This is a genomic window from Rhizobium sp. RAF36 (genome assembly GCF_052114105.1).
In the GTDB taxonomy this organism is placed as follows: domain Bacteria; phylum Pseudomonadota; class Alphaproteobacteria; order Rhizobiales; family Rhizobiaceae; genus Rhizobium.
In genome coordinates, this window is the sequence record NZ_JBFREC010000002.1 from 1 (window position 1) to 55,943 (window position 55,943).

General features: G+C 61.1%; 51 protein-coding genes and 2 tRNA genes (1 of these 53 running past the window's edge). 30 read left to right on the forward strand and 23 right to left on the reverse strand.

Going from position 1 to position 55,943, the window contains the following annotated elements; all coding sequences use genetic code 11:
* Positions 1-3 precede the first annotated feature (3 nt).
* From AB4Z25_RS05865 to AB4Z25_RS05880, 4 genes are all read left to right on the forward strand, one after another.
* Positions 4-80 (forward strand) — tRNA-Met (locus AB4Z25_RS05865).
* Positions 81-399: 319 nt separating this feature from the next.
* Positions 400-1,206: a hypothetical protein gene (locus AB4Z25_RS05870; RefSeq protein WP_112539827.1), complete on the forward strand. Its 807-nt coding sequence runs from the start codon at positions 400-402 to the stop codon at positions 1,204-1,206.
* A gap of 226 nt (positions 1,207-1,432) precedes the next feature.
* Complete coding sequence (locus AB4Z25_RS05875; RefSeq protein WP_112539829.1) at positions 1,433-2,221, forward strand: DUF2092 domain-containing protein; 789 nt, start codon at positions 1,433-1,435, stop codon at positions 2,219-2,221.
* Positions 2,218-2,547 carry a hypothetical protein gene (locus tag AB4Z25_RS05880; RefSeq protein ID WP_112539831.1) on the forward strand — a complete coding sequence of 110 codons (330 nt, stop codon included), beginning with the start codon at positions 2,218-2,220 and terminating at the stop codon, positions 2,545-2,547. The genes AB4Z25_RS05875 and AB4Z25_RS05880 overlap by 4 nt, the downstream gene beginning before the upstream one ends.
* Positions 2,548-2,560: 13 nt before the next feature.
* Here the strand turns inward: AB4Z25_RS05880 and AB4Z25_RS05885 are convergent, their stop codons facing one another.
* The 6 genes from AB4Z25_RS05885 to AB4Z25_RS05910 form a co-directional block, all read right to left on the reverse strand.
* Positions 2,561-5,713 carry an efflux RND transporter permease subunit gene (locus AB4Z25_RS05885; RefSeq protein WP_442207905.1) on the reverse strand — a complete coding sequence of 1,051 codons (3,153 nt, stop codon included), beginning with the start codon at positions 5,711-5,713 and terminating at the stop codon, positions 2,561-2,563.
* 40 nt (positions 5,714-5,753) lie between these two features.
* Positions 5,754-6,953: an efflux RND transporter periplasmic adaptor subunit gene (locus AB4Z25_RS05890; RefSeq protein WP_112539835.1), complete on the reverse strand. Its 1,200-nt coding sequence runs from the start codon at positions 6,951-6,953 to the stop codon at positions 5,754-5,756.
* Between the two features lie 160 nt (positions 6,954-7,113).
* Positions 7,114-7,674 (reverse strand): DedA family protein, encoded by a 561-nt coding sequence (locus AB4Z25_RS05895; protein ID WP_112539837.1) that lies wholly within the window; start codon positions 7,672-7,674, stop codon positions 7,114-7,116.
* A 25-nt stretch (positions 7,675-7,699) separates the two neighbouring features.
* Positions 7,700-8,830, reverse strand: a complete 1,131-nt coding sequence (locus AB4Z25_RS05900; protein ID WP_442207906.1) for a calcium:proton antiporter — start codon at positions 8,828-8,830, stop codon at positions 7,700-7,702.
* Positions 8,831-9,014: 184 nt separating this feature from the next.
* Positions 9,015-10,823 (reverse strand): class I SAM-dependent methyltransferase, encoded by a 1,809-nt coding sequence (locus AB4Z25_RS05905; RefSeq protein ID WP_162698796.1) that lies wholly within the window; start codon positions 10,821-10,823, stop codon positions 9,015-9,017.
* A 207-nt stretch (positions 10,824-11,030) separates the two neighbouring features.
* Complete coding sequence (locus AB4Z25_RS05910) at positions 11,031-12,320, reverse strand: ABC transporter substrate-binding protein (RefSeq protein WP_112539844.1); 1,290 nt, start codon at positions 12,318-12,320, stop codon at positions 11,031-11,033.
* Positions 12,321-12,456: 136 nt separating this feature from the next.
* Between AB4Z25_RS05910 and AB4Z25_RS05915 the strand changes: the two genes are divergently transcribed.
* From AB4Z25_RS05915 to AB4Z25_RS05925, 3 genes are read left to right on the forward strand one after another with little or no spacing between them, the layout of a single operon-like run.
* Complete coding sequence (locus tag AB4Z25_RS05915) at positions 12,457-13,485, forward strand: LacI family DNA-binding transcriptional regulator (RefSeq protein ID WP_112539846.1); 1,029 nt, start codon at positions 12,457-12,459, stop codon at positions 13,483-13,485.
* 5 nt (positions 13,486-13,490) lie between these two features.
* Positions 13,491-15,344: a DUF2264 domain-containing protein gene (locus tag AB4Z25_RS05920; protein WP_112540058.1), complete on the forward strand. Its 1,854-nt coding sequence runs from the start codon at positions 13,491-13,493 to the stop codon at positions 15,342-15,344.
* On the forward strand, positions 15,341-16,354 hold the full coding sequence (locus AB4Z25_RS05925) for a hydroxyacid dehydrogenase (RefSeq protein WP_112539848.1): 1,014 nt from the start codon (positions 15,341-15,343) through the stop codon (positions 16,352-16,354). Before AB4Z25_RS05920 ends, AB4Z25_RS05925 begins: the two co-directional genes overlap by 4 nt.
* A 62-nt stretch (positions 16,355-16,416) precedes the next feature.
* Here the strand turns inward: AB4Z25_RS05925 and AB4Z25_RS05930 are convergent, their stop codons facing one another.
* The 5 genes from AB4Z25_RS05930 to AB4Z25_RS05950 form a co-directional block, all read right to left on the reverse strand.
* Entirely contained in the window at positions 16,417-17,691 is a 1,275-nt protein-coding gene (locus AB4Z25_RS05930) for a Gfo/Idh/MocA family protein (protein ID WP_112539850.1), read from the reverse strand.
* Between the two features lie 42 nt (positions 17,692-17,733).
* Positions 17,734-18,564, reverse strand: coding sequence for a sugar phosphate isomerase/epimerase family protein (locus AB4Z25_RS05935; RefSeq protein ID WP_112539852.1), 831 nt, complete (start codon positions 18,562-18,564; stop codon positions 17,734-17,736).
* 24 nt (positions 18,565-18,588) lie between these two features.
* The gene (locus AB4Z25_RS05940) at positions 18,589-19,755 is read right to left on the reverse strand and encodes a dihydrodipicolinate synthase family protein (protein ID WP_112539854.1); all 1,167 of its coding nucleotides are present in this window, start codon (positions 19,753-19,755) and stop codon (positions 18,589-18,591) included.
* Positions 19,756-19,757: 2 nt separating this feature from the next.
* Positions 19,758-20,906, reverse strand: a complete 1,149-nt coding sequence (locus AB4Z25_RS05945) for a Gfo/Idh/MocA family protein (RefSeq protein ID WP_112539856.1) — start codon at positions 20,904-20,906, stop codon at positions 19,758-19,760.
* 130 nt (positions 20,907-21,036) lie between these two features.
* Positions 21,037-21,714 (reverse strand): TetR/AcrR family transcriptional regulator, encoded by a 678-nt coding sequence (locus tag AB4Z25_RS05950; RefSeq protein WP_112514374.1) that lies wholly within the window; start codon positions 21,712-21,714, stop codon positions 21,037-21,039.
* A 207-nt stretch (positions 21,715-21,921) separates the two neighbouring features.
* On the opposite strand from AB4Z25_RS05950, the gene AB4Z25_RS05955 reads away from it, so the two are divergent.
* The 7 genes from AB4Z25_RS05955 (at position 21,922) to AB4Z25_RS05985 (ending at position 30,651) form a co-directional block, all read left to right on the forward strand.
* Positions 21,922-23,208 carry an ABC transporter substrate-binding protein gene (locus tag AB4Z25_RS05955; RefSeq protein ID WP_112384971.1) on the forward strand — a complete coding sequence of 429 codons (1,287 nt, stop codon included), beginning with the start codon at positions 21,922-21,924 and terminating at the stop codon, positions 23,206-23,208.
* 5 nt (positions 23,209-23,213) lie between these two features.
* Complete coding sequence (locus tag AB4Z25_RS05960) at positions 23,214-24,176, forward strand: carbohydrate ABC transporter permease (RefSeq protein WP_112539858.1); 963 nt, start codon at positions 23,214-23,216, stop codon at positions 24,174-24,176.
* On the forward strand, positions 24,169-25,056 hold the full coding sequence (locus AB4Z25_RS05965; protein WP_112384973.1) for a carbohydrate ABC transporter permease: 888 nt from the start codon (positions 24,169-24,171) through the stop codon (positions 25,054-25,056). The genes AB4Z25_RS05960 and AB4Z25_RS05965 overlap by 8 nt, the downstream gene beginning before the upstream one ends.
* A 20-nt stretch (positions 25,057-25,076) precedes the next feature.
* On the forward strand, positions 25,077-26,150 hold the full coding sequence (locus AB4Z25_RS05970) for a Gfo/Idh/MocA family protein (protein WP_112539862.1): 1,074 nt from the start codon (positions 25,077-25,079) through the stop codon (positions 26,148-26,150).
* A gap of 25 nt (positions 26,151-26,175) precedes the next feature.
* Positions 26,176-27,252 (forward strand): sn-glycerol-3-phosphate ABC transporter ATP-binding protein UgpC, encoded by a 1,077-nt coding sequence (locus tag AB4Z25_RS05975; protein ID WP_112539865.1) that lies wholly within the window; start codon positions 26,176-26,178, stop codon positions 27,250-27,252.
* Positions 27,253-27,323: 71 nt separating this feature from the next.
* Positions 27,324-28,199: a choline kinase family protein gene (locus AB4Z25_RS05980; protein WP_112539867.1), complete on the forward strand. Its 876-nt coding sequence runs from the start codon at positions 27,324-27,326 to the stop codon at positions 28,197-28,199.
* A gap of 1 nt (position 28,200) precedes the next feature.
* On the forward strand, positions 28,201-30,651 hold the full coding sequence (locus AB4Z25_RS05985; protein WP_112539869.1) for an FAD-dependent oxidoreductase: 2,451 nt from the start codon (positions 28,201-28,203) through the stop codon (positions 30,649-30,651).
* A 252-nt stretch (positions 30,652-30,903) separates the two neighbouring features.
* Here the strand turns inward: AB4Z25_RS05985 and AB4Z25_RS05990 are convergent, their stop codons facing one another.
* Both AB4Z25_RS05990 and uxaC read right to left on the reverse strand, forming a co-directional pair.
* On the reverse strand, positions 30,904-32,358 hold the full coding sequence (locus AB4Z25_RS05990; protein WP_112539871.1) for a mannitol dehydrogenase family protein: 1,455 nt from the start codon (positions 32,356-32,358) through the stop codon (positions 30,904-30,906).
* The gene (gene uxaC, locus AB4Z25_RS05995) at positions 32,355-33,770 is read right to left on the reverse strand and encodes a glucuronate isomerase (RefSeq protein WP_112539873.1); all 1,416 of its coding nucleotides are present in this window, start codon (positions 33,768-33,770) and stop codon (positions 32,355-32,357) included. The genes AB4Z25_RS05990 and uxaC overlap by 4 nt, the downstream gene beginning before the upstream one ends.
* 161 nt (positions 33,771-33,931) lie before the next feature.
* On the opposite strand from uxaC, the gene AB4Z25_RS06000 reads away from it, so the two are divergent.
* On the forward strand, positions 33,932-34,141 hold the full coding sequence (locus AB4Z25_RS06000; RefSeq protein ID WP_112514309.1) for a SlyX family protein: 210 nt from the start codon (positions 33,932-33,934) through the stop codon (positions 34,139-34,141).
* 41 nt (positions 34,142-34,182) lie between these two features.
* On the opposite strand, the gene AB4Z25_RS06005 is transcribed toward AB4Z25_RS06000, so the two are convergent.
* Positions 34,183-35,664 (reverse strand): NAD-dependent succinate-semialdehyde dehydrogenase, encoded by a 1,482-nt coding sequence (locus AB4Z25_RS06005; RefSeq protein ID WP_112514308.1) that lies wholly within the window; start codon positions 35,662-35,664, stop codon positions 34,183-34,185.
* Between the two features lie 20 nt (positions 35,665-35,684).
* The gene (locus AB4Z25_RS06010) at positions 35,685-36,965 is read right to left on the reverse strand and encodes a 4-aminobutyrate--2-oxoglutarate transaminase (protein ID WP_112514307.1); all 1,281 of its coding nucleotides are present in this window, start codon (positions 36,963-36,965) and stop codon (positions 35,685-35,687) included.
* Positions 36,966-37,168: 203 nt separating this feature from the next.
* Between AB4Z25_RS06010 and AB4Z25_RS06015 the strand changes: the two genes are divergently transcribed.
* The 3 genes from AB4Z25_RS06015 (at position 37,169) to AB4Z25_RS06025 (ending at position 40,401) form a co-directional block, all read left to right on the forward strand.
* On the forward strand, positions 37,169-37,978 hold the full coding sequence (locus AB4Z25_RS06015) for a MerR family transcriptional regulator (protein ID WP_112514306.1): 810 nt from the start codon (positions 37,169-37,171) through the stop codon (positions 37,976-37,978).
* Between the two features lie 74 nt (positions 37,979-38,052).
* Positions 38,053-38,679, forward strand: coding sequence for a ribonuclease D (locus AB4Z25_RS06020; RefSeq protein ID WP_112384984.1), 627 nt, complete (start codon positions 38,053-38,055; stop codon positions 38,677-38,679).
* 231 nt (positions 38,680-38,910) lie between these two features.
* A complete protein-coding gene (locus tag AB4Z25_RS06025; RefSeq protein WP_442207907.1) occupies positions 38,911-40,401 on the forward strand; it encodes a hypothetical protein in 1,491 nt (496 codons plus the stop codon).
* Positions 40,402-40,479: 78 nt separating this feature from the next.
* On the opposite strand, the gene rpsA is transcribed toward AB4Z25_RS06025, so the two are convergent.
* The 3 genes from rpsA to AB4Z25_RS06040 all read right to left on the reverse strand — a co-directional run bounded on the left by rpsA (position 40,480) and on the right by AB4Z25_RS06040 (position 43,642).
* A complete protein-coding gene (rpsA, locus tag AB4Z25_RS06030) occupies positions 40,480-42,180 on the reverse strand; it encodes a 30S ribosomal protein S1 (RefSeq protein WP_112384986.1) in 1,701 nt (566 codons plus the stop codon).
* Positions 42,181-42,356: 176 nt separating this feature from the next.
* Positions 42,357-43,001: a (d)CMP kinase gene (gene cmk, locus AB4Z25_RS06035; protein ID WP_112539875.1), complete on the reverse strand. Its 645-nt coding sequence runs from the start codon at positions 42,999-43,001 to the stop codon at positions 42,357-42,359.
* Positions 42,998-43,642, reverse strand: coding sequence for an FMN-binding negative transcriptional regulator (locus AB4Z25_RS06040; protein ID WP_112539877.1), 645 nt, complete (start codon positions 43,640-43,642; stop codon positions 42,998-43,000). The genes cmk and AB4Z25_RS06040 overlap by 4 nt, the downstream gene beginning before the upstream one ends.
* A 191-nt stretch (positions 43,643-43,833) precedes the next feature.
* Here AB4Z25_RS06040 and AB4Z25_RS06045 point away from each other — a divergent pair, with 191 nt between their 5' ends.
* The 6 genes from AB4Z25_RS06045 (at position 43,834) to AB4Z25_RS06070 (ending at position 48,387) form a co-directional block, all read left to right on the forward strand.
* Positions 43,834-44,226, forward strand: a complete 393-nt coding sequence (locus AB4Z25_RS06045; protein WP_112385374.1) for a TIGR02300 family protein — start codon at positions 43,834-43,836, stop codon at positions 44,224-44,226.
* Positions 44,227-44,380: 154 nt separating this feature from the next.
* Positions 44,381-44,456 (forward strand) — tRNA-Ala (locus tag AB4Z25_RS06050).
* Between the two features lie 741 nt (positions 44,457-45,197).
* The gene (locus AB4Z25_RS06055; RefSeq protein WP_162698797.1) at positions 45,198-45,959 is read left to right on the forward strand and encodes a hypothetical protein; all 762 of its coding nucleotides are present in this window, start codon (positions 45,198-45,200) and stop codon (positions 45,957-45,959) included.
* Between the two features lie 30 nt (positions 45,960-45,989).
* Entirely contained in the window at positions 45,990-47,114 is a 1,125-nt protein-coding gene (recF, locus tag AB4Z25_RS06060; protein ID WP_112539881.1) for a DNA replication/repair protein RecF, read from the forward strand.
* Positions 47,111-47,917, forward strand: coding sequence for a molybdopterin-synthase adenylyltransferase MoeB (locus AB4Z25_RS06065; protein ID WP_112539883.1), 807 nt, complete (start codon positions 47,111-47,113; stop codon positions 47,915-47,917). Before recF ends, AB4Z25_RS06065 begins: the two co-directional genes overlap by 4 nt.
* A complete protein-coding gene (locus tag AB4Z25_RS06070) occupies positions 47,914-48,387 on the forward strand; it encodes a GNAT family N-acetyltransferase (RefSeq protein WP_112539885.1) in 474 nt (157 codons plus the stop codon). Before AB4Z25_RS06065 ends, AB4Z25_RS06070 begins: the two co-directional genes overlap by 4 nt.
* On the opposite strand, the gene AB4Z25_RS06075 is transcribed toward AB4Z25_RS06070, so the two are convergent.
* Positions 48,384-49,385 carry a 2-hydroxyacid dehydrogenase gene (locus tag AB4Z25_RS06075; protein ID WP_112514300.1) on the reverse strand — a complete coding sequence of 334 codons (1,002 nt, stop codon included), beginning with the start codon at positions 49,383-49,385 and terminating at the stop codon, positions 48,384-48,386. The genes AB4Z25_RS06070 and AB4Z25_RS06075 overlap by 4 nt on opposite strands.
* A gap of 188 nt (positions 49,386-49,573) precedes the next feature.
* Here AB4Z25_RS06075 and AB4Z25_RS06080 point away from each other — a divergent pair, with 188 nt between their 5' ends.
* Positions 49,574-50,113, forward strand: coding sequence for an SH3 domain-containing protein (locus AB4Z25_RS06080; RefSeq protein ID WP_112514299.1), 540 nt, complete (start codon positions 49,574-49,576; stop codon positions 50,111-50,113).
* On the opposite strand, the gene AB4Z25_RS06085 is transcribed toward AB4Z25_RS06080, so the two are convergent.
* Positions 50,106-51,098: an adenosine kinase gene (locus AB4Z25_RS06085; RefSeq protein ID WP_112384994.1), complete on the reverse strand. Its 993-nt coding sequence runs from the start codon at positions 51,096-51,098 to the stop codon at positions 50,106-50,108. The genes AB4Z25_RS06080 and AB4Z25_RS06085 overlap by 8 nt on opposite strands.
* Positions 51,099-51,267: 169 nt before the next feature.
* On the opposite strand from AB4Z25_RS06085, the gene AB4Z25_RS06090 reads away from it, so the two are divergent.
* The gene (locus tag AB4Z25_RS06090) at positions 51,268-51,729 is read left to right on the forward strand and encodes a MarR family transcriptional regulator (RefSeq protein ID WP_112539887.1); all 462 of its coding nucleotides are present in this window, start codon (positions 51,268-51,270) and stop codon (positions 51,727-51,729) included.
* A gap of 37 nt (positions 51,730-51,766) precedes the next feature.
* On the forward strand, positions 51,767-52,168 hold the full coding sequence (locus AB4Z25_RS06095; protein WP_112539890.1) for a DUF1398 family protein: 402 nt from the start codon (positions 51,767-51,769) through the stop codon (positions 52,166-52,168).
* A 59-nt stretch (positions 52,169-52,227) separates the two neighbouring features.
* On the opposite strand, the gene AB4Z25_RS06100 is transcribed toward AB4Z25_RS06095, so the two are convergent.
* On the reverse strand, positions 52,228-52,455 hold the full coding sequence (locus AB4Z25_RS06100) for a hypothetical protein (protein ID WP_162698798.1): 228 nt from the start codon (positions 52,453-52,455) through the stop codon (positions 52,228-52,230).
* A gap of 55 nt (positions 52,456-52,510) precedes the next feature.
* Here AB4Z25_RS06100 and AB4Z25_RS06105 point away from each other — a divergent pair, with 55 nt between their 5' ends.
* Positions 52,511-53,458, forward strand: a complete 948-nt coding sequence (locus AB4Z25_RS06105; protein WP_112540060.1) for an AEC family transporter — start codon at positions 52,511-52,513, stop codon at positions 53,456-53,458.
* A 75-nt stretch (positions 53,459-53,533) separates the two neighbouring features.
* Here AB4Z25_RS06105 and AB4Z25_RS06110 read toward each other — a convergent pair whose 3' ends face one another.
* A complete protein-coding gene (locus AB4Z25_RS06110; protein ID WP_112384997.1) occupies positions 53,534-54,109 on the reverse strand; it encodes a c-type cytochrome in 576 nt (191 codons plus the stop codon).
* A gap of 155 nt (positions 54,110-54,264) precedes the next feature.
* Here AB4Z25_RS06110 and AB4Z25_RS06115 point away from each other — a divergent pair, with 155 nt between their 5' ends.
* Both AB4Z25_RS06115 and AB4Z25_RS06120 read left to right on the forward strand, forming a co-directional pair.
* A complete protein-coding gene (locus tag AB4Z25_RS06115) occupies positions 54,265-55,020 on the forward strand; it encodes a 3-deoxy-manno-octulosonate cytidylyltransferase (protein ID WP_112384998.1) in 756 nt (251 codons plus the stop codon).
* Between the two features lie 10 nt (positions 55,021-55,030).
* Positions 55,031-55,891 (forward strand): prephenate dehydratase, encoded by an 861-nt coding sequence (locus AB4Z25_RS06120; protein WP_112384999.1) that lies wholly within the window; start codon positions 55,031-55,033, stop codon positions 55,889-55,891.
* 35 nt (positions 55,892-55,926) lie between these two features.
* On the opposite strand, the gene AB4Z25_RS06125 is transcribed toward AB4Z25_RS06120, so the two are convergent.
* Positions 55,927-55,943: the final stretch of a VOC family protein gene (locus tag AB4Z25_RS06125; RefSeq protein ID WP_112385000.1), read on the reverse strand. Its footprint extends 352 nt past the window's final position; 17 of the gene's 369 nt are visible here — the last part of the coding sequence; the start codon falls outside the window, past its right edge — the gene reads right to left on this strand; the stop codon is at positions 55,927-55,929.

Sequence of the window (55,943 nt, forward strand, 5' to 3'; positions counted from 1 at the left end):
GGACGCGGGGTGGAGCAGCCCGGTAGCTCGTCAGGCTCATAACCTGAAGGCCGCAGGTTCAAATCCTGCCCCCGCAACCAAATCATCTTCATGGATACAAAACAGAATAGACAAAACCCGCGTTAAGCAGGTCTTTTGCGTCTTAACTCTAGTGTGAGCGGACGGCACGCGGGATTGGGCGGGGAAGAAATGAAATAGGCTAGCAGACCGAAGAATCTACCGCTCGCCATGTCTCACGACGCAATCTTCACGACAGTATATTTACGTGCTAATGTAAACCTGCAGTGATAGATTTTGATCATGCCCTGCGTGGCGACAGTTTGTCAGGCCAGCGTTATTTCATCGGCCCCGCCACGTATCTGCATATATCCAGATAATTTCTTCCTCGGGGAGGGAACCATGGGGAAATTTGCGACGTTTCTGGCGAGTATTCTGCATATCAGATTGTCGTTTTCAGCGAGCAGGGCCTTCGGCCTTCTTGTCTCGTCCGCGATGTGCCTTGCGGCCGGCGCAACTTACGCGCAGCAGCCGACTGATGCCCAGCGGAATGCGGTCCGGTCGGCGTGCCGGTCCGATTTCATTGCGCAATGTTCGGGTGTGACGCCTGGGGGCATGGAGGCGTTGAATTGCCTTCAGCAGCATGATGCATCGCTCTCCAAGGCCTGCCGCGACGCGATCTCGGCTTTGGGCGGGACGAAGAAGAAATCGACCGATGCGGCGCCGGCGCAAACACCGGCGGTCCAGGCAGCCACAGCCGCAGCTCCGGCCGTTTCACCAAAACAGACTGCACAGCCCACGGGGGCGCAGCGCGATGCGATCAAATCGGCCTGCCGCTCGGATTTCATGGCGCAGTGCTCGGGTGTGACGCCGGGTGGAGCGCAGGCGCTTGCCTGCCTCCAGCAGCATAATGCAGCACTCTCGCCATCCTGTCAGGCCGCCATTGGCGCGATTGGAGGAAGCGGATCGTCTCCTCCTGCGGCCAATACAGCCAAGGTGGCCGGTGGTGCTGGAGCGATGGCAGCGATGCCGATGGCGTCATTCACGCCACGCGAAGAACTGATTGTTCTCCGCCGCACCTGCGGACCGGATTTCCGGGCGCTTTGCCGCTCCGTGCCGCTCGGTGGCGGCCGTGGGGTCAATTGTCTTCGGGATAATTTTCAACGGCTGTCGCCGACATGTCAGCGGGTGCTGACTAGCGGCCTATAGCTTCGCGATCTTCAGACGTTCCCATCGCGTGGGGGATATGGGAGTGTGGAGTGCTCTATTCATGATTCCCTCAAACCTGGCGGCCGCTAGCGGCTGCGCATTGCCTGTACAGATAATGCTGAAATTTCATCCATTCTCTGATCTTGCAGATCGCCGGTAGGATTCTCGCTGAAGGGCACCTGTCCGGGGACTTGGGGATCAACATGATCGAAGGGAAGGCATTGCAATGTCATCGATTCCCCATTTCAGAACGCTCCGTCATCTGCTCGTCTGCAGCTCCTTTGCCGCCAGCCTGATGCTGCCCGCGACGGCTGCCGCCGACGATGCGAAAGATATCCTGAAGTCCATGTCGGACTATCTGGCGGGGCAGAAGGCGATATCGTTCAGCTACCAATCGTCGATCGAAGCGGTAACGCCTGACTTCGAGAAGCTGCAGTTCGTCAGTTCGGGAACTGCGAGCCTGGCACGGCCGGACAAGCTGCGGGTCACCAGAACCGGCGGATTTGCCGATGTCGATGTCAGTTTTGACGGGACGACGCTGACGGTGCACGGCAAGAACCTCGATGCCTATGCCAGTATCGAGGCCAAGGGCTCGGTGGACGAACTGTTCGAGCGGTTGGCGGATGCGGGTATCGAGGCGCCGGGGGCCGATCTGCTGTCGGCGCATGTTTTCGACATCCTGATGACCAACGTAACGGACGCCAAGCATATCTCCAGCGCCTATGTCGGTGGGGTCGAATGCGAATATCTGACGTTCCGCACACCCGAGATCGATTGGCAGATCTGGATACAGTCGGGCGCCAAGCCTGTGCCGCGGCGCTATGTCATCACCAGCAAGCATGTTGGGCAGGCGCCGCAATACACGCTGGAGATCAGCGATTTCAAGAGCGGGCCGGATGTCGCCAAGGCGTCCTATGCGATCGAGATTCCGAAGAGCGCCAAGAAGGTCGATCTCAGCGAATTGCAGTCGCTCGATGAACTGCCCGCACCCACCCAACCGGGAGACAGCAAATGAGATATCCGAAATCCCTGCTTGTTGCCGGGCTGACCGGCGCCTTTCTCCTTGCCGACGCTCATGTCGAGCCCGGTGGATGGATGCCGCTATCGCTGAATTTCGGCACGCCCGCCAACGCCGTGATCGGCAGGCCGTTGACACCGCTTTCCTATGCTGGCGTTGCGCGCCGGACGACGCGGCGCGTGGTAACGAGGACAACGACGACGATTGCCGTCTTGCCCGCGGGCTGCGTCTACGGCGCCTATTACGGTGGCTATTATTACAGGTGCGGATCGGGCTACTACGCCAAGAGCGGCGGCGTCTATGTGCGCGTCGTCGTTCAATAGAGCGAAGCGCTGATCACTCTGCTGCCTGCGGCGCCGTGTTCGTGCGCCGCTTTCTGTATTCCTCGAACCGTTGCAGCACCACATAGAACGACGGAACGAAGAGAACGGCAAGGCAGGTCGAGGCGATCATGCCGCTGAAAACCGATATGCCGATCGACTTGCGGGCCGATGCGCCGGCGCCGCTCGCCAGCACCAGCGGCAGCACGCCGAGGATGAAGGCGAAGGATGTCATCAGGATCGGCCGGAAGCGAAGGCGTGCGGCTTCGACCGCGGCCTCAAGAATCTCCATGCCCTCAGCCCGCTTCTCGCGCGCATATTCGATGATCAGGATCGCGTTTTTCGATGCAAGCGCGATCAGCAGGATCAGGCCGATCTGCGTGTAGAGATTGTTGGCAACACCGGCCGCACTTAGCGCGCCGACCGTTCCGAGAAGCGCCAGCGGCACCGCCAGCAATACGGCGAGTGGCAGGATCCAGCTCTCATATTGCCCGGCAAGCACGAAATAGACGAGCAGCATGGCAAGCGCGAAAACGAAGTAGATCTGCCCGCCGACGGTTTTCTCCTGGTAGGAGAGGGCTGTCCACTCGTAGCCTGCGCCGGGCGGCAATGTCCGGTCGGCGATCTGCTCCATGACATCGAGCGACTGCCCCGAACTAAATCCGGCGACAGCCCCGCCGACGATGGTGGCGGTCGGATAGAGGTTGTAGAGGCTGATCAGCGACGGTCCCTGAACGCTCTTGACGTCGACAACGGTGCCGAGCGGCACCATCGTGCCGTCGCCAGCCTTGACCTTCAGGTTGCGGATATCGTCGGGGCGGACGCGAAATTCGGGCGCTGCCTGCGCGTAGACCTGGAAGGTTCGCCCGAACTTGTTAAACTGGGTGACGTAGCTCGATCCGACATAGCCTGAAAGTGCGGAAAACACCTGCCCGACGGTGATGCCGAGCGTCTCGGCCTTGATGCGATCGACCGACACCGAAAGCTGGGGCACGCCAGCGCGAAACGATGTGCTCAGCCGCTGCAGCGACGATTGGGCATTGCCGTTGCTGACGATGGTATCGGCCATGCTCTGCAGCAGCGGATAGTCGAAATTGCCGTTGCGGATTTCCACCTGCATGGTGAAGCCATTGGCATTGCCGATGCCCTGGATAGGCGGCGGCACGACGACGAGTGTCTTCGCCTTCAAGACATCCGACAGTGCGCCGTTCAGGTGCTCGTAGATCGACAGCAGGTCCTGTCCCTTTTCCTTGCCTCTGACATCCCAGTCCTTGAGCACGACATAGGCGACACCGGCATTCGGCAGGCTGGCGCTATTGTCGAGGATCGATATGCCGCTGATCGTCAATACCTGATCGACGCCGGGCGTTTGCTGCGCGATCTTGCCGACCTCTGCCATCACGGCGTCGGTGCGCTCCTTCGAGGCGCCGTCGGGCAGCTGCGCGCTGATCAGAACATAGCCCTGATCCTCGAGCGGCAAAAATGCCGTCGGCAGGCGGGTAAGCCCCCATATGGCGACGCCGATCAGCGCCAGAGCAAAAAGAACGGCAATGGCGCTGTGATGGACCATGCCGCCGATCAGCTTCGCATAGCCGTTCTCGGCCTTGTCATAGACCTTGTTGAAACCGCGATAGAAGACGTTGCGTTTTTCGGGAGGCACCGGCGTGCGCAGCCAGAGGGCGCATTGCGTCGGCTTCAGCGTCATGGCGTTGATGGCGCTGATGAGCGCCGTGGCGGCGATGACCAATGCGAACTGCTTGTAGAGCTGCCCTGTCAGCCCCGGAAGGAAGGCGGCAGGAATGAACACCGCCATCAGCACCAGCGTGATGCCGATAACAGGGCCGAAGAGCTCGTCCATCGCCTTTTCGGCCGCCTTCTTCCCGGGCATCCCCTCCTCGATATGGCGGGCAACACCTTCGACGATGACGATGGCGTCATCGACGACGATACCGATCGCCAGCACTATGGCGAAGAGCGTCGAGAGATTGACGGTGAAGCCGAGCGCCGCCATGGCCGCAAAGGCGCCGATGATCGTCACCGGCACCGTCGTCGCCGGAACCAGCATCGCCCGCCAATCCTGCAGGAAGACGAGAATAACGATCAGCACGAGAACGCCGGCTTCGATCAGCGTGACATAGACCTCATCGATCGAGGCCTTCACGAACTTGGTCGTATCGAATGGCACGGTATAGGCGAGACCGGGGGGAAAGCCTTTCGAAAGCTCGGTCATCTTCGCCGCGACATCCTTGGCGACGTCGATGGCGTTGGCCTCGGGAAGCTGGAAGATGCCGATACCGGCCGCCGGCCGCCCGTTCTGCATGAAGGACTGGCTGTAGGTCTGCGCACCCAGCTCGACGCGGCCGATATCGCGAATGCGGGTGATCCGGCCTCCGCTCTGGTCGTCGACCTTGATGATGATGTTCTCGTAGTCGGCAGCGTCGTTCAGCCTGCCGTTGACATTGAGCGTATACTGAAAGTCCTGACCGGCAGGCACGGGCGGAATGCCGACCTGACCGGCGGTCACCTCCTGGCTTTGCTGCTGCACCACGTTGATGACATCCTGCGGCGTCAGCCCGCGGGATTGCAGCAGTCCGGGGTTCATCCAGATCCGCATCGCATATTGGCCGGCGCCGAAGACGGCAACGTTGCCGACGCCGGGCAGGCGGGCGAGCTCGTTCTGCAGGTTGATGACGGCATAGTTGGAAAGGAAGAGACTGTCGTATCGGCTGTCAGGCGATGTCAGGCTGACGAATTCGAGGATCGAGGTCGATTTCTTCTGCGTCGTGACGCCCTGCAGCTGAACCGCGTCCGGCAGCGACGACATGGCGATCGCCACGCGGTTCTGCACCAAAACCTGCGCCTGGTCGGGGTCGGTGCCGATTGCAAAGGTAACGGTCAGCGAATAGGTGCCGTCGCTGGCGCTCGTCGACTGCATGTAGAGCATGTTCTGAACGCCGTTGACCTGCTGCTCGATCGGCAGTGCCACGGTGTCGATCAGGGTCTTGACGCTGGCGCCGGGATAGCGAGTCGAAACCTGCACGGTCGGCGGCACCACATTCGGATACTGGGCCACCGGCAACTGGAACAGCGCAACGGCGCCGATGAGAACGAAAACCAGCGCCAGGACGTTGGCGAGGACCGGCCGCTCGATGAAGAAGCGCGAGATCATGCCATCCTCCTCCGCTGAGCTGACAATGCCGGGCGCGGGCTCATTGCGCGACAGCCTGGGGTGCGGTAGCGGCTGACGCCTCTGCCGCTGGAACGTCCATCGTCACCTTTTCAGGCGCCACCTTGTTGCCCGGAATCGCCTGCTGGATTCCTTCGATCACCACCAGGTCTTCAGCACTGAGGCCGGATTCGATAACGCGCAGGCGGCCCTCGCTCTGGCCGGTCTTTACGGTTTTCTGCTCAATCGTATCGTCCTTGCCGACAACCAATACGTAGCTGCCCTGCTGGTTGGTGCCGATCGCATCGTCCCGAACCAGAAGCGCCTTGTCCTGATGGCCAACAGGCACACGAACGCGAACGAAGAGGCCTGGGATAAGGGCATGGTCCTTGTTGTCGATGATCCCGCGCACGGTCAGCGTGCCGGTCGCCGCATCGACCTGTGGCGCCGCATAGTCGAGATGGCCCTTGAAAGGATAGCCGGTCTCACCCTGCAGACCGATTTCGAACGGGATGGCGGGAAGGTCTGTCTGCTTGAAGGTCCTGCCCTGAGCGGCCATACCCTGCTTGATCAACAGCACCTGCGTCTCGCTAATGCTGAAATTGGTATAGATCGGATCCGTCTGGACGATCGTCGCCAGAGTCGTCGGGCCGGATACACCGACCAGCGTGCCGACATCGACGAGATGCGCTGTCACTGTGCCATCGAACGGCGCCTCGACCTTGGTGTATCCGAGGTTGATTTTGGCGAGATCGAGACTCGCTTGGGCATTGAGGATCGCTGCGTTCGATTGGTCGAGCGTTGCCTTGGCGCTGTCGAGTGCCGTCTGCGTTCCGACCTTCTGGGCGCTGAGATTGACCTGACGCGTATATTCCTGATTGGCGCCGACCTGTGCGGCCTGCGACGAAGCGAGCGTTGCCTGCGCCTGGTCGACTTGCGCCTGATAGGTGTTGCTCTGGATGCCGAAGAGCTGCGTGCCCTTGGTCACCATCATACCGTCGCGATAGTCGATGGTTTCGACGAACCCTTGGACGCGGGCTTCGATATCGACCGATTTGAACGCCGCCGTGTTGCCGGTCAGTTCGAAATATTGGGTTATATTCTGCTGCAGCGGCGGTGCCACATGCACCTTTGCCGGCGGCGGGGCAACATAGGTGTTGCTGCCGCTGTCGCATGCCGCAAGCGCCGTCGCGCATAAAGCCGCGGCGAACAATTGCAGACCTCGAGACCCCCCCTCACGCATCCTGTCACCTCATAATTTACGAGTTGCAGTCCTCATGCGCGTCCCTTTGCAGCCTAACGGTTGCAAGGTCCAAAGCTGCCACAATATGAAGCCGCATTTTGAAGAATTGCAATAGCCCTCGATTGCACAGGAAGGACGGTATCAGGCTAAGACCAAAGGTCTAGGCCGCGCGGACTTTCCGATAGGTCAATGCGCAGGCGATCACGAGGGCCACTGCGGTCGCGATGGCGATGAGAACGTGCCGGTGAAGCGGCAGATGGCCAAAAATCTGTTCGATGCCTTGTCCGAAGAGATAGCCGATGGCGGTGAAGACCGTTCCCCAGATCACGGCCGCGGCGGCATTGACGGCCATGAATTTCGCGGCCGGGACATCGGACATGCCGATCGCAACCGGGCTGATCGTCCGCAATCCGTAGATGAAGCGAAATGCGAAGATGAAGCTCGCTGGGTGGCGCTCCAGCAGCCGGGTAGCGCGCTGAAAGGCGGGTCTTCCGGCGATCTTCTGAATTCGCGGCCAGCGCCGCGCATGGCGGCCGGTGAAGAAAAACAGCTGGTCGGCGATGAAGGAACCGGCGCTCGCAGCAGTGGCTGCCTCCCAGAACGTCATGAGGTGGCGATGCGAAAACACGCCACCCAGAATGACGATCGTTTCCCCTTCTATCCCGGCGCCAAGAAAGACTGCCAGCAAGCCGTATTTCGCAATCAGAAGCTCGAAAGTCATAGCTGCAGGCTCCTGCCGTTGCGGCTTATTGCTGGAAGATCAGCAGGACGTAGGCCAGGAAAAGCACCAGATGGACGGCGCCCTGCATCATGTGGGTCCGGCCGCTGGCAAAGGTGATCATGCTGACGGCAAGCGTCAAGGTCAGCATCACCAGATCGCTGCCTTCGAGACCCAAGGTGATCGGGTGACTGGTCAGATGGGCAACGAGCAGCATCGCCGGCACCGTCAGGCCGATGGTCGAGAGCACGGAGCCGAGAAAGATGTTGACCGACCGCTGCAGGTTGTTGGCGATCGAGGCGCGAACGGCGCTGAGCGCTTCCGGCGTTGCCACTAGAACTGCCATGATGATGCCGCCCAGAGCGGCGGGCGCGTGCACGGTCTCGATGATGTAGTCGATCGGTCGTGCCAGTTGTTCGACGAGAAAGACCACCGGCGCCATATAGGCGAAGAGCAGCACTGCGTGGAGCAGGATCGTGCTCTTCTGCGCTGCGCCATCGCGCTTCTCATGCCGCGGTTCACTGCCATCTGTGAAATAGCGGTGATGGCGTCCTGCTTGGAGCATCAGGAACACGCCGTAGAGGCCAACTGAAATGACCACCAGGATCATCTGTCTTGGCGTCGAGGCCTGGCTGCCGTCGGTATGGAGAAAACTCGGCAGGATCAGGCTTAGCGCCGCCAGCGGCACGATGAGGCCGAGATAAGCATTTGCGCCCTGCATGTTGTGCGACTGCTCCGGCCGCCGCCAGCCACCAACCAGAAGCGACAGGCCCACCATGCCGTTCAGGATGATCATGACCACGGCAAAGAGCGTGTCGCGGGCGAGCGTCGGATTGTTCGCCCCATGGATCATCACGGCCGAGATGGCCATGACTTCGATCGAGGTGATGGCGAGCGTCAGGATCAGCGTGCCGTAGGGCTCGCCGAGCTGTTCTGCCAGATGATCGGCGTGCCGTACCACCGACAGCGCCGAGCCAAGAACCGCCGCAAAGAGCCAGAAGAAGACCAGCACGAACCCGGCCGGACTGGACATCTGTGCAAACAGCGGCTCGCCGAAACCGAGGATGATGGCGCTGGTCAGCAGCCCGACCGCAAGAAACCATTCCTGGCGCAGGAGGCGCGACATGGTGAAGGATGGGACGGTGAGACTGTTCGTCATGGCCGCGGCAGCCGTTCAGGGATATGCCGCCGCCGAATGATCATCAACGCCATCAAGTCTCCCAACCCGGCCGCCCGCCTCTCGCGCACCGATCCTCGCCAAACCTCGCCGCAGATTACATCTGTTTGCGATTTTCAGCGAGGGCAGTTTGCAGCTGCGCTCAGGTCAGATCAGCCGGCGCAGGTCAGGCGGTCCGCAGACTGTACCCGTTCACCGCGTCAAGCATCTCGCGGACCTTGCGGCGCTCGGCTTCCAGTTCCTGCATCAAAGCCTGATTCTGCTCGGTCAGTTTCCGGGACTGGCTCACCAGATCGCGGATATTGGCGAAGTTGATTCTCCGGCCGAGGGGCGCCACCAGCGCCGAGGCGTTGGGTTGCAGATTGATGCCAGTGACGGAACTATGGAAGCGGAGATCGGCAACGTAGTAGTCGATGATCGTCTGAGCAGCCACGTCGTATCCCAGATGCTCGAAGGTCTGGAAGATCAAGTCGCCGATCTTGTCCTTGGTATCGGACGTGGGAGGCGCCACGCCGCGCATGTCCGAGAGCAGGTCCCACAATGCGCGGAAAATCAGGTAGCCGAATTCGATCGGCTGGTCATAGGACCATTCGAGGTCGATGAAGCGCTGCTGTTCACCGACGATCAGGTTGCGCGGAATGGCGTCGAGCAGCGAGCCCGGAATCATATCCGTCAAGGCTGAGGGTGCCGGATGGCCCATGCCGGCAAGGTGCTGTGCCAGCGCCTCGCGCCACACACCGATCCAGTTTGCCAGATGAGCGGCGGACCATGCATCCTGCAGCAGGCACCGCTTGCCGATGTCGCGCCACAGCAGTCCGTTCTCGAAACTCTCGTTCTCGAGATTGATCTTCAACGGCCTTCCGGCATCATCCTCGGAAGGTTTGAGTGCCTCGCGCTCGACCACCAGTTCATTGCCCTTACGGACGAATCGCACCAGCTTCTGGTAATGGGCTTCGCGCCCGCCGGTGAAATGCGTCGCCATGACGTCATGTGCGGGGATAGCCTGATCCGAGGACACGAGAAGGAACGAGTTTGCGAGGTCGCCCTGAAGACCGTTTCGAGCGATCACATCCCAGGCGAGGTCCTGCTCGAACGCGAGAAGGCTCGGCCGCTGCGGGTCGGTATTGACGGCGCTGCGGATCAGCGACGAAAAGTCGGTCGGCAGGTCGGCATCAAGTGCCTCGTCGTTCAGCACGAAGCGGGGCAGCTTGTAGTCCGGGAAGGGGAACCAGTATTTCTGATGCGGCAGGCCGGCAGCCTTGACGCGGTGCGACAGCTCGCGCTTGCCGAAGGTGACAGGCCCCGTCTGCGTATACTGGTCCTCGACGCCGACCATTGGCCGCGACAGGTGATCCTCGGGGAAGCCTGCGAGATACTTGAGGCCGATCTGGTTTTCGATGGCGATGATCAGCTGACCGCCGGGCTCGAGGAAGGATCGGGCCTTTGCCAGCATGTGATCGATCGCGTCCTGGCCGGCTTCCGCGCCGAAGAAGACGCGGGCATATTCCAGCACGCCGATCAGCGTCACCGTCGCGAATTTCTGCTGCACTTCGAAATGCTGCAGTGGCTCGGCGAGGACGGTGACATTCGGAAGGTCACGGCATCTCTCGGCAATGGTGTTTGCGCGGCGCGCACTGCCCTCAAGCGCGAGAACAGTGTGGCCTTCCTCACCCAGGAAGCGGGTAATCGCGCCGCAGCCGGCGCCGATCTCGAGGATCGGTCCGCGCAGCATATGCTTGATCGGACGGAAGAGATTGGCGCGTATCGGGCTGAGATGGTAGTTCGACGGCCAGTCGGAGATCGCGCCTGCGAGCTCTTTCGAGAAGAGCGAGGTATCGGTCGCCGACTGCATGATATTCAGAATACGCGTTTCGGATGCGTCGCCATCGTTATACCGAAAAGCGCCTCGGGCGTCCTGATATGTCCAGATTTTACCGTTCTTGCGGTAACCCGATGCCTGTAAGAGGTCTTGCATGTCTTCTCCATTACGGCCGTGCTGATTCTGACGGGTGGTGGGAAACCAGTGGCACGACAGGCTGGATTGAAGCTGACGAAGGCCTTTCCGGAGGAAGGAGTGCTCATTGCAAGATAATAGACTTCCATGGCCAGGAGCTTGCGGTGGCCAACTGCAACGCAAAAGAGCCCGCATCGACGGGCTCTTTCGTTGTTTTCAGCTGAAACTTCAGCTTCTGATCGTCGCCTTGCCTTCTTCGACGAGCCGCTGCGCAGCCTCGGCGGGCGTGGTTCGTTCGAAGGCGAGTTCATCGGCGATCGGGCGGAACAGGCGCTGGTCGAACTCCGTCGATCCCAATGGCGCCGGTGCCGGATAGTCGCCGACCTGGTCCTTCAGAAGATCCACGTATCTGACCGCTGCCTGCTCCGTCGGGTTGAGATTCGGCAGGATCGCCTGGCGCACGGCCGGCGACATCGGTACGCCGCGCTCGACGCCGAGGATCTTGCCGGCATCGGGGTCATTGACGAAGAAGTCGATGAACTTGGCGGCGGCCTCGCCATTCTTCGTCGTCGCGCCGACGCTCCAGATCAGTGCCGGGCGATAGTAGTGGCCGGAAGGTCCGCCCTTCTTCTCGCGCGGCAGCGTGGTGATCGCCAGCTTGTTCTTGGAGATCAGCTGGTAGCCGACGAGCTGGTTGGAATAGGCCATGCCCATAGCCGACTTGCCAAGTGCCAGCGCGTTGGTATCTATGGTGTTCTGGTCGAGTGTCTGCACGTCGGCAGCGACCGTGCCACCTTTCTTGCGCAGATCCTCCCAGAAGCTGTACCACTCCTTGGCATCGTCGACGCCGAAGCCGAGCTTGCCGTCGGCATAAAGGCTCTTGCCGCGCTGGCGCAGCCAGGCATCGAAGACATAGGTATAGCGGGCACCGTAGGGACCGCCCCAATAATTATCCTTGCCGCCGGCCTTGGTGAGCTCGACGGCAAGCTTGGCATATTCGTCCCAGGTCAGGTCCGTTGTCGGAAGCGGCAGGCCCGCCTTTTCGAATACGGCTTGGTCGAAGAACAGCGCAAAGGAATTCAGCCCGAGGCCGATGCCATAGAGCTTGTTGTCGACAGTCGTCAGCTTCAGCATGTCCTTGCCGAACGCATCGACCTTCAGCGTCGATGGGACGAACTCGTCGAGAGCAAGGCAGGCGCCGCGCTTGGAATAATCGGAAATCGTTCCCGGCTCGAGCTGGAAGACGTCTGCAATGGCGCGGCCGGCCATCTGCGTCGCCAGTTTCGTCCAGTAGCCGTCACCGCTCATGGATTCGCCAACGATTTTCACACCTGGCGTCTTGCCTTCATAAAGCTTGGCAACGTCGAGTGTCCGTTTGGCGCGATCGTTCGATCCCCACCACATGGCGCGCAGCTCTGTACCTTCCGCATATGCGGGGATGGCGCTTCCGGCGCCGAAGGCAAGCCCGGTGGCGACGCCAGCCGAACCCATCAGAAATGTCCGTCGATTGATCTGCATGATGTTCCTCCTTGTGCCTGCCCCTCGCCGTCCTCCAACATCTGAGGGCAATGCGGCGAAGACTACGCAAAAAAAATAAACTTGCAAGAAATTATATAGTAATTGCAAATTTGCATTATTTGCATAAGATCGAGCCATGAACGAAATGAAACCCAAACGGCCGCGGCAGGCCGATATCGCAACAGCGGCCGGCGTGTCCGTTTCCACGGTTTCTCGCGTGCTTGCCAATGAGCCGGGTATCAGCGGCAATGTGCGCGAGCATATTCTGCGGGTGGCCGCCGAACATGGCTATCAGCCGAGGTCCACGGTCGAGCCGCCGCCCGGCGGGTTGGCGCTGATCGCCAGCGACGGGGTCACGGGCGGGCTCAGCGTTTTCTACGAAGCGATCGTCGAAGGTCTGCGGGCGAGCGCTCTGGAAGCTGGGATGGCTTTCGAAGTCCGGCTCATCCGGGAGGACCGCGCCACGCCCGAGGTTGTTCGCAGCTACATGACGACGGCGCGGGCCGAGGGGCTCTTTCTTGTCGGTATCGATCCGAGCGATGCGCTTCGCAGCTGGATCGAAGCGGAGAAAGTGCCGGTGGTGCTCGTCAACGGAACGGATCCCCGCCTGCAGATCGACGGCGTGTCCCCGTCGAACTTCTTCGGTGCCTATCAGGCAGCCGAGCGTCTGCTCGCTGCCGGACATCGCAAGATCCTTCACTTCACTGGATCGCATCGCCATACGATCCGCGAACGCGTTCGCGGCTTCGATGCGGCTGTCGCCGTTCATGGCGGCGAGCGCCGTCTGGTGTTTATGGGATTTCAGGGCAGCGCCTCGCGTGAGGCGCACGAGCTCATGGCCGCGGTTCTCGTGGAAGACAAGGGTTTTACCGCCGCTTTCTGCATGAACGATTTCGTTGCCGTCGGCGTCCTCGAAGCCGTCACCGAAGCAGGTCTTCGCGTTCCCGAAGACTTTGCGATCGTCGGTTTCGACGATCTCCCCTGTGCGATGATGACCAATCCACCGCTATCGACGATGCATGTCGACCGGGCCGCGATCGGCCGAGAGGCGATTGCCTTGATGATAGCCCGCTTCCGCGACAGGACGGCTCCTGCGCGTCATGTATGCCATGCGGTCGTCCCGGTTGCCGGGGGGACTGTGCCAGATGCAAGAATCGATGAGTGATGCAGATGACCTATGATCCGGCCAGCGCCAATCCGCTCGCAGGCAATCCTCTCCAGACGCGCAGCGACATGAGCCGCGCCCTTCATGATCTCTTCAATCCGCTGCTCCCCTATTTTTCCGAGGGCAACGCGCGTGTCAGGCTCGATGGCGCGGGCGCACATTTCGACAGGGCGGCAGCCGATCTTGAGGGTTTTGCCCGGCCTCTCTGGGGCCTGGCGCCACTTGGCGCCGGAAAGGGCGACTTCGCCCATTGGCAGCGTTTCGCCGACGGTATCGCCAACGGCACCGATCCCGATCACCCGGAATATTGGGGCACGGTCGGGGGCCGCGATCAGCGGATGGTGGAGCTTGCGGCTCTGGGCTTTGCGATCGCGCTGGTGCCGGAGAAGATCTGGGAACCGCTCGATACCACCCAGCGCGCCAATGTCATCGCCTATCTCAAGCATGCTCGCCAATTCGACTATGCCGACAACAACTGGAAATTCTTCCGCATCTTCGTCGACATCGCACTCGATCGCGTCGGGGCCGATTTCGATCGCAGCCTGACCAAGCAATATCTCGAAGAGCTCGAAGGTTTTTATGTCGGTGATGGATGGTACCGCGATGGCAATGTCCGCCGCGTCGATCACTACATTCCCTTCGCGATGCATTTCTACGGGCTGATCTATTCGAAGCTAGTCGATGACGACTATGCGAAACGCTACCGGGAACGGGCCCTGCTCTTTGCCCGGGATTTCCGGCATTGGTTTGCCGACGATGGCGCGACCATCCCGTTCGGCCGCAGCCTCACCTACCGTTTCGCCTGCGCAGGCTTCTGGTCGGCGCTTGCGTTTGCTGATCTGGAGGCGCTGCCCTGGGGAGAGGTCAAGCATCTCTGCCTGCAGCACCTGCGCTGGTGGCGCGACAAGCCGATGACGAACCGCGACGGCATCCTGTCGATCGGCTTCGGCTATCCGAATTTGCTGATGTCAGAGAGCTATAATTCGGCCGGTTCGCCATACTGGGCGTTCAAGGCTTTCCTGCCGCTGGCGATCCCGGAAGATCATCCGTTCTGGACGGCGAAAGAGGTGGTACCGGCCGCCGCACCTGTCACACCGCAGCGCCATCCCGGCATGGTGATCATGCACACCGGCGAAGATGCGGTGGCCCTGTCATCGGGGCAGGAAAATCTTCAGATGCGGTTTGGTACCGAAAAATACGCCAAATTCGCATATTCGGCCCGCTATGGCTTCAGCGTCGAAGCCGACGAGCGGAGTTTTGCCGGCGCCACCTTCGATTCGGCGCTGGCTTTCAGCGATGACGGCTTTCACTATCGCGTCCGTGAAACCAACACGATGGCGAAGATTGCCGGCGACGTGCTCTATGCAAAATGGTCGCCTTTCAAGGAGGTCAGCGTCGAAACCTGGCTCGTTCCGGCGGCACCTTGGCATATTCGCGTTCATCGCATCCAGTCGCCGCGTGCGTTGCAGATTGCCGAGGGCGGTTTTGCGATTGCTAAGCAGGATTTCGACCGCGATACGCTCGAAGCCGCTGCCGGCCAGGCCTACGCCATTGGCGAAGCTGACTTCTCCGGCATCGCTGATCTCGGCTCCAGCATCGAGCGCCACGGCTTCGTGCAAAAGGCGTTGCCGAATACCAACATGATGGTTGCCAAGACCCTGGTGCCACAGCTGCGCGGTGAAGTTCCTGCGGGCGAGACCGTGTTGTTCACGGCCGTGATAGCCACGGGTGACCGGCAGGCTGTGTCGGGGGCATGGCGCACGCCGCCTGAACGGCCGGATTTGTCTTCGCTGGAAGCGATCGTCGCCAAGGAAGGCATCACGGTCAGCGCCATCGAGGCGCCAGGGCAAATGCCATGAGACAAACAGGTATTGCGCTTGCCATGCAGCCCGGGCAGCGGACGGAGCATGTTCTCCCTGATGCCTTGCTCGACCGGCTGGAACAGCTCGGTGTCCTGCTCGACCGGAATCCGCTCGAGAATTTCAGCGATGAGCGCGCCAGGCGCATCCTTGCCGAAACCGAAATCCTGATCACCGGCTGGGGCGCGCCTCATGTTGGTGCCGATGTGCTTTCGGCCGCGAAAGGGATGAAACTTGTGGCCCATGCCGCCGGCACGGTCAAAGGCATCATCGGCGAGGAGGTCTTCAGATCAGGTGTGCAGGTCACCCATGCGGCGGAGGCCAATGCCATTCCCGTCGCGGAATTCACCCTTGCGGCGATAGTGTTTGCCGGCAAGCAGGTCTTTCGCTTCCGGGACTACTACACGGATGACCGGAACCGCGAGCGGACCTATCCGATGCAGCGGCTGGCGATCGGCAACTACGGCCGGACGGTCGGCATCATCGGCGCTTCGCGTATCGGGCGGCGAGTGATCGATCTGCTGAAACCCTTCGAATTCAAGATCCTGCTTTTCGATCCGACATTGAGCGCCTCGCAATGTGCAGAGCTGGGCGTTGCGAAATGCGACCTCGATACATTGATGCGGAGGTCGGATATCGTTTCGCTGCATGCGCCGTCGCTTCCATCGACCCGCCATATGATCGATGCGCGGAAGTTGGCGATGATGAAGGATGGCGCAACGCTGATCAACACGGCGCGCGGCGCAATCATCGACGAGGCGGCATTGCTGACGACGCTGGCCACCGGCCGGATTGATGCCATTATCGACGTCACCGATCCGGAGATTCCCGAGGCGAGCTCGGCATTCTACGGCCTGCCGAACGTGTTCCTCACGCCGCATATCGCCGGCGCGGTCGGATTGGAGCGTTCCAGACTTGGCGCAATGGCCGTCGATGAGATCGAGCGCTTTCTGAAGGGCGAGCCGCTGCTCTACGCGCTGACGCTGGCCGATCTCGACCGGCTCGCTTAGGGCCTGCGCCAACATTCGAAATTGAAAGCGCCAGCTCCACTCGAACTGGCGCTTCGATTTTATTAGCCGGCTTTTACGCTATTTGGCGAGCCGTCATTCGCGAGCTCCGGCATCAGCTCGGCGAGCGTCACAACCTTGCCCGTGCGCGAACTCTGCAGGGCGGCAATCCCGCAGAGAACAGACATGGCGCCGGCACGCGTACCGGCGCGCTGATGCAGCCCGTCTTCCATGCCGGGCTTGAAGATCATGTTGCGCATCCGGTCGTCACCACCGTAATGCCCGCCGGACGAATGTGGAACGACGATGCGTTCGAGCGCTTCCTTGCCATTGGGGAAATTACGGATCAGCAGGATCTCGTCCTCCTTCTTTACCTCCCATGGCTGCGTTTCATGCTGGCGAACCTCGATCCGGCCCTTGGTGCCGTTGAACGCCAGATGGTGGCCCTCGATCGGCTGGAAGGTGTTCAGCGAGTAGGAGACATGCACGTTGTTGCGGTAGCGGATGCTGACCACCATCGTATCAGGTATGTCGATATCCTCGCGGAAGACGCAGCCGTCGCGGAAGTAACCGTCGATCTTCGAGGGGTCTTCGTAAAGCGTGTCCAGGAACGGATCTGCCTCAAGGTCGAGATAGTAATCGCATTCGGCAGTGTGAGGACAGAGCTTGCAGCGCGGGCCGCGGAAGGGGCCTTTGCGGCCGTAATTCTGCAGATCGGCAAAGGATGTGACGGCTTCGGGATCGCTGTCGAGATACCAGTTCAGCAGATCGAAATGGTGTGTCGCCTTGTGGACGAAGAGGCTGCCCGAATTCTCGGTATAGGCATGCCAGCGGCGGAAATAATCGGCGCCGTGCTTGGTGTTCAGGTACCAGTGAAAATCGACAGAGGTTACACGGCCGATCTCGCCTGAATTCAGCAGCTCCTTGATGCGCGCTGCCGTCGGCGAATAGCGGTAGTTGAACGAAACATCGACGCGCTGGCCTGTCCGCTTCTCGGCGTCCATGATCCGCCGGATCTTGTCGACCGCTGTCGTCATCGGCTTTTCGGTGATCACGTCGATCCCGGCCTCGAGCGCCCGCACGACGATCGCGTCATGGGTATGATCAGGCGTACAGACGATCACGAGGTCGGGCTTGACCTCCTTCAGCATCGCCTCGATGTCGTCATAGATGGGGGCATTGCTGCCGATCATCGTGCGCGCCCGCTCGCCGCGCAGCGAGTTCTTCTCGACGATGGCCACCAGATCCACATGCTCGCGCCACCCGGCGAGCAGATCCTTCCCCCACATCGTGGTCCCGCGATTGCCGGTCCCTATCAGTGCAAAACGGCGCTTCTCCATCGAATGATCCTCCTTCATACGTGCTGAAACGAATATATCCAATTAAACTAGGCAGCAGCCATGATACCGGTCGACGCAGGTGGCGATGACCTCCTCCGCCGGGCGCTTCCACCAATTGTCTGCCGAAAAGATCTCGACCTCCTGCGCGCCGAAGAAGCCCGCCTTCTCGATCATCTGCCTGATGCCTTTGAGATCGATCACGCCGTCGCCCATCATGCCGCGGTCGGTCAGCATATCCTTGGTCGGCACCAGCCAATCGCAGATGTGATGCGCGAAGATGCGCTTCATCTGCCCGGCGCGTGCGATCTGCTCGGCGAGTTCCGGATCCCACCAGACGTGATAGACATCGATGGCAACGCCGACATCGGTACCAAGCAGCTCGCACATGTCGAGCGCCTGGCGCAGCGTGTTCACACAGGAGCGGTCGGCGGCATACATCGGGTGTAGCGGCTCGATCGCCAGCGGCACGCCTGAGGCTTTTGCATGTGGCAGGACGGCCGCGATCCCGTCCGAAACCATCTGCCGGGCAGCACCGATATCGCGCGATCCGCCCGCCAGTCCACCGACAACGAGCACGAGGCAATCGGCGCCGAGGGCCGCGGCCTCGTCGATCGCCCGTCGGTTGTCGTCGAGGTTCTTCTGCCAATCGCCGTCATTGGCGGCCGGAAAGAAGCCGCCGCGGCAAAGGCCGGTGAGCTTCAGGCCGTTCGATTTCACGATGCGGACGGCTTCGTCGAGACCCGCCTTGGCGACCTGATCGCGCCAGGGCGCGATCTTGGTGATGCCGTGCTTCAGGCAGAGATCGACGGCTTCGGCAAAGCCGCATTGCTCGCGGATCGTTGCGAGATTGATCGAAAGTCCTTCGACCTGCATGTCATGTCCTCCCTGCCTGATGGGTCATTGCACGCCGTGAACGGCAAGCACCTGCTTCATGCGGCTGACCGCGAGATCGGGATCGGCGAGGACCCGCGCCTTGTCGGCCAGCCGGAACAGTTCGGCGAGATGCGTCAGAGACCTTGTGCTCTGCTGCCCGCCGACCATAACGAAATGGTCCTGCAGGCCGTTGAGATAGGCAAGGAACACCACGCCGGTCTTGTAGAAGCGGGTCGGTGCCTTGAAGATGTGGCGCGACAGCGGAACGGTCGGGTCGAGCAGATCGAAGAATTCGTTGTTGCTGTGGCGCCCGAGCGCATCCATTGCCGCCGAAGCCGCCGGTGCGATCGCATCGAAAATGCCGAGCAGGGCGTCCGAATGGCCCTCTTCGTCGCCGGCGATCAGTTCCGCATAATTGAAGTCGTCGCCGGTATACATCCGCACAGCCTTTGGCAGCTGGCGGCGCATCGCCACTTCCTTTTCTTTCGAAAGCAGCGAAATCTTGATGCCATCGACCTTTGCGGCATTGGCTTCGATCACTTGAAGGCTCGTCGACATTGCCTTGATGTGGTCGTCATCGCCCCAATAGCCAGCGAGCGCCGGATCGAACATTTCACCCAGCCAATGGATGATCACGGGTTCCTTGACCTGGCGAAGAATGCGGTCATAGACCCGGATATAGTCGTCCGGGCCCTTGGCGGCGGCGGCCAGCGCCCGGCTTGCCATCAGGATGATGCGCCCGCCTTCCGCCTCGACGGCCTCGATCTGCTCCTCGTAAGCCCGGATGATCGTATCAATGGTCACATCAGGGCCGGGCGTCAGATGATCGGTGCCTGCGCCGCAGGCAATCAGCGCGTCCTTTCGGGCGCGTGCCTCGCGCAACGCCCGGCGGATCAGCTCGCGGGCCTCAGGCCAGCCGAGGCCCATGCCGCGCTGAGCCGTATCCATCGCCTCGGCAACGCCGAGACCGAGATCCCAGAGCCGGTGGCGGAACGCAAGCGTCCGCTCCCAGTCGATCGCCGGTGTCAGCCACGGGTCGTTGTCTTGAAGCGGATCGGCCACCACATGGGCCGCCGCATAGACGACGCGCGGAAAATCCTTGGCATCGCGCTTCTTCAGTTCGATCGGCACGCCGGTCAGCTGATAGGGCGCGATCTTGCCGTCTAGCGGGAGATTGATCGTTCTTGCCATGATCAGAATTCCAGCCGGGGAACGTCGAGCCAGCGGCGTTCGGCCCAAGACCTCAGGCCGAGTTCGGCCAGCTGCACGCCCTTGGCGCCAGCCTCCATGCCATAGGGCCACGGCGCATCCTCGGCGACATGGCGCAGGAACATTTCCCACTGCGCCTTGAAGCCGTTGTCGAAGACCTGCGTATCCGGCACTTCGTCCCAGGTCTTGTAGAAGTCGATCGTCTGCGGCTGGTCGGGATTCCAGACCGGCTTCGGCGTGTTGACGCGGTGCTGGGTCCAGCATTTCGTTAGCCCCGCGACCGCGGAACCATGCGTGCCGTCGACCTGGAAAGTGACGAGGTCGTCGCGGCGGACGCGAACCGCCCAGGAGGAGTTGATCTGCGCGATCACCCCGCCCTCAAGTTCGAAGGTCGCGTAGGCGGCGTCGTCGGTATCGCAAGGATAGGTCTTGCCCTGTTCGTCGACGCGGCTGCCGATATGGGTGGCACCGAGGCAGGAGACGGACTTCACTTCGCCAAAGAGATTGTCGAGCACGTAGCGCCAGTGGCACAGCATATCGAGGATGATGCCGCCGCCGTCGCCCTTGCGGTAGTTCCACGACGGGCGCTGCGCCGGCACGCCCCAGTCGCCCTCGAACACCCAGTAGCCAAACTCGCCGCGCACCGAGAGAATCTTGCCGAAGAAGCCGGAATCGCGCAGCAGCGCCAGCTTTCGCAGGCCGGGCAGGAACAGCTTGTCCTGAACGACGCCGTGCTTGAGTCCGGAAGAGCGGGCCTTCCGGGCAAGATCGACCGCAACCTGCAGGTCGTCGGAAATCGGCTTTTCGCAATAGACATGTTTGCCGGCATCAAGCGCCCGGGACAGCAGCTCGGCACGCATCAGCGTCGTGCCGGCGTCGAAGAAAATATGGTCGTCGGGGTTGGCAAGTGCGGCATCCAGGTCGGTAGACCAGCGCTTGATGTTATGCTTCTTCGCCAGCTCTTCCATCTTGTCGCGGTTGCGGCCGACTATGATCGGATCGATCTCCAGCCGTTCCCCCGATTTCAGCAAAAGGCCGCCCTGGTCGCGGATGGCCAGGATCGATCGCACCAGATGCTGATTGTATCCCATGCGGCCTGTAACGCCGTGCAAAATGATCCCGAGACGTGCCATTTGTTCCTCCCTGCCAATCGTTTTCCGGCAGGGAGCGGGCTTGGCCCAGCCCTCCCAAGCCAGTAACTAAACAGTTACTTGATGGCAGAAGGAAACCGGACCTGTCAATAGGCAAATCCGTTTCGGCTTCTCAGCGCTTAATGGAGGCGAGCGTCACGTGGACGATATGGCGCTCCCAGGTGTCCAGATTCGTGGCCTCGATCAGGGGGCGGCCGAAGATGGTCGAGAGCGTGTACTGGTTGGAAAGATAGAAATATCCGAGCGATGCGATCGTCAGATAGACATGCAGCGGATCTGCCGTCTCGATGAAGACGCCTTCCTTTTTGCCGCGTTCAAGCACCTGGGCCAGTTCGCCGATCAGATGCGAGTGAAGCTCCTTCAGCCGCACCGATTGGCGCAGCCAGCGGGCGCGATGCAGATTTTCCGTTCCGAGCAGACTGAGGAATTCCGGATGCTGGAGGAAATAGCGCCAGGTGAAGAGCGCGAGTTCCGTGATGCCTTCTTCCGGATTACGGTCGCCGATATGCAGCGCACGTTCGGCGGTGCGGATGCCGACATAGGCTTCTTCGAGCACGCGCAGGTACAGCTGCTCCTTGTCGCCGAAATAGTGGTAGAGCATGCGCTTGTTGGTGCCGGCACGTTCGGCGATCGCATCGACGCGGGCGCCGCCCATGCCGTTCTCGGCAAATTCCTGCGTTGCCGCCTCAAGGATCGCCGCCTTGGTCCGTTCGGGGTCGCGCTGAAGCACGCGCTCGCCGCTGGCGCGCTTCGGCTTTTTCTTGTCCCCAGTCTGGCCAGTATCGTTCATCGGCTTATCTCCCCAGACGCTAATGTTGCGCTCATAAGGCTTCGGTGCGAGGTTGTACAAGCGAAATTCGAAGAGGAGACCTCGCGAAACCAAGACCGCTTGACAGGCTTCGTGCTTGTCCATAGCTTGTAACCAATTAGTTATTTGTTGCAAGAGAAACCAGCAAGGAGCGTGTGGAGGCGCTCCCCAAGGGAGGAGGAAAAACAGATGACATTCAGCATTAATAGACGTGGCTTCATGGCGGGAGGGGCTTCGCTGCTCGCGCTTTCGGGTATGGGTGCCCCCGCATTTGCGCAGGACGCCCGTCTCCGGCTGATCTGGTGGGGCTCTCAGCCCCGCGCAGACCGCACCAACAAGGTGTCGGATCTCTACAAGGCCAAGAATTCAGGTGTTTCGATCACCGGCGAATTCCTGGGCTGGGGCGATTACTGGCAGAAGCTCGCGACCCAGGTCGCCGGCAAGAACGCCCCTGACGTGATCCAGATGGATTACCGTTATATCGTCGAATATGCCCGGCGCGGCGCTCTTGCTCCGCTGGAATCCTACATGCCCTCGAAGCTGCAGCTCGGCGATTTCGATCCGGCTCAGATCGAAGGCGGCAAGGTCGATGGCCATCTCTATGGCATCAGTCTCGGCGCCAACTCGGCAGCGACTGTAATCAACACCGTTGCGCTGCAGGAAGCAGGCGTCGAAGCCCCGAACAACAAGACGACCTGGGAAGAACTCGGCAAGATCGGTGCTGAAATCACCAAGGCCGGCAAGCGCAAGGGCTTCTTCGGCTTTGCCGACGGCAGCGGCGCCGAGCCGCTCTTCGAAAACTACGTTCGCCAGCGCGGCAAGGCGCTGTACACGGCGGATTCGAAGATCGCCTTTGGCGTTGAAGATGCGTCCGAATGGTTCGACATGTGGGCGAAGTTCCGCGAAGCCGGCGCCTGTGTGCCGCCCGATGTTCAGGCGCTCTACAAGGATACAATCGACACCGCCCCGCTGACGATGGGCAAGGCTGCGATCGACTATGCGCACAGCAACCAGTTCGTCGGCTTCCAGGCCGTAGTCAAGGACAAGCTGACGCTCAGCAACTACCCGCGCGTCACCGCGGACTCGAAGGGCGGCCACTACCGCAAGCCATCGATGTTCTTCTCGGTGTCGGCGCAGTCCAAGGTCCTCGATCAGGCCGTCGATTACGTCAACTTCTTCGTCATGAATCCCGATGCCGCCAAAGTGCTCGACGTCGAGCGCGGCATTCCGGAATCGAAGTCGATGCGTGATGTCGTCGCCGGTACGCTCGATGATGTCGGCAAGATCCCGCTGAACTACGTGGCCAATCTTGGCGATCTCGCCGGTCCGTTGCCGCCACCGCCGCCGACAGGTGCCGGTGAAGGCCAGACGGTTCTGCGCCAGCTCGCCGAGCAGGTTGCCTTCGGTCAGGTAACCCCTGCCGATGCCGGCAAGCAGCTCGTGGATGAAATTACGCGCGTCCTCGCGCGGGGTTGAACCACATGAACAATGCGATGCGCACAACGGCCGACGGAGCCGTGACGGTGGAACGTTACCAGGGAGCAGTGGCAGACAGCCGCCTCAGGCGGCTGTGGAATGCCAATGCTCCAGGCTATCTCTTTCTGCTGCCTTGGCTTCTCGGTTTTTTCGGGCTGACGCTCGGCCCCGCCCTGATTTCTCTCTACCTGTCGTTTACGGACTTCGACATGTTGAGAGCGCCGGGCTGGGTCGGCACGGACAATTATGTGCGCATCGCCACCGCCGATCCGAAATTCGCCGCGGCGATGAAGGTGACGCTGACCTATGTCGTGCTCTCCGTCCCCTTCAAGCTCACTTTTGCGCTGATGGTGGCAATGGCACTGAACCGGGGCATTCGCGGTCTTCCTGTTTACCGCGCCATTTTCTATCTGCCCTCGCTGCTTGGCGGCAGCGTCGCCATCGCCGTTCTCTGGCGGCAGCTTTTCGCCGGCGACGGCCTGGTCAATGCAGCGCTGGCACAGTTCGGCATTCAGGGGCCGAGCTGGATCTCGCATCCGAGCTATTCGATCTACACGCTGGTGGCGTTGTCCGTCTGGCAGTTCGGCTCGCCGATGATCATCTTCCTCGCCGGTCTGCGCCAGATCCCGCAGGATATGTATGAGGCGGCCAGCCTCGACGGCGCCTCGACATTCCGCCAGTTCTACAAGATCACGCTGCCGCTTCTGACGCCCGTCATTTTCTTCAATGCCGTGGTGCAGACGATCGAAGCCTTCAAGGCGTTCACGCCCGCCTTCATCATCTCAGGCGGCACTGGCGGTCCGATCAATTCGACGCTGTTCTATACGCTCTACCTCTATCAGGAAGCCTTCGGAAATTTCCGCATGGGCTACGCTTCGGCACTTGCCTGGATCCTGGTGGTCATCATCGCGATCTTCACCGCCTTCTCGTTCCTGTCCTCGCGCTATTGGGTTCACTACGATGACTGAGATGACCGCTGCAGTCACCGCGGCCAGGCCGCCATCCGACATCAACAAGCGCAGCCTGCCGGGTTCGATCGTCGTCCATGCCCTGCTGATCGGTGCGTCGCTGCTGATGCTCTATCCGCTGCTCTGGATGCTCTCGGCCTCCGTGCGCCCGGAAAACGAGATCTTCTCGTCGACCTCGATCATCCCGTCATCAATCGATTTCGCGTCCTATGTGCGCGGCTGGACCGGCCTCGATATCAGCTTCGGGCGCTTCTTCTGGAATTCGCTGGTTATTTCGCTGCTGACGGTCACTGGTAATGTCATCGCCTGCTCGCTGACGGCTTTCGCCTTCGCGCGTCTCCGCTTTGCCGGCCGGAATTTCTGGTTCGCGATCATGCTCGGCACGCTGATGATCCCGTATCACGTAACGCTGATCCCGCAATATGTGCTGTTTCTCAACCTCGGCTGGGTCAACACCATCCTGCCGCTGGTCGTGCCGAAGTTCCTCGCCAGCGACGCCTTCTTCATCTTTCTCATGGTGCAGTTCTTCCGCGGCATTCCGCGCGAACTCGATGAAGCGGCGATGATGGATGGCTGCAGCGCCTGGCGGATCTACTGGAAGATCATGCTGCCGCTGTCGCTGCCGGTGCTGGCAACGGCTGCCATCTTCTCCTTCATCTGGACCTGGGACGATTTCTTCGGGCCGCTGATCTATCTGAACGACATGAACACCTACACGATCCAGCTTGGCCTGCGCACCTTCGTCGACTCGACCAGCGCATCGGACTGGGGTGGCCTGTTCGCCATGTCGACGCTGACCCTCGTGCCCGTGTTCTTCTTCTTCCTGTTCTTCCAGCGCCTGCTGATCGAAGGCATCGCCACAACAGGCATGAAGCGCTGATGCCAATGGGAAAGAGTGACATGAGCATCAAGACTGTTGCCATCGTCGGCTGCGGTATCGGGCGTTCGCATATCGTCGAGGGCTACCTGCCGCATCCTGATCGTTTCAAGGTCGCAGCGATCTGCGACCTGAACGAGGAACGGCTGAAGACCGTCGGCGACGAATTCGGCATCGAGCGCCGCGCCACGTCCTTCGACGAGCTTCTGGCGGACGACGGTATCGACATCATCGATATCTGCACGCCGCCGGGCATCCACAAGGAGCAGGTGATCGCAGCCCTTGCCGCCGGAAAGCATGTCGTCTGCGAAAAGCCACTGACGGGATCGCTGGCTGGCGTCGACGAGATCATGCGTGCCGAGAAGACAGCCAGGGGCACGTTGATGCCGATCTTCCAGTATCGCTACGGCGATGGCATCGAGCAGGCGAAGCGCATCATCGATGCAGGCATTGCCGGCAAGTTCTACATGGGTTCGGTGGAGACCTTCTGGCTGCGCAAACCCGAATATTACGCCGTGCCCTGGCGCGGCAAATGGGCGACCGAGCTTGGCGGTGTGCTGGTCACGCATGCGCTGCACCTGCACGATATGCTCTTCCATCTTGCTGGCCCGGCTGCGCGCGTCTTCGGCCGTGTTGCTACACGCGTCAACGATATCGAGGTCGAAGACTGTGCCTCGGTGAGCCTTGAGATGCACAACGGCGCCTTCGTGTCGCTCTCGTGCACCCTGGGTTCCCAGCAGGAAATCAGCCGCCTTCGGCTGCATTTCCAAAACGTCACGTTCGAGAGCAATCACGAGCCCTATTCGCCGGGCAAAGGCCCCTGGCAGATCATCGCCGCAAATGATGACGTGCAGGCGCAGATCGACAAAGCGCTCGCCGACTGGCAGCCGGTGGCGCCGCGCTTCAACACGCAAATGGTCCGCTTCCACGACTATCTCAGCGGCAACGGGCCGCTGCCGGTGACGTCGGCAGATGCGCGCCGCGCTCTGGAGCTGGTGACGGCAATCTATCAATCCTCGGACAGCGGAGCTGACGTGGCGCTGCCGATCGGGCCGGAGAGCCCCAAATACGCCGACTGGCGTGCAAAAACGCGATAACGGGATCAGGAGAGGATTTGGGAAGATGGCAACGAGTGTCGTTCTTCAGAAGGTCGAGAAGCGCTACGGGTCGCTGGATGTTATTCATGGCATCGACCTGACGATCGATCCCGGTGAGTTCACCGTCTTCGTCGGCCCGTCCGGCTGTGGCAAGTCCACGCTGCTGCGGATGATAGCCGGACTCGAGGAGATTTCCGGCGGCGCCTTGCTTCTGGACAATGAGCGCATGAACGAGGTCGCACCGGCGAAACGCGGGATCGCGATGGTGTTCCAATCCTATGCGCTTTACCCGCATATGTCGGTCTACAAGAATCTGGCTTTCGGGCTGGAGACAGCCGGCTACAAGAAAGCTGAAATCGAGCCGAAGGTGCGCCGCGCTGCCGAGATTCTGCAGATCGAAAAGCTGCTGGAACGCAAGCCCAAGGCGCTCTCCGGCGGCCAGCGCCAGCGTGTTGCCATCGGCCGCGCCATTGTCCGTGAGCCGCGCATCTTCCTCTTCGACGAGCCGCTGTCGAACCTTGATGCGGAACTGCGCGTGCAGATGCGCGTCGAGATTTCCCGCCTGCACAGCAGCCTTGGCAATACGATGATCTATGTGACGCACGATCAGGTCGAGGCCATGACCATGGCGGACAAGATCGTCGTGCTGAATTCCGGCCGCATCGAGCAGGTCGGCGCCCCGCTCGACCTCTACAACAACCCGGCCAACCGCTTCGTCGCCGGTTTCATCGGCAGCCCGAAGATGAACTTCCTGAAGGCTAAGATCGACCAGGTGAATGACGGGGACACGACCGTCAACGTCTGCGGCAGTTCGATCCGCCTACCGCGGCGCCTGAAGGGCTCCGCAGGCCAGGATGTGACATTCGGAATTCGCCCTGAGCATCTCGGCGTTGCCGATGCCGGAACGGCGCTTGCGACCGTCAATGTCGATCTCGTCGAAAATCTCGGCGGCGCGACGATGCTTTACACGACGACGCCGGATGGCCAGCAGCTGACCATCGCTCTCGATGGCCAGCAAAAGGTCGAGCGCGGCACCAATGTGAAGACCTCCTTCGATCCGGCCCGCTGTCACGTCTTCGATGCGTCCGGCGCCACGATCTGACCGGGCCTCTGCTTGACAGCCGATCCTCCTCTGGCCCATCATTTTGAAAATGGGCCGCGAGGGGGACAAGCGTGACGCCTGAAGATAGGATTCATGCACTCGGCATCTGGCACGGACCGCTCGAGATCGAACCTATCACCGGCGGCATCACCAACCGCAACTACCTCGTCATGGATCGCAACACGCGGCGCGTCGTCCGGTTGGGCGATGATATCCCGGTTCATCACATCAACCGCCAGAATGAGCTCGCCGCCAGCATCGCTGCTCATGCCGCGGGCCTTTCGCCCGCCGTCATCCATCACGCGCCCGGAATCCTCGTCCTGGATTTCATCGAATCGCGGGCGCTGTCTGCGGCTGATCTGCAGGATGAAGCAACCTTGCTGCGGACGCTGCCGCTGGTGCGGGCCTGCCACGGCGACATCGCCCGCCACTTCCGCGGCCAGGCGATGATCTTCTGGGTCTTCCACGTGATCCGGGATTATGCGGCTAATCTTGCCGCAGCAGGTAGCGCCTACGCACCGCTTCTACCCGGCTTGCTTGAAAAGGCCGAGCGTCTGGAAGCTGCGGCCGGTCCCTTCGAAATCGGCTTCGGGCACAACGATCTGCTGGCCGCCAATTTTCTCGATGACGGCAAACGGCTCTGGCTGATCGATTGGGACTATGCCGGTTTCAATACCCCGTTGTTCGATCTCGGCGGCCTTGCCTCCAACAACGAGCTCCCGGAAGCCGTCGAACGGACGATGCTCGAAAGTTATTTCGAGAAGCCGCTGACACCGGATCTGTGGCGCCGCTACAGCGCGATGAAATGTGTCTCTCTGTTACGCGAGACACTCTGGAGCATGGTCTCCGAGATCCATTCGACCATCGATTTCGATTACGCCGCCTATACCGCCGAAAATCTTGCGCGCTTCGAGCGCGCCTACAAGGCATTTGAACAGGATCAGTAGAATGACGAAGGAATTACCGAAGACGGCGAAAGCCCTGGTCATCGGCGGCGGTATCATCGGCTGCTCGACGGCCTATCACCTCGGCAAGCTCGGCTGGACCGATACCGTGCTGCTCGAGCGCAAGAAGCTGACATCGGGCACGACCTTCCACGCTGCCGGCCTCGTCGGCCAGCTGCGCACCAGCGCCAACATCACCCAGCTGCTCGGCTACTCCGTCGATCTCTACAAGAAGCTTGAAGCGGAAACCGGGCTCGGCACCGGCTGGAAGATGAATGGTGGCTTGAGGCTCGCCTGCAACGAGCAGCGCTGGACCGAGGTCAAGCGCCAGGCGACGACGGCGCAGTCCTTCGGTCTTGAAATGCATCTGCTGACGCCGCAGGAGGCTTTCGATCTCTGGCCGCTGATGACGATTGATGACCTCGTCGGTGCGGCCTACCTCCCGACCGATGGTCAGGCCAACCCCTCTGATATCACCCAGGCGCTTGCCCGTGGCGCCCGCATGGCCGGTGTCTCGATCTTCGAAGACACCGAAGTCATCGATCTCGAAATCGACAAGGGCCGCATCCGCGCCGTCGTCACCGCCAATGGCCGCATCGAATGCGAACGCGTCGTCGTCTGCGCCGGCCAGTGGACCCGCGCCTTCGCCGCGCGCTTCGGCGTCAACGTGCCGCTCGTCTCCGTTGAGCATCAATATCTGATCACCGAATCCTTCGGCGTACCCTCGAACCTGCCGACGCTGCGCGATCCCGATCGCCTGACCTACTACAAGGAAGAGGTCGGTGGCCTCGTCATGGGCGGCTACGAGCCGAACCCGATCCCCTGGGCGACTGGCGGCATTCCCGACGGCTTCCACTACACGCTGCTCGACAGCAATTACGATCACTTCGAGCAGATCATGGAACAGGCACTGGCCCGCGTTCCCGCTCTCGAAACCGCCGGCGTCAAGCAGCTGTTGAGCGGTCCGGAGAGCTTCACGCCTGACGGAAACTTCATCCTCGGCGAAGCGCCGGAACTGAAGAACTTCTTTGTCGGAGCGGGTTTCAACGCCTTCGGTATCGCGTCGGGCGGCGGTGCCGGCATGGCACTGGCCGAATGGGTAGCGAAGGGCGAGCCGCCCTACGATCTCTGGTCGGTCGATATCCGCCGCTTCGGCCGCCCGCATTTCGACACCGACTGGGTCCGCACCCGCACGCTGGAGGCCTATGGCAAACACTATACGCTGGCCTTCCCCTTCGAAGAACATTCGAGCGGCCGCCCCTGCCGCAAGTCGCCGCTCTACGATCGGCTGAAGGCGCAGGGCGCCTGCTTCGGCGAGAAACTCGGCTGGGAGCGGCCGAACTGGTTTGCCGATCTCTTCGCCAACGAGGAGCCGAAGGACATCTACAGCTACAGCAGGCAGAACTGGTTCGAGGCCGTTGGCCGCGAGCACAAGGCCGTGCGTGAGGCGGCGGTCATCTTCGACCAGACCTCCTTCGCCAAGTTCGTGCTGAAGGGCCGCGATGCCGAAGTAGCGCTCAGCTGGATCGCGTCGAACGACGTGGCAAAGCCTGTCGGCTCGCTTGTCTATACCCAGATGCTGAACGACAAGGGCGGTATCGAATGCGATCTCACCGTCGCCCGCATTGCCGAGAACGAATATTACATCGTCACCGGCACCGGCTTTGCCACCCACGATTTCGACTGGATAGCCCGCAATATTCCTGACGGCATGCAGGCCGAGCTGGTCGATGTCACCTCCGCCTATTCGGTTCTGTCGCTGATGGGCCCGAATGCCCGCGCCGTGCTGGAGAAGGTCACCTCATCGGATGTCTCGAACGCTGCCTTCTCCTTCGGCCGCGTCAAGACCGTCGGCATCGCGGGTTGCCCGGTGAGGGCGCTGCGGATCACCTATGTCGGCGAGCTCGGCTACGAGCTGCATGTGCCGGTCGAGTATGCAACGACCGTCTATGATGCGCTGATGGCCGCCGGAAACGGTCTCGGTCTCGTCAACGCCGGCTATCGCGCCATCGAAAGCTGCCGCCTGGAAAAGGGCTATCGCGCCTGGGGATCGGATATCGGCCCTGACCATACGCCCGTCGAGGCTGGTCTTGCCTGGGCAGTGAAGAGCAAAAAGAACATCCCCTTCCGCGGCCGCGCTGCCGTCGAACGCCAGCTGTCCGGTGGCGTCAGGAAGATGCTGGCCTGCTTCGTGCCCGATGATCCTGATGTCGTCCTGCTCGGCCGCGAAACCATCTATCGCGATGGAAAGCGCGTCGGCTGGCTCTCGAGCGGCGGCTTCGGCTACACGCTCGGCAAGGCGATTGGCTACGGCTACGTCCGCAACGTTGACGGTGTGACGGAGGATTTTGTGCTGTCGGGCAAGTACGAGCTCGATGTCGCGCGGGAGCGGGTGCCGTGCTCGGTGTCGCTGAAGCCGTTGTATGATCCCGAGATGAAGAGGGTGAAGGGCTAGCCTGTTCCCTTGGGGGACCACGGATGCCGCGAATGCTTCCCTCATTCCTGTGCCCTTAGGGCTGCGCCCACGGGACGTCACAGGAATCTAGCCACCGCGCGTCTGCGCGGTGAATGAATCTGTCAGTTAGGCGAAGAGTCTTTCCGGCCCAAGGACTTGGGCCGGCTGGATCCCTGTGACATCCCGTGGACGCAGCCCTAAGGACACAGGGATGAGGAGGGAGAGGTTGGTGCCCTCTTTTTCGAGACCGCCTCAGAACAACGGCAACCTGTTATCCTGAATCAGGATATCCAGCTTGTTCGCCACATCCTCGGTCCAGATCACATTGTCCGTCAGCGCCTTCGGGAACAATCCCGGCAACTTGAACAGAGCCGCCGAAACGGCGCTGCCGTTGCGTGGGATATCAGCGAGCAGCGTTGCAATTTCCGCGGCACGCGGATCTCGCAGCTCGTATGCCTTGCCGTTGCGATCGACGCCGATGGCATAGCGCATCCAGGCGGCGACGGCGATGGCGTAGGTCTCGGCCTTGCTGCCGTGGGCCAGTGCTTCGGTTGCCGGCTCCAGCAGGCGCTGCGGCAGCTTCTGCGTGCCGTCCATGGCGATCTGGTAGGTGCGGTGGGCGATCGCCTTGTTTGCAAAGCGGGCTATCAGTTCGTCGGCATAGTGGTCGAGATCGATGCCCGGAACCGGATCGAGCGTGTCGGCAGCGGCATTCATCTGACGCCGGGCAAGAGCCGCCAATCCTTCGTCGTCCATGACGTCGCGGATATATTCATAGCCGCCTATGTAGCCGAGATAGGCGAGCAGCGAATGCGCGCCGTTCAGCATGCGGAGCTTCATCTTTTCATAAGCCGAGACTTCGTCGACCATCAGCACGCCGGCCTTGTCCCACGCCGGGCGGCCGTTGGCGAAATGGTCTTCGATCACCCATTGGGTGAAGGGCTCGGTCTCGATTGCTGCCAGATCCTGTCGCCCGGTCAGCCGCTCGGCATCCGCATAGGTGGCGTCGGTGCTGGCGGGCGTGATGCGGTCGACCATGGTCGAGGGGAAGGGCACATTGGTTTCGATCCAGGCGCGAAGCTCCGGATCGACGCGGCCGGCGAAATCGAGGACGAGGCGCTTCAGCACCGCGCCGTTGCTCGGCAGGTTGTCGCAACTGAGCGGCGTGAACGGCGCGATACCCTTGGCGCGGCGGCGGGAAAGACCTTCGACGAGATAGCCGACGACGCCGCGCGGTGCGTGGCGGTTGGCAAGATCGGCGGCAACATCTGGATGGGTCAGATCAAGTCCGCCGGTGCGCACGTCAAGGCCATAGGCCTTTTCCGTCACCGTCAGGCTGACGATGCGGATCGCCGGGTCTTCGAGCCGTGAAAGGAGCAAGGCCGGGTCGCGCGGCGCCACATGCGCCTTCAGGATCGGACCGATCACTTCGGCCGTCGTGCCCGACGTGTCGCGGATCAGCACCGTGTAGAGGCCGTTCTGCGCGTTGAGATTGTCGGCAACATCGGGCGTGCGCAGGCTCGCCACCTCGATGCCCCAGTCGCCGCCCTCAGCGGCTAGCGCTGCGTCCGTAAACGGCGCGAAATGGGCGCGGAAGAAGGCGCCGGGGCCAAGATGCAGGATGCCCGCCTTCAGCGTGCTGCGGTCATAGGCGGGAAGCTTTGCGGTCGGCGCCAGGCCGTTCAGGTCCTTCAGTCGATTGCTCACAGCTTGTAGGCCTTCTTCGCGTTGTCATAGGAGAGTTCGCGCGCGACGATCGCCGCGTCCTTCCGGGAGATCCGGTGCTCGGCGGCAAGCTGCGCCAGGAAGCCGCAAACCTCGCGGCGCCAGACGTCGTGGCGGGCGGGGATCGAGAGCAAGGCGCGGGTATCGTCGTTGAAGCCGGCCAGATTGGCAAAACCCGCCGTCTCGACAACCTGGTCGAGATAGCGGCGGATGCCATTCGGGCTGTCGTGGAACCACCAGGGTGGGCCGATCATCAGGCATTCCCAATGGCCGGCCATCGGCGCCAGCTCGCGCGAATAGGTCGTCTCGTCGAGCGTGAAGAGCAGGATGCGAAGGCCCTGCGAATGGCCGTACTTTGAGAGCAGCGCATTCAGCCCGCCGATCCAGTCAGTCCTGGTCGGGATATCGGCGCCCATGTTCGGACCGCGGGTCGCAAAGAGACCGCTGTCGGTGTTGCGGCGCGATCCGGCGTGGATCTGCATCACCATGCCGTCCTCGGCAGAAAGCCCGGCCATCTCGGTCATCATCTGACCGCGGAAAAGCTCGGCATCGGCAGCCGAAAGCGGACCCTTCAGTGCCTTGTCGAGCAGCGCCTGCCGCTCGGTGGCCGAGAGATCGGCGGTGAAGGCAGTCGGTACGCCGTGGTCGGTCGCTGTGGCGCCGAACTGGCGGAAATAGGCGCGGCGCTTGCGATGCGCGTCGATCATGCCGTCCCATTTGGTGACGTCACAGCCGGTGATCTCACCGAACTTGATGAGATTGTCGCGGAAGCCGAGGGCGTCAGGATCGGTCACGCTGTCAGGGCGGTATGTCGTACGAACCTTACCGATCCAGCCATCCTTCTGCATCTTCTGATGATGCACCAGCGGATCCAGCGCGCCTTCCGTCGTGGCGATCGTTTCGATGCCGAAGCGCTGGTGCAGGGCACGCGGGCGGAACTCGGGCTTGGCAAGCTGCTCGTTGATATGATCGTAGAGCGTGTCGGCATTCTCAGGCGTCAGCGGCTCGGTACAGCCGAGCACCGCAGACATGGCATGATCGACCCAGAGGCTGGATGGCGTGCCGCGGAAGAGATGATACTTGGCGGCGAAGGCGCGCCAGATGTCACGGCCCTTGGCGACAGGCTTGCCGTCAAGCCGGGGAACGCCGAGTTCGTCGAGCTTGGTGCCGGTGCTGTGCAGCATGCGGAACAGATAATGGTCGGGGATGACGAGCAGCGATGCGGCATCTTCAAATGGTTTGTCGTCAGCAAACCACGAGGGCTCGGTATGCCCATGCGGGCTGACGATCGGCAGATCGGCGACCGTCTCGTAGAGGTCGCGCGCGATGCTGCGGGTTGCCGGATCGGCCGGAAAAAGCCGGTCCTGGTGAAGAAAGCCGTTTCGTGAATCCATAAGATTTCCTCCCTGATGGGTTAGGGCCTACTCCACGATCAAAGACACGGCAAGGCCCATTAGTAACCAATGAGTTCACTTTAGGAATCGATGCCGGGCGCCCCATTGACGCAGCCGCCGCTATAGGTTTTGGAAGAGCAGCAAACCGGTGGAGAACAACCATGGCCGAAGACATCAGCCGCATTACCCAGCTTGAAGAAGCCTTGGCCCATCAGGCAAAGACCATCGAAGAGCTTTCGGATCAGCTTGCCGAGCAATGGAAGGTGGTCGAACAGACCCGGGCGAAACTGGACCGTTTGACGGAACGCTTCCTGTCGCTCGAAGAGCAATCGCTGGAAGCGCCGGCGGTGACAAGGCCGCCGCATTATTGAGTGCCGAAATGAAAAGGGCGCCCGGAGGCGCCCTTTCGATTTTAGAGATTGCCGATGCAGAGATATTTCATCTCGAGGTAATCATCGGCGCCATGGCGCGAGCCTTCGCGGCCGTTGCCGGATTGCTTGATACCGCCGAAGGGCGCGGTTTCCGTCGACATCAGGCCGGTATTGATCCCAACCATGCCGTATTCGAGCGCTTCCGCAACCTTCCAGACCTTCTTCAGATCGCCCGCGAAGAAATAGGCGGCGAGGCCGAACTCGGTGTCATTGGCCTGCTGGATGACTTCTTCAACGGTGTCGAAGCGGAAGAGCGGCGCGACCGGGCCGAAGGTTTCTTCCCTGGCGACCTTCATGCCCTTGGCAACGCCCGTGAGTACGGTCGGCGTAAAGAAGGTGCCGGCACCTTCGATACGCTTGCCGCCGGTCAGCACCTTGGCACCCTTGGAGATCGCGTCGCTGACATGGTCCTCGACCTTGGCGAGACCCTGCTCGTCGATCAGCGGCCCAATGGTGACGCCCGACGTGAAGCCGTCGCCAACAGACATGGCTTCAACCTTGGCGGCCAGCTTGGCCGCGAAGGCATCGTAGACGCCAGACTGCACGTAGAGGCGGTTGGCGCAGACGCAGGTCTGGCCAGCGTTGCGGTATTTCGAAGCGATCGCACCTTCGACGGCAGCATCGAGATCCGCATCATCGAAGACGATGAAGGGTGCGTTGCCGCCGAGCTCGAGGCTGACTTTCTTTATCTGATCGGAGCACTGGCGCATCAGGATGCGGCCGACTTCGGTCGAGCCGGTGAAGCTGATCTTGCGTACCTTGTCGTTGCCGCATAGTTCCTTGCCGATACCAGGGCCGTCTTCGCCAACGATGACGTTGAAGACACCGGCGGGAACACCCGCCTGTTCGGCGAGAACCCCAAGCGCGATAGCCGACAGCGGCGTCTGTTCGGCGGGCTTCGAAACGACGGTGCAGCCAACGGCAAGCGCCGGCGCGATCTTGCGGGTGATCATCGCTGCCGGAAAGTTCCAGGGCGTGATCGTGCCGACGACGCCGACCGGCTGCTTGATGACGATCATCCGCTTGTCGTTCGACGGTGCCGGGATGGTCTCGCCGTAGATGCGCTTGGCTTCTTCCGCATACCATTCGATGTAAGCGGCAGCGTAGAGGATCTCGCCGCGCGCTTCTGCAAATGGCTTGCCCATTTCAGCCGTCAGGATCGCCGCCAGCTCGTCGGCATTGGCGACCATCAGGTCGAACCACTTGCGCAGGATGGCGCTGCGGTCCTTGGCGGGTTTTGCCGCCCAGGCGGGCTGGGCTGCATAGGCTGCGTCAATCGCCTTGCGGGTGTCTGCAGCGCCCATATCAGGGAGCGAGGCCAGAACTTCGCCGCTGGCCGGGTTCAGGACGTCGAAGGTTTTCGTTGCACCGCCCTTCGTCCATTCGCCGTTGATGTAGCCGGTGTCGCGTAGGAACGGAGAGGAGAAGGGGACGTGTTTGGTCAGTGCGGTCGTGAATGCCATGTCATTTACTCCGAAGGCGGTTACTTGCCCGCGCTTGCTTCAAGAATGGAGGCTTCGAGGATATCGAGCGCTTCGCCGAAGATATTGTCCTGAATGGTGATCGGGGCAAGGAAGCGAATGACGTTTCCGTGCACGCCGCAGGTCAAAAGGATGAGACCTTTTTCCAGCGCGATCAGGCGCACCTTGTTGGCGAATTCGGCGCTCGGCAGCTTGGTGGTCTTGTCGTTGAATTCGACAGCGTTCATGAAGCCCGGGCCGCGGATATCGACAATCTCCGGCGCCTTGTCGCGCAACGATTCCAGACGCTGCTTCAGGCGGCCGCCGAGCTGGTTGGCGCGGTTGCAGAGGTCTTCGTCCTTGATGACGTCGAGCACGGCATGCGCGGCGGCGATACCGAGCGGATTGCCGCCATAGGTGCCGCCGAGGCCGCCGGGGCCGGGCGCATCCATGACCTCGGCGCGGCCGGTGACAGCAGCCAGCGGGAAACCACCGGCAAGGCTCTTCGCCATGGTCATCAGATCGGGGGCGACCTCATGGTGATCCATCGCAAACATCTTGCCGGTACGGGCAAACCCAGTCTGCACTTCGTCGGCAATCAGCAGGATGCCGTACTGGTCGCAAAGTTCGCGCAGCGCCTTCAGGAAGGCTGCAGGTGCCGCATAGAAACCGCCTTCGCCCTGCACGGGCTCGATGATGATCGCAGCCACACGCTGCGGATCGACATCGGCGGCAAACAGCTTCTTCAAGGCTGCCAAAGACTGCTCGGCGCTGACGCCATGCAGCTCGACCGGGAAGGGCACGTGGAAGACATCGCCAGGCATTGCGCCGAAGCCGACCTTGTAAGGCACGACCTTGCCGGTCAGGGCCATGCCCATGAACGTACGGCCATGGAAGCCGCCGCCGAAGGCGATGACGGCGGAACGTCCGGTCGCGGCGCGGGCGATCTTTACTGCGTTTTCGACAGCTTCCGCACCCGTGGTCACGAAGATCGTCTTCTTGGCGAAGTTGCCCGGGGCAAGCTCGTTCAGGCGTTCGGCAAGATGCACATAGGTTTCATAGGGCACGACCTGATGGCAGGTGTGGGTGAAGTGGTCCAGCTGGTCCTTGACGGCAGCGATGACGCGCGGATGGCGGTGGCCGGTGTTCAGGACGGCGATACCAGCAGCGAAATCGATATAGCGGCGGCCCTCCTTGTCCCAGATCTCAGCATTCTCTGCGCGGTCGGCGTAGATCTGTGTCGTCATGCCGACGCCGCGGGAAATTGCGGCATTCTTCCGGTCCGTAAGGGTGGTCGCGTTCATCTATGCGCTCCTGCGCTCAAGGGGATTTGGAATTATCTTGCATAAGTTCTGCAAGATATGTAGAAAAGTCCTACATTTTTCCTGCAAGAAATCAAGCGGCATTTTTTGCTTCAAACATCACGCCTTTTGATGGATGCTCACGACCAGAGATTCTGTCGCGGCAGGATGCATAAAGCACCACGGAATCAGGGATTTATTGGCGAATGAACAATAACGGGCCGGTGCGCTACAAGGTCGCCGAGGCAGCGCGGCTGGCGGGAATTTCCGCCTCCACCGTACGGCTTTGGGAAAGCCAGGGCCTGCTTGTGCCTGATCGTTCGGAAACCGGCCACCGGCAATACAGCGCCGATGACGTCGCGCGGTTGAAGAAGATTTCCTGGTATCGTGTCGAGCGTGGCCTCAACCCGGCCGCGATCCGCGAGGCGCTGGAAAGCGAAGAGCCCTCCGGCGACAATGGCGAGACAAGCAGCGCGTCCGATATCGGCCGCCGGCTCCGCAGCCTTCGCCATGCCGCCGGCAAGACGCTGGATCAGGTCGCTGGTGACATGGGCATCACCTCGTCGACGCTATCGACTCTGGAGCGCACGTCGCAGGGCGTCAGCTTCAAGACGCTGCATGATCTCGCTGAATATTACGGCACCACCGTTTCGCGCCTCTCGGGCGAAGAAGCCGATGATGCCACGGCGGTCGTCCGCTCCGGCGAATGGCGCACCTGGCCGGAAACCACGCCGGGCGTCACCGTGCAGCTGCTCGCCGAAGGGCGGCGGATGATGGATTGCCACCGTTTCGTGCTGGCGCCCGGCGCCACCAGCGAAGGCGCCTACCGGCACGAGGGCGAGGAATTCATGCATGTGCTGTCGGGTCGTCTGGAGCTGGTGCTGGATTCCGACCAGTTCTTCGATCTGGGCCCCGGAGACTCGCTTTATTTCGAAAGCCGCCGCTATCATTCCTGGCGCAATCGCCATGATGGCGAGACGGTGTTGCTCTGGATCAATACGCCGCCGACCTTCTGAGGTCGAAAGACGTATCGCCGCCAGCGCCTTTGCGCTATAGCGCCGGAAGAAACACGCGAGGTAAAAGAAGAGCCATGGCCGCCACCATCCGTTATCATGAAGGCGATATCTCCGCGGCGGATGCCGCGCGCTACAAGGGCGCAATCGCGATCGATACCGAGACGCTGGGTCTCGTTCCGCGCCGCGACCGCCTGTGCGTTGTCCAGTTGTCGCCGGGCGACGGCACGGCCGATGTCATCCGCATCGCCTCTGGCCAGAAGGAGGCGCCGAACCTGACGATGATGCTGGCCGATCCGGCCCGCCAGAAAATCTTTCACTACGGCCGCTTCGATATCGCCGTGTTGTTCCACACCTTCGGCGTGACCACGACACCTGTCTTCTGCACCAAGATCGCCTCGCGCCTGTCGCGCACCTATACGGATCGCCACGGCCTGAAGGACAATCTGAAAGAGATGCTGGAGGTCGATATCTCCAAAACGCAGCAATCCTCGGATTGGGCGGCGGCAACGCTCTCGCAGGCCCAGCTCGAATATGCCGCCTCCGACGTGCTCCATCTCCATGCGCTGCGCGACAAGCTGACCGAGCGCCTGCTGCGCGATGGCCGATTCGACCACGCCACCGCCTGCTTCGCGTTCCTGCCCACCCGCGCCAAGCTTGATCTTCTCGGCTGGGAAGAGACCGATATTTTCGCCCACAGCTGAGCAACGCGATCTTTGAGAGCCATGAGACGGCCGGGCGGGATTGGCATCCTGTCCGGCCGTTAGTTTTTCATTAACAGCCATTCGGTAGAATCATCATCAATTTTTAAGCATTCGTCGGTGCGATGACGCGCCATGCGGACGGGAGGATCTGCGGAAGAATGCGAGGGGTCCGATGAGCGCGACCCTCGTGTGATCTGCTTCGATTGTCACTTGCGAAAGTAGGAGCATGCCATGTTGACTCCGGTTCGTGCAGCGTCAAATACGAGTCTTTCTTCCAACGGACAGGCTGCAGCGATTGTCGCCAGCGGACTTGCCCGGTCGATCGTTGCCCCGGCGCCCGTTCAGGCGGTCGAAGGCTCCGATCTGAATTCGGCAATTGCCGGAAAGCTTAACCTCCTCTTGGCGGCAGCCCGCGAACGCATGTTCGACGCGCTGCTCGATGCCATCAATGCAGCATCCGAGGCCCTGCCGCTGCCGCGTCAGGATGGCGAAACCAATCTTGCCTTCGCGTCCCGCCTTGCCGATGTCATCCAGAAGCTGCCTGCGACCCGCATCAACGAGATCGAAACGCAGCTCGCCGCCGATGGGCACACGCTGCCGCTGCGCCTGATCGCCGAAGCACTGAAGAATCCGGCCGGGCCGGAAGCCGCCCGGGTCGTCGCCTATCTGGAGACCGTCCGCTACAAGGATCGCGATCTGGTAGCCCGCGCGGTCGTTCGTTCGTATCGTCAGAACGATGCTTCACCGCTTCGGGCGGAACCACGACCTGACATAGCACTGCACGAAGACAGCGTTCTGCCGGCTCCGAAATCAGGGACCGATGCAGCGCATGAAGCGCAACCGCAGGCGCAAGCCAGACCGGCAGCATCTGCGACCCCGCCTTCTCCACTTGCCGGTTTGTCCGATCTACCGGTCGGCGTGATCGAAGAGATTGCCGAAGAGCCGCTGGCCGCCAACGAATTGGCGCAGGCTGCCGCATCGGAAGACCCGGAGCAACCGGAAACGGAAGCGATGGCGCCTGATGCGCCGCAGGTGCTTGAGGAAGCCGAAGCGCCACACGCGCCGCTCGCCAGGGAGCGCGCCGAACCCGATATTCCGAAGATCTGGCCTGCTGTTCTCGCGTCGATCACCGAGGAAGCATCCGAACTGCTGGTCGCCATCATCAACGAACAGGAGACCGCAACGCTTCTCGAGGCCCTGGCGGACGCACCTGAGGATATCGAAGCAGCGGTCGACCAGCCGGTAAGCGACGAGATGCGCGAAGCGATGGATGGTCCGGACCAGATGGCGAGCGCCAAAGCCGCGCCGGCGGAAGCGGCACGCGCAGCGCCTGCAGCCGATCCGGCCCAGCTCGCTCACCAGCAGAAGGAGATCGTCGCCCAGCCGCAGATCCTACCGGCCGATCTTGCCGAGATGGTTCAGAAAGCCGGTCTGCTGCGCTCACCCGACGGCGTCGGCTATATCGCTCAGCCCTATCAATTCGCCAAGGATGGCGCCGAACGCCGCGATGGCCAGATGCATCGCAGCGACTATGAAGGCAGTGCGGGCGAAGAAGAGCAGGATGCGCAGTCTGGCGAGGAGCAGCAATCGGCCTCTCAGCAGGAGCAGCGTCCGCAGGGCAGGGTGCCCGCCGATCTTCCCGAGATCGAAGCGCGCCACGAAGAGCCGCCGGTCGCCGACCCTGTCTTCGCGCTCTATCAGCGCATGGTCGGTTGGGAATAACGTTTCTTCAAAAAATCGGGGCAAAGAAAAACCCGCCGGATCGCTCCGGCGGGTTCTTTGTTTCAATGCTTGTAGCGATTACTCGCCGCGGTTCTTCAGAGCCGCGCCAAGGATGTCGCCGAGCGAAGCGCCGGAGTCGGACGAACCGAACTGAGCGACGGCTTCCTTCTCTTCTGCGATTTCCAGGGCCTTGATGGACAGCATGATCTTGCGGTCCTTCTTGGAGAAGTTGGTGACGCGGGCGTCAACAACCTGGCCAACCGAGAAGCGTTCCGGACGCTGGTCGTCGCGGTCGCGTGCGAGATCTGCACGGCGGATGAACGAGGTGATGTCTTCGTGTTCGACGAGCTTCACTTCGATGCCGCCGTCGTTGACTGCGGTGATTTCGCAGGAAACGACTGCATTCTTGCGCAGGTCGCCAGAAGCAGCGGCGTCGCCGACTGCATCCTTGCCGAGCTGCTTGATGCCGAGCGAGATGCGTTCCTTTTCGACGTCAACATCGAGAACGACAGCCTTGACGACATCGCCCTTGTTGAACTCTTCGATGACCTGCTCGCCCGGACGGTTCCAGTCGAGGTCAGAAAGGTGCACCATGCCGTCAACGTCGCCGTCGAGGCCGATGAACAGGCCGAATTCGGTCTTGTTCTTGACTTCGCCTTCGACTTCAGTGCCAGCCGGGTTGTTGCGGGCGAATGCTGCCCACGGATTTTCCAGCGTCTGCTTGAGGCCGAGCGAGATACGGCGCTTGGACGGATCGACTTCGAGAACGACGACTTCGACTTCCTGGCTCGTGGACAGGATCTTGCCGGGATGTACGTTCTTCTTGGTCCAGGACATTTCCGAGATATGGATCAGGCCTTCGATGCCCGGCTCCAGCTCGACGAACGCACCGTAGTCGGTGATGTTCGTGACGGTACCGGAGATCTTCTTGCCTTCCGGATACTTGGCCTGGATGCCATCCCACGGATCCGACTCGAGCTGCTTCATGCCGAGCGAGATGCGGTGGGTTTCCTGGTTGATGCGGATGATCTGAACCTTGACCTGCTGGCCGATGTTCAGGATTTCCGACGGATGGTTGACGCGGCGCCATGCCATGTCGGTAACGTGCAGCAGGCCGTCGATGCCGCCGAGGTCAACGAACGCACCGTAATCGGTGATGTTCTTGACGACGCCGTCAACAACCTGGCCTTCTTCGAGGTTCTGAACGATTTCAGAACGCTGCTCGGCACGGGATTCTTCCAGAACCGTACGGCGCGAAACCACGATGTTGCCGCGGCGCTTGTCCATCTTGAGGATTTCGAAGGGCTGCGGGTTGTGCATCAGCGGGGAAACGTCGCGGATCGGGCGGATGTCGACCTGAGAACGCGGCAGGAAGGCGATCGCACCGTCGAGATCGACCGTGAAGCCGCCCTTGACCTGGTTGAAGATCACGCCTTCGACGCGCTCGCCAGCTTCGAACTTGGCTTCGAGCTTGATCCAGCTTTCTTCGCGGCGAGCCTTCTCGCGCGACAGAACAGCTTCGCCAAGGGCGTTTTCGATGCGCTCGACGTAAACTTCGACTTCGTCGCCGACCTTCAGCGAACCGTCCTTGGCGCGTGCGCCGAATTCCTTGAGCGCGATGCGGCCTTCGACCTTCAGGCCGACGTCAACAACGGCGACATCCTTTTCGATGCCGGTGACGATGCCCTTGGTGACATAGCCTTCGGCCAGGTCGTTCTTGGCAAAGGACTCTTCGAGAAGGGCCGCGAAATCTTCGCGAGAGGGAGTAGCTACTGACATAAAATCTCCTGCGTGGCCTTCGATAGCTGCAAGGCCCACGTATGCGCCGGTTGGTTCGTGTTGAACAGGCCTGAACCCAGTCCGCCTCCTTAAGGGAAGCAATCCGGCGCTTGGACGGAATTTCAGGCTTTTAAAAAGCGTCCCGCCGCGCAAGGCGCCAACGGACCGCTCGAATTTCAGTTATTTCGGCTCAAGGCCGCATCGATGATCGACTTTGCGGCCTGAAACGCGGCCTCTATACTCATTTCCGACGTATCAAGCAAGTGCGCGTCATCGGCTGGTTTCAAAGGGCTGTCGGCCCGTCCCATGTCCCGTTCGTCGCGCCGCTTCACATCCTCGAAAATCGCCTCGAAATCGGCAGCCGTCCCCTTGGCCGTGATTTCGTCGTAGCGTCGCCTCGCGCGCACCTCGGGCGAAGCCGTCACATAAAGCTTCACCGGGGCATCCGGGCAGACGACGGTACCGATGTCGCGGCCGTCGAGCACCGTTCCCGGCGCCATTCCGGCAAAGCGCTGTTGCGCTTCGACAAGCGCGCGGCGAACCGCAGGCATCACGGCAATCTTCGAGGCAGCTTCGCCGATCTCATGTTTCGAAAGTATATCGCGATCGAGCCCGGTGAGTTCAACCTCGCGGGCGATCTTTTCGGCCACCGCCTCGTCATCGAGCGGCAGGGCGGCATCGATGAGCGCCTTGGCGGTCGCCCGGTAGGTCAGCCCCGTATCGAGGTGGTGGAAGCCGTATTCATCGGCGATCCGGCGCGAAAGCGTACCCTTGCCGGCCGCTGCCGGGCCGTCGATGGCAATCGTGAATGTCGTTTTCAATGGTTTCCTTCCAGCCCACCGCAGCGCTTGACGAGCTCGATCATGTCTTCCTGGCCGCTTGCCGCGCTCAATCCGGCGGCAACGCCTTCGCGGTCGGCAACCGGGCGGTTCTGGCTGACCTTCCATTTGCCTTCAAGCGCCGATATCTCGATTTCGATGCCGATGATGCCCTTCATCTGCGCCTGGATGAAATCGTCGGGCGCATCGTCCACGGCCCATGGTTTCTCGCGGTTGCCCTCATGCTGGCCAGTGAGCGCGTTGATCTGCGACCGCAGCCAGTCCGCATCGTCGATGACCCGGGCGCTGCCGCGCGCCTGAACGATCGCATAGTTCCAGGTCGGCACGACCTTGCCGGTCTCCTGCTTGGTCTTGTACCAGGATGGCGTCACATAGGAGTTGGCGCCCTGGAAGACGGCAAGAATGGGTGCTCCATCCTGGATGTCGCGCCACTGGCCGTTGGCTTTTGCCAGATGCAGCCGCAATGTTCCCTTTTCCGATGCCTCGGCATCGAGATGGAAAGGGACGGGATTGGCGACCAATCCGCTCGCTCCGGCGGTGATCAGCAGTCCGAGCGGATGGGCGCGGATCAGCTGGTGCTGGGTCGCCAGATCGTCTTCCCGGAAGTGAGGCGGCTGATACATTGGTTCCTCGCCGGTTTCTGTGTCTTCGGCGCTTCCTAACACAATGTTATTTGCCGGTCATCTTGCGATACGAAGTTTCGCTTTGACATCATTGGCCGCAACGATTATGGGGACCGGCTTATAAATTCCGAAAAGAACGCCGGTTTACACGGCACAGCCGAATGTATTCGGCCATTCTCACGAGGCTTATAGTGGCGAAAACGGAACTTGGAACCAAGCGTACCGATCCGGAAACCGGCAAGAAGTTCTACGATCTGAACCGGGATCCGATCGTTTCTCCGTATACCGGCAAATCCTATCCCCTCTCCTTCTTCCAGGAAACCTCGGCTGCAGCAGCCGCTGAGGCGGCAAGCGAAGACGACGACGTGCAGGAAGTCGATACCGAGAGCACGGAAGTCGAACTCGTGTCGCTCGAGGACGCCGATGAAGGCGCAAGCGGCGACGACATTCCTGACATGGGCGATGACGACGTCGAGATCGAAGGCGATGACGACGACGATACCTTCCTCGAAGCCGACGAAGACGATGAAGATGACGACATGAGCGACATCATCGGCGTTACCGGCGACGAAGACGAAGTCTGATCCGATATAAATCACGGCCCGGACGACAAAAAATCTCCGGGCCGTTTTTTTAGGCTTGCCATCTGCGAAAACCGCAAGTAATAAGCCGCCACTCCGCCGGGTTAGCCCGCTTCGGAGGATCCCAGGACCGGAAGAAATACCGGACCACCCTGATGGGGCTATAGCTCAGCTGGGAGAGCGCTTGCATGGCATGCAAGAGGTCAGCGGTTCGATCCCGCTTAGCTCCACCAAATTTCCCAAGGTCTAGGTTGTCTATCAGGCTATCCCCGCGGTGTTTGACGTCTCGTGAGCTTAAAGCCAAAGCGCAAACTTCCGAAATTCACCCGGCTACATCAGGCAAATGCGTGCTTTGATGTGATCGATCCGCTTCAGGCTATCGCGCTGCGTCATCGTCGGCTCTGACGTGACTACCGCGACCCCGCGAACCACGGCGGCAGACCATGCTCGTCTACGTGGAGTATTCCGGCAAGGCACTGATTTACGATAGAAAAATCAATCCAGCGGGCCGCCGATGAAGGGGCGTAGTGCCTCTTATCCAATCCTTCAAAAGTGCTAGTCCCTTTAAGCTAGACCTTATGAATAGGAAGTTGGCTATGGATTAAGATGTAATGCGGATGGCAACGTTCATAGCTGGGAGCAATGCATAGCTAATATAAAATCTATTTCGTTAGCATTTTGTTAACTATGGAGTTGCCCCATGTTAAGAACAGCAGCGAAATACGGCGTGGCCATCGCCTATCTCATGGCCTCCAGCAGTCTCGCATTCTCCGTGCCTCTTCCTCTTCGCATCGACTGTCGTCTCGTTAAGCCGGGAACCCTTGAAGCCCGCCTCTGCCGCCCGACGGCCGCGATTCAAGCGGATAACTACCAAGGCTCTAACGATGATGCCGGAGGAACCGGCGGCGCTCCGCAGGTATCGGCATCGAGCGCCGGCTCCGGTGGCAGTCCGGGTAGTGGTGGTGACCCGGGTAGTGGCGGAACTGGACCCGGCAACGGTGGAACTGGACCCGGCGACGGTGGCCATGGTCCTGGTGACGGTGGTCACGGCCCGGGTAACGGCGGTCATGGTTCTGGCGGTGGTGGTCAGGGATCCGGCAAAGGCGATCACCATCATGGTGGGCATGCTGGTAACGGGAACAAGGACAGCGGCCATTCCGGTGATGGAAAGCATGGCCGTGATCCGGGCAAGTCCTGGGGCGGCCATGGTGACAGAAAGGACGGCGGCAAGTCTGGCGGCCACAGATCTGACGGTGGTAAACTTGGCGACCACAATTCCGGCGGCGGCAGGCCTGGTGGCGACCACTCCGGTGGTGGACAGCCTGGCGGCAATAAGTCTGGTGGCGACAAGCACGGTGGTGACCATTCCGATGGCGGCAACCATGGTGGTGGCAAGCCCGGAAATGGCCACTCCGGTGACAAGCCTGGAGACAACCGTTCCGGTGGCAGCAGACCCGGCGATAACCACCGTGGCGATGACAGATCCGGCAATGATCATTCCGGAAGCCATGGAGATGGCGGCCACCAGAAAGGCCGCGATGACAGCCACAGATCTGGCGGCGGCAAGTCCGGAGGGCACTGAGCGCCCGGGCATACGATTGGTGACAACGAGCCCGGCTGAAAGGCCGGGCTTCGTCATCCCCGGGATTGTGCTGCAAGCAGAGTATATGAGGCAGATCGCGGCCTGCACCATTCGTTTGTGCCTTAGCCTTGCCATGCCTGCCGGTTCGGCTTAGCTCTGCCCGGAACACGAATCCGGACAAACGATGCCTCACAAGGTCTTTCTCTCCCGCCTCAAGCTGACGGACTTCCGCAATTATGCGGCGGTGTCGCTCGATATGGACGGCCGCCATGTCGTGCTGACAGGCGACAATGGCGCGGGAAAAACCAATCTGATGGAGGCGGTTTCGTTTCTGTCGCCGGGGCGGGGCCTTCGCCGTGCGGCCTATTCCGATGTCACGCGCGTCGGCGCCTCTGCCGGCTTCTCGATCTTCGCCGAACTCGAGGGGATGGAAGGTGGCGTCGAGATCGGCACCGGCGCCGACACGACGGACGAGAATACGGCGCGCAAGTTGCGGATCAACGGCACGACGGCGAAGACGGCCGATGAGCTCACCGATCATCTGCGCGTACTGTGGCTGACGCCATCCATGGATGGCCTGTTCACCGGTGGCTCCTCCGATCGCCGCCGCTTTCTCGACCGCCTCGTGCTCTCGCTCGATCCCGCCCATGGGCGCCGCGCCAGCGATTTCGAGCGCGCCATGCGCAGCCGCAACAAGCTGCTCGACGAAGGCAGGTTCGATCCGTCCTGGCTCTCCGGCATCGAACAGCAGATGGCAAGCCTTGGCATCGCCATGGCGCTTGCCCGCCAGGAGATGCTCGGCCTGCTGACCCGGCTGATCGAAGAGACGCGGGAGACCTCGCCTTTCCCTTCAGCCGCACTTGCGCTTTCGGGCTTCATGGATGGACAATTCGCGCGTCCCGCCGTCGATCTCGAGGACGATTATGCGGCGATACTGGCGGACAGCCGCTATCGCGATGCCGCCGCCGGGCGCACGCTGGATGGGCCGCACCGCGCCGATCTGCTTGTCCGCCACCGCGAGAAGCAGATGGAGGCGGAGCGCTGCTCCACAGGCGAGCAGAAAGCGCTGCTGGTCGGCCTGATCCTCGCCCATGCGAAACTCGTCGCCAATCTGACGGGACACGCCCCGGTGCTTCTGCTCGACGAGATCGCTGCGCATCTCGATGAAGGGCGCCGTGCGGCTCTCTTCGATCTTATCGATTCGCTTGGCGGGCAGGCCTTCATGACTGGCACAGACCGCTCGATGTTCTCCGCCCTCCGCGAGCGGGCGCAATTCCTGACGGTCTCCGACGGACATGTCGGGGAATGACGGACGGTGCTTTCCTCTTCGGTTCGGGCCATGGTAGCATTCCCGCCATGGAACCGCTCAGTCCCGAAGAAATCGCGCGATATCAGCGTCATATCCTGCTGCCGGAGATTGGCGGGGCAGGCCAGCAGAAGCTCAAGGCCGCCCGGATACTGGTGATTGGAGCCGGTGGCCTCGGCGCCCCGGTTCTGCAATATCTGGCGGCTGCAGGTGTGGGCACGCTTGGCATTGCTGATGACGACCGTGTTTCGCTTTCCAATCTGCAGCGGCAGGTCATCCACGATTCCGGCACCATCGGCGAGTTGAAGACGGAGAGCGCTGCCTTTGCGATCGCCCGGCTCAATCCGCATGTGAACATCATCCGCTTCGAGGAGCGCTTCTCTTCCGAATCGGCCCGCCGTCATCTCTCGGGCTTCGATCTGCTGATTGACGGATCCGACAACTTCGAGACGCGATACGCCGCAGCCGATGCCGCCGAGCAGGCGAAGGTGCCGCTGGTGACCGGCGCCGTCGGCCGGTTCGATGGATCGCTGACGGTTCTGAAACCGTATGAGGCTGCCGCGGATGGCACCCTCAATCCGGCTTACCGGGATCTCTTTCCCGAAATTCCGCCGGACGGGTTGATCCCCGCCTGTGCCGAAACCGGCATCGTCGGTGCGCTGACCGGTGTCATCGGCACGCTGATGGCCATGGAAGCGATCAAGCTGATCACCCGCAGTGGCGAGCCGCTCATCGGGCGGCTGCTGCTCTACGACGCGCTGACGACGCGTTTCGATACCATACGATACAAGCGGCGGAAGACATGACCGATATCGTCAGGCTGGATCAAGACTTCGGCCGCTGGCCCGAACTGCTCGACCTCATCCTCTCATCCTTTGCCTATATGAACGGCCGCATCGATCCGCCGTCCTCCGGCCTTTCGCTGACGCCCGAAGCGTTGCAGGCGAAGGCCGCAGCCGAAATCGGCTACGTCGCGCTGGATGGCGACAGGCTCGCCGGATGCATGTTCCTGCGCCCCGAAGAAGACAGCCTCTATCTCGGCAAGCTGGCGATCGCGCCCGATTATCAGGGCAAAGGTATCGGTCGGCAGCTGTTCGCGATTGCCGAGGCGGTCGCGAAGGAGCGGGGATTGAAGGTGATCCGGCTCGACACGCGGATCGAACTCACTGGCAACCATGCGATCTTCGGCGCCTGGGGCTTTGCCAGGACCGCCGAAAAATCCCACCCGGGATACGACCGGGTGACCTATGTCGAGATGCGCAAGACCCTGGCTTAACGGCCGGGTAGAACACGGTTCGGCGGCCGATGGCCGTCGATGAAGGCGCGGATATTGATGATCACCTTGTCGCCCATGTCGATACGGCCTTCGATCGTCGCCGAGCTCATATGCGGCAGCAGCACGACCTTGCCTTCGTTGGCGAGCTTGATCAGCTTCGGATTGACCGCGGGCTCGTTCTCGAACACGTCGAGACCGGCGCCGGCAATCCGGCCTTCGCGCAGGCACTTGATCAGCGCCGCTTCATCAACGACGTCGCCGCGCGCGGTATTCACCAGATAGGCCGTTGGCTGCAGCAGGGCGAGCCGCCGGGCCGACAGCAAATGGAACGTCGCCGGTGTCGACGGGCAGTTGACGGAAACGATATCGACCCGCGCCAGCATCTGGTCGAGGCTTTCCCAATATGTCGCCTCCAGCTCGTCCTCGGTCGCGGGGTTGACGCGCTTGCGGTTGTGATAGTGGATCGACAGGCCGAACGCCTTGGCGCGGCGGGCAACGGCGGTACCGATCCGGCCCATGCCGACAATGCCGATCCGCTTGCCGTGGATACGCCGTCCGAGCATCCAGGTCGGCGACCACCCGGCCCATTCCCCAGGCTTGTCGGTCAGGACGCGCGCACCTTCGCCGAGGCGCCGCGGCACCGCGAGGATCAGCGCCATCGTCATGTCGGCGGTATCTTCGGTCAGCACGTTCGGGGTGTTGGTGACGGTGATGCCCTTGCGGGCCGCGGCCTCGACATCGATGTGATCGGTGCCGTTCGAAAAGCTGGAAATCAGCTTCAGCTGCGGTCCGGCCTGCTCGATCAGCGCGGCGTCGATACGGTCGGTCACCGTAGGAACTAGAACGTCGGCGCTCTTCACCGCCTCGGCGAGCTCGGCCGCGGAACGCGGCGAATCGTCGATGTTGAGTTCGGCGTCGAAGAGCTCGCGCATGCGGGTCTCTACCGCGTCAGGCAGCTTCCGGGTGATGTAGACCTTCGGTTTTTTCTTCGATGTCATCGCGGCCGGCCATGCCTTGTTCAGATGTCTTTAACCAAGACGGGGGATAATTTTAACGTTCGGGCAATTTCTACCAGACCCGCACGCGAAGACAAACAAAACTCGCGGGCACCGGTCGGCGAATGTCGAAGCCCCGGACAGCGAGCGGGTAGAGCCCCGCTTACGAATTCGAGCGAACGGAAACCTCCATGCGTGGAATCACTCTGAAGTCCTGCCTTGCTATTGCGGTTGGTCTGATGCTGTCGGCAAGCGCCGTCGAATCTGCGTATGCGCAAGCGGCCAAGGGCCCGAGCGGCCTGCCGCTGCCGCGCTTCGTGACGCTGAAGTCGAAGCGCGTCAATCTGCGCATCGGCCCCGGTACCGATTATGCCGCGTCCTGGATGTATCTCAAGGCTGGCCTGCCGGTGGAGATTATCCAGGAATATGACAACTGGCGCCGCATCCGCGATGCCGACGGCACCGAGGGCTGGGTCAACCAGTCGCTGCTGTCGGGTCAGCGTTCGGCGCTGGCTGCGCCGTGGATGAAGGGCAAGGGAAAATCTGTTTTCGTCAACATGCGGCGTGAGCCGCAGTCGTCCGCGACCATCGTCGCCAAGCTCGAGCCTGGCGTGATGATCCATATCGGCGAATGCAATGGCGACTGGTGCCATGCCGATGCCGACGGCGCCGAAGGATGGGTGGCGCAGCCGGAAATCTGGGGTGCATACCCCGGCGAAGCCTTTAAATAAGCTTCGCCTCGCGGGCGGCCTCGGCAAGCGACTTCATCGGCCGTGGTCCGATCTGCTGGATGACGATACCGGCTGCAAGGCAGCCGAGCTTGCCGCAATCCTCAAGCGTGCGGCCCTGCGTGTAGCCGTAGAGGAAGCCTGAGGCGAAGAGATCGCCGGCGCCCGTCGTATCGACCACTTCGTTGATGCTAATCGCGTCCACATACCAGCGCTCGCTGCCCTTCAGAATCACTGCGCCGTCTTCGCTCATCGTCACCGCGGCGATCTTGCAGTCCTTGGCAATCTTGTTCAGCGCTTCCTCGAAATCCTCGGTCTCGTACAGCGACAGCGCTTCCTGCTTGTTGGCGAAGACGATGTCGACGGTGCCGGAACGCATTAGATCGAGGAATTCGGCCCGATAGCGGCCGACGCAGAAGCTGTCGGAGAGCGTCATCGACACTTCCCGGCCATTCTCATGGGCAATGCGGGCGCATTCGCGGATCGCTTCCTTGGCGCGCGGCGGATCCCAGAGATAGCCTTCGAAATAGGTAACCTTGGCATCGGCAACGACATCGGCTTCGACATCCTCGGGGCCGAGCTCGACGCAGGCACCAAGATAGGTGTTCATTGAGCGCTCGCCGTCATCGGTAACGAAGATCATCGAACGGGCGGTCGGCGGAAAGGTGCCCTTCGGCTGTGTCTGATAGTGAACGCCCTGGGCGCGGATATCATGCGCGAAGATCTCACCAAGCTGGTCGTCGGCGACCTTGCCGAAATAGGCGGCCTTGGCGCCAAGGCTGGCGACACCAGCCGCCGTATTGCCGGCGCTGCCGCCGGAAGCTTCGAGCGCCGGTCCCATGCGGGAGTAAAGCAGCTCGGCGCGCTCGGCGTCGATCAGATTCATCGCTGCCTTGGTGATCGCGTTGTCAATGAGGAACTGGTCGTCGCAACGCGCGATGATATCGACGATGGCGTTGCCGACAGTCAGAACATCGAATTTGGTCATGAAATGGGAGGTCCCGGATTAAGTGATAGCCGGGATTTGGTCTTAGCGGAATTTCCGCTGATGGGAAGGAAAAACAGCTTATCCAGCCAAAAACCGGTGGCGCTTCTGCGAAATAATGTTGACTAGGAAGCCAATTCAAATTAGTTTCCTAGTCAACAAAGATGGTTCGATGGCTGACAAAAATCATATCTCCGATCTCGATTCGCATCTCGGCTATTGGCTGCGTGTCGTCTCGAATGCCGTATCCCAGGAGTTCGCGCGAAAGCTCGAGCGTGAGGGTGTTACGGTTGCCGAATGGGTGTTTCTTCGAATGCTTTACGGAGCAAGCCCCGTTGCGCCCTCGAAGCTTGCCGCGCGGATGGGGATGACGAAGGGAGCGATTTCCAAGCTTGCCGATCGCCTGACGGGAAAAGCACTGGTCGAGCGCGGTGCCGATCCAGACGACCGGCGCGGCCAGACATTGTCTCTCGCGGCCGCGGCGCGACCGCTCGTCGAACGGCTGTCAAAGCTTGCGGATGCAAATGACATCCAGTTCTTCGGGGTACTGAGCCCGGAAGAACGCGCGGAGATGGAACGGCTTTTGAGAAAGATCGTCGCGGAACGCAGTCTTCGGAACGTCGCGACGGAGTAGACGCTTGCATTCAACCTATACTATCGAGGAGGGCGCTATGGACGCGCAACGGACTGCTATTGCCCAAACGTGCCTGAACGCCGCCTATGACAAGGCGATGGATTTTCCTGACATTATCAGAACGCTTCTGGCGGCTGGCTTCGAGGGTTACACCGTCGATTACCGTCAGAATACGACGTCGTATTTCCTCGCCGATGGAACAAGCGTCACTCTTGAAAACCGTGTGTCGGATGGCGGCGTGGCGACCGAGTTTGATCAGGCGGGAATTGCAGCGCAAGTCCGATGGGCGCAGGCGAACCCTGCGGACTATTCCTATGGTGCCTTCTGCAAGAACGTGAAGGCAATGGGATGTGCCGGCTACATCGTCTCATTCATGGGGCGCCGCGTTCTCTATTTCGGCCGGACGGCCGAGACGCATGTCGAGCATTTCCCGCAATGACCGGCGCCAGGATCAGTTGATAATATTCGCAAAAATGCCGCCAATTCGTCATGCGTCTGTCACCGTGAACTTCTAGAAAAACTCTCAAGCAGACCGGCATGAGCATCCAAGGATGCGGCCGGGTGAGAAGGGATGATGCCCTTCGACTGTTCCGGAGCGGCGCTGACCACGGATGAACTGGCAGCATCGCACACCGGATGTCCGGCAAGACCGGATGCGGAAAAGCGGGCCTTGCCCGCTTTTTTTGTTTCTGCCGCTTCGTTTGTTTGCGCCAACAGGTTTGTCAATGCGCGCCGTTTGCTGTTAGACCTTTGGTTCCCGCGCCAAGGCAGTTCTCCCCGCATGACAGCAATCGTTTTCGACGTTCTTCCCATCTTCATCATGATCCTGATCGGTTGGCTCATCGTGAAAGCGGGGTTGATGACCGCCGATACCGGTGATGCGCTGAGCGATTTCGTTTTCAAGATCGCCGTGCCGATGCTGCTGTTCCGGACGATTGCCGAGGCCGATTTCCATGGCGCTTCGCCGTTCCGGCTCTGGATCGCCTATTTCTCCGGCGTCGCCGTCACTTGGACAGTGGGCCACATTGCCGCAACGCGGCTCTTCGGACGCGATGCGCGCATCGGCGTGCTCGCGGGCGTCTCCTCGGCCTTCGCCAACACCATTTTCGTCGGCCTTCCGTTGGTGCAGCGAACCGTGGGAGACAAGGGTCTGGTGCCCCTGTCGATCCTGATCGCCGTGCATCTGCCTGTCATGATGGTCGTCGGCACGATCCTGATGGAGCGCGCCGAACACAAGATTTCCGGTGCGGCCGATCGCAGCATTCTGAGGCTGCTGAAGCAGATCGGTCTCAATCTCATTCGCAATCCACTGGTGATCGGTCTGGCGGCCGGTGCTGCGATGCATCTGCTCGGGCTGACCATGCCGGCCCCAGTTGAGAATATCGTCGATCAGATCGCCGGTGTCGCCGGACCCGTCGCGCTGATCTCGCTCGGCATGGCCCTGCAGAAATATGGGGTTTCCGGAAACCTCGGCATCGCCAGCGTCACTTCTGCCTGCAAGCTGCTTCTCTTGCCCTTCTGCGTCTGGATTGCAAGCCACATCGTCGGCCTCGCCGAGGACTGGACGGCCGCGCTCGTGCTCATCGCCGCGGTGCCGACAGGCGTCAATGCCTGGCTGATCGCCAATCGCTTCGGCGTCGGCCACAGCCTGGCGGCATCGACGATCACCATGACGACGGCGCTTGGCGCCATTTCCGTGTCGCTCTGGGCTTACCTGCTCGGGCCCTAATCCGCGAAATCCCCGGCAAAGAAAAAGCCCGGCTTGCGGCCGGGCTTCAATCTCATTTCCGATGTCGCGATCAACTTACTGCGTGATCGTATCCGGAGCGTTCGGATCCGGCAGCGGAGCGGGCGTGTCGGCCAGGGTGTGCAGATAAAGCAGCACGTTGGCGCGATCCTGTTCCTTCGGCAGACCGGCAAAGCCCATCGCCGTACCCGGGATCTGCTTCTTCGGCGCCATCAGGAAGTGGTTCAGGTGGTCGAAGGTCCACTTTTCAGCGCCGCCCTTGGAGAAGTCCTTCATAGCGGACGAATAGGCGAAGCCTTCATGCGAAGCGATCGGGCGATCGACGAGACCATAGAGGTTCGGACCGACTTTGTTCGGCCCCCCCTTGGTCGCGTCATGACAGGCCTGACACTTCTTGAAGATGGTTTCGCCAGCCTTGGCGTCGGCCGTCGGCAGCAGCTTTCCGATCGGAACCATGGCGGCAGCAGCGGCCTCGCCCCCACCGGCAGCCGGTGTTTCCTCGGCGACGATCGTGAAGCCTTCCTTTTCCGGCGCTTCGGAATGGAAGATTCCTTCGGACGCGATGGACACCGACATCAGCACGAAAATCGTTCCGAGCAGTGCACCAACGGCCGTATTGACGTAAGAATTCATCTGCAATGCTCCCCGTGCAGTCGGCAGACCCTAAAAAGGTACCATCTTGAAATCGCGCGGAACCTATGTCTTTTGGCTGTTCGTTGCAACTGTCTAAATGGTCCTGTACGTGAGACTTTTTGACACTTTTCCGCCCGGAATAGAAGGCCCGACAGATGACTGGTTCAAATTTAGATGACGTCCTCGTTCTGATCCCGGCACGCATGGCTTCGACCCGGCTTCCGGGCAAGCCGTTGGCCGATATCTGCGGGCTGCCGATGATCGTTCAGGTCGCCATGCGCGCCAAGGAAGCCGCCATCGGCCGCGTCGTCGTCGCGGTCGATGATCAGCGCGTCTTCGACGCCGTCGCCGAGGCCGGCTTCGAGGTGATCATGACCGGCGGTCACCACCAGTCGGGTTCGGACCGCATTCACGAGGCGATGACCAAGATCGATCCTGAAGGCAGGGCCAAGATCATCGTCAACGTCCAGGGCGATCTGCCGACCATCGAGCCCGAAACCATCCGCGCTTCTCTGCGCCCGCTCGACGACGAAGCGGTCGATATCGCCACGCTGACGATCGAGATCGACAACGAGGAAGACAAGACCGCTCCGCATATCGTTAAGGTCGTCGGCTCGCCGCTTTCCGAGACACGCCTACGCGGCCTCTATTTCACCCGCGCCACCGCGCCCTATGGCAAGGGTCCGCTCTATCATCACATTGGCCTTTACGCTTACCGCCGGCCGGCGCTGGAGCGCTTCGTGACGCTCGGCCCGTCGGTGCTGGAGCTGCGCGAATCGCTGGAGCAGCTGCGGGCGCTGGAAGCGGGAATGCGCATCGATGCCGAAATCGTCGAAACCGTACCGCTGGGCGTCGATACCCCCGCCGATCTCGAAAAGGCCCGCCGGATTCTCGCGGCAAGACAGGCTTGAGGACATAGCCATGAACAACAAGACAAACCGGATTTCATTCCAGGGCGAGTTCGGCGCCAATTCCGATATGGCCTGCCGCGACATGTTCCCGACCATGGAACCGCTTCCCTGCCAGACCTTCGAGGACGCCTTCACGGCGCTGGAAAGCGGCGAAGCCGATCTCGCCATGATCCCGATCGAGAACACGATCGCTGGGCGCGTTGCCGATATCCATCACCTGCTGCCGGACTCCAGGCTGCATATCGTCGGCGAATATTTCATGCCGATCCGCTTTCAGCTGATGGTGCTGCCGGGCGTCTCGAAGGATGAGATCCGGACGGTGCACAGCCACATCCACGCGCTTGGCCAATGCCGCAAGATCGTTCGCGCCAATGGCTGGAAGCCTGTCATCGCCGGCGATACGGCCGGTGCCGCAAAGATGGTTCAGGAAACCGGTGACCGGACGATGGCTGCGCTTGCGCCGCGCCTGGCCGCCGATCTCTACGGTCTCGAGATCGTTGCCGAAAATGTCGAAGACACCGAAAGCAATGTCACCCGCTTCGTGGTGCTCTCCCGCGACGAGAAATGGGCGAACCGTTCGAATGAAGAAGAGAAGATCGTCACGACCTTCGTCTTCAACGTCCGCAATATTCCAGCCGCCCTTTACAAGGCGCTCGGTGGTTTCGCGACCAACAACATCAACATGACGAAGCTGGAAAGCTACCAGATCGGCGGCAAGTTCATCGCCACGCAGTTCTATGCCGATATCGAAGGCCACGCCAATGACAGCAATGTCCGCCAGGCGCTCGAGGAGCTCAGGTTCTTCTCGGAGAAGGTTCGCATCCTCGGGGTCTACAAAGGCCACCCGATGCGCGGCCTGCTGCACAAATAGTCATAAAAAGGGCGCCTCGGGCGCCCTTGTCATTGTCACTTGTCCGGTTCGC

What these genes read in the sequence shown, in the direction of transcription:
- AB4Z25_RS05870 (WP_112539827.1), top strand. Translation starts at nt 400, where the DNA reads ATGGGGAAATTTGCGACGTTTCTGGCGAGTATTCTGCATATCAGATTG.
- AB4Z25_RS05875 (WP_112539829.1), top strand. Translation starts at nt 1,433, where the DNA reads ATGTCATCGATTCCCCATTTCAGAACGCTCCGTCATCTGCTCGTCTGC.
- AB4Z25_RS05880 (WP_112539831.1), top strand. Translation starts at nt 2,218, where the DNA reads ATGAGATATCCGAAATCCCTGCTTGTTGCCGGGCTGACCGGCGCCTTT.
- AB4Z25_RS05885 (WP_442207905.1), bottom strand. Translation starts at nt 5,713, where the DNA reads ATGATCTCGCGCTTCTTCATCGAGCGGCCGGTCCTCGCCAACGTCCTG.
- AB4Z25_RS05890 (WP_112539835.1), bottom strand. Translation starts at nt 6,953, where the DNA reads ATGCGTGAGGGGGGGTCTCGAGGTCTGCAATTGTTCGCCGCGGCTTTA.
- AB4Z25_RS05895 (WP_112539837.1), bottom strand. Translation starts at nt 7,674, where the DNA reads ATGACTTTCGAGCTTCTGATTGCGAAATACGGCTTGCTGGCAGTCTTT.
- AB4Z25_RS05900 (WP_442207906.1), bottom strand. Translation starts at nt 8,830, where the DNA reads ATGACGAACAGTCTCACCGTCCCATCCTTCACCATGTCGCGCCTCCTG.
- AB4Z25_RS05905 (WP_162698796.1), bottom strand. Translation starts at nt 10,823, where the DNA reads ATGCAAGACCTCTTACAGGCATCGGGTTACCGCAAGAACGGTAAAATC.
- AB4Z25_RS05910 (WP_112539844.1), bottom strand. Translation starts at nt 12,320, where the DNA reads ATGCAGATCAATCGACGGACATTTCTGATGGGTTCGGCTGGCGTCGCC.
- AB4Z25_RS05915 (WP_112539846.1), top strand. Translation starts at nt 12,457, where the DNA reads ATGAACGAAATGAAACCCAAACGGCCGCGGCAGGCCGATATCGCAACA.
- AB4Z25_RS05920 (WP_112540058.1), top strand. Translation starts at nt 13,491, where the DNA reads ATGACCTATGATCCGGCCAGCGCCAATCCGCTCGCAGGCAATCCTCTC.
- AB4Z25_RS05925 (WP_112539848.1), top strand. Translation starts at nt 15,341, where the DNA reads ATGAGACAAACAGGTATTGCGCTTGCCATGCAGCCCGGGCAGCGGACG.
- AB4Z25_RS05930 (WP_112539850.1), bottom strand. Translation starts at nt 17,691, where the DNA reads ATGGAGAAGCGCCGTTTTGCACTGATAGGGACCGGCAATCGCGGGACC.
- AB4Z25_RS05935 (WP_112539852.1), bottom strand. Translation starts at nt 18,564, where the DNA reads ATGCAGGTCGAAGGACTTTCGATCAATCTCGCAACGATCCGCGAGCAA.
- AB4Z25_RS05940 (WP_112539854.1), bottom strand. Translation starts at nt 19,755, where the DNA reads ATGGCAAGAACGATCAATCTCCCGCTAGACGGCAAGATCGCGCCCTAT.
- AB4Z25_RS05945 (WP_112539856.1), bottom strand. Translation starts at nt 20,906, where the DNA reads ATGGCACGTCTCGGGATCATTTTGCACGGCGTTACAGGCCGCATGGGA.
- AB4Z25_RS05950 (WP_112514374.1), bottom strand. Translation starts at nt 21,714, where the DNA reads ATGAACGATACTGGCCAGACTGGGGACAAGAAAAAGCCGAAGCGCGCC.
- AB4Z25_RS05955 (WP_112384971.1), top strand. Translation starts at nt 21,922, where the DNA reads ATGACATTCAGCATTAATAGACGTGGCTTCATGGCGGGAGGGGCTTCG.
- AB4Z25_RS05960 (WP_112539858.1), top strand. Translation starts at nt 23,214, where the DNA reads ATGAACAATGCGATGCGCACAACGGCCGACGGAGCCGTGACGGTGGAA.
- AB4Z25_RS05965 (WP_112384973.1), top strand. Translation starts at nt 24,169, where the DNA reads ATGACTGAGATGACCGCTGCAGTCACCGCGGCCAGGCCGCCATCCGAC.
- AB4Z25_RS05970 (WP_112539862.1), top strand. Translation starts at nt 25,077, where the DNA reads ATGAGCATCAAGACTGTTGCCATCGTCGGCTGCGGTATCGGGCGTTCG.
- AB4Z25_RS05975 (WP_112539865.1), top strand. Translation starts at nt 26,176, where the DNA reads ATGGCAACGAGTGTCGTTCTTCAGAAGGTCGAGAAGCGCTACGGGTCG.
- AB4Z25_RS05985 (WP_112539869.1), top strand. Translation starts at nt 28,201, where the DNA reads ATGACGAAGGAATTACCGAAGACGGCGAAAGCCCTGGTCATCGGCGGC.
- uxaC (WP_112539873.1), bottom strand. Translation starts at nt 33,770, where the DNA reads ATGGATTCACGAAACGGCTTTCTTCACCAGGACCGGCTTTTTCCGGCC.
- AB4Z25_RS06000 (WP_112514309.1), top strand. Translation starts at nt 33,932, where the DNA reads ATGGCCGAAGACATCAGCCGCATTACCCAGCTTGAAGAAGCCTTGGCC.
- AB4Z25_RS06005 (WP_112514308.1), bottom strand. Translation starts at nt 35,664, where the DNA reads ATGGCATTCACGACCGCACTGACCAAACACGTCCCCTTCTCCTCTCCG.
- AB4Z25_RS06010 (WP_112514307.1), bottom strand. Translation starts at nt 36,965, where the DNA reads ATGAACGCGACCACCCTTACGGACCGGAAGAATGCCGCAATTTCCCGC.
- AB4Z25_RS06015 (WP_112514306.1), top strand. Translation starts at nt 37,169, where the DNA reads ATGAACAATAACGGGCCGGTGCGCTACAAGGTCGCCGAGGCAGCGCGG.
- AB4Z25_RS06020 (WP_112384984.1), top strand. Translation starts at nt 38,053, where the DNA reads ATGGCCGCCACCATCCGTTATCATGAAGGCGATATCTCCGCGGCGGAT.
- AB4Z25_RS06025 (WP_442207907.1), top strand. Translation starts at nt 38,911, where the DNA reads ATGTTGACTCCGGTTCGTGCAGCGTCAAATACGAGTCTTTCTTCCAAC.
- rpsA (WP_112384986.1), bottom strand. Translation starts at nt 42,180, where the DNA reads ATGTCAGTAGCTACTCCCTCTCGCGAAGATTTCGCGGCCCTTCTCGAA.
- AB4Z25_RS06040 (WP_112539877.1), bottom strand. Translation starts at nt 43,642, where the DNA reads ATGTATCAGCCGCCTCACTTCCGGGAAGACGATCTGGCGACCCAGCAC.
- recF (WP_112539881.1), top strand. Translation starts at nt 45,990, where the DNA reads ATGCCTCACAAGGTCTTTCTCTCCCGCCTCAAGCTGACGGACTTCCGC.
- AB4Z25_RS06065 (WP_112539883.1), top strand. Translation starts at nt 47,111, where the DNA reads ATGACGGACGGTGCTTTCCTCTTCGGTTCGGGCCATGGTAGCATTCCC.
- AB4Z25_RS06070 (WP_112539885.1), top strand. Translation starts at nt 47,914, where the DNA reads ATGACCGATATCGTCAGGCTGGATCAAGACTTCGGCCGCTGGCCCGAA.
- AB4Z25_RS06075 (WP_112514300.1), bottom strand. Translation starts at nt 49,385, where the DNA reads ATGACATCGAAGAAAAAACCGAAGGTCTACATCACCCGGAAGCTGCCT.
- AB4Z25_RS06080 (WP_112514299.1), top strand. Translation starts at nt 49,574, where the DNA reads ATGCGTGGAATCACTCTGAAGTCCTGCCTTGCTATTGCGGTTGGTCTG.
- AB4Z25_RS06085 (WP_112384994.1), bottom strand. Translation starts at nt 51,098, where the DNA reads ATGACCAAATTCGATGTTCTGACTGTCGGCAACGCCATCGTCGATATC.
- AB4Z25_RS06090 (WP_112539887.1), top strand. Translation starts at nt 51,268, where the DNA reads ATGGCTGACAAAAATCATATCTCCGATCTCGATTCGCATCTCGGCTAT.
- AB4Z25_RS06095 (WP_112539890.1), top strand. Translation starts at nt 51,767, where the DNA reads ATGGACGCGCAACGGACTGCTATTGCCCAAACGTGCCTGAACGCCGCC.
- AB4Z25_RS06105 (WP_112540060.1), top strand. Translation starts at nt 52,511, where the DNA reads ATGACAGCAATCGTTTTCGACGTTCTTCCCATCTTCATCATGATCCTG.
- AB4Z25_RS06110 (WP_112384997.1), bottom strand. Translation starts at nt 54,109, where the DNA reads ATGAATTCTTACGTCAATACGGCCGTTGGTGCACTGCTCGGAACGATT.
- AB4Z25_RS06115 (WP_112384998.1), top strand. Translation starts at nt 54,265, where the DNA reads ATGACTGGTTCAAATTTAGATGACGTCCTCGTTCTGATCCCGGCACGC.
- AB4Z25_RS06120 (WP_112384999.1), top strand. Translation starts at nt 55,031, where the DNA reads ATGAACAACAAGACAAACCGGATTTCATTCCAGGGCGAGTTCGGCGCC.